Origin of the sequence: Bifidobacterium tsurumiense, assembly GCF_000741765.1 — a bacterium.
Classification (GTDB): Bacteria; Actinomycetota; Actinomycetes; order Actinomycetales; family Bifidobacteriaceae; genus Bifidobacterium; species Bifidobacterium tsurumiense.
Genome location: NZ_JGZU01000003.1, coordinates 1 through 57671, shown reverse-complemented (window position 1 = coordinate 57671; position 57671 = coordinate 1). Strand labels below are relative to the sequence as shown.

General features: G+C 53.4%; 43 protein-coding genes, 1 other RNA gene and 1 pseudogene (1 of these 45 running past the window's edge). 28 read left to right on the top strand and 17 right to left on the bottom strand.

Annotated features, from left to right (window positions below; all coding sequences use genetic code 11):
* From BITS_RS01115 to BITS_RS09050, 3 genes are all read left to right on the top strand, one after another.
* On the top strand, positions 1 to 581 hold the 3' end of the coding sequence (locus tag BITS_RS01115; protein ID WP_026642961.1) for a glutamine synthetase family protein. The gene continues 757 nt to the left of window position 1, outside the view; only the last 581 of its 1338 coding nucleotides appear in the window; its start codon lies off the left edge, out of view; the stop codon is at positions 579 to 581.
* Positions 582 to 1028: 447 nt separating this feature from the next.
* Positions 1029 to 1646: a hypothetical protein gene (locus BITS_RS01110; RefSeq protein WP_152571147.1), complete on the top strand. Its 618-nt coding sequence runs from the start codon at positions 1029 to 1031 to the stop codon at positions 1644 to 1646.
* Positions 1647 to 1745: 99 nt separating this feature from the next.
* Positions 1746 to 2471 (top strand): hypothetical protein, encoded by a 726-nt coding sequence (locus BITS_RS09050; protein WP_026642962.1) that lies wholly within the window; start codon positions 1746 to 1748, stop codon positions 2469 to 2471.
* A 227-nt stretch (positions 2472 to 2698) separates the two neighbouring features.
* Here BITS_RS09050 and BITS_RS01105 read toward each other — a convergent pair whose 3' ends face one another.
* From BITS_RS01105 to BITS_RS01095, 3 genes are all read right to left on the bottom strand, one after another.
* Positions 2699 to 3649, bottom strand: coding sequence for a hemagglutinin (locus tag BITS_RS01105; protein WP_238556510.1), 951 nt, complete (start codon positions 3647 to 3649; stop codon positions 2699 to 2701).
* 198 nt (positions 3650 to 3847) lie between these two features.
* A complete protein-coding gene (gene hrpA, locus BITS_RS01100) occupies positions 3848 to 7912 on the bottom strand; it encodes an ATP-dependent RNA helicase HrpA (protein ID WP_026642965.1) in 4065 nt (1354 codons plus the stop codon).
* A complete protein-coding gene (locus BITS_RS01095; RefSeq protein WP_026642966.1) occupies positions 7909 to 8547 on the bottom strand; it encodes a class I SAM-dependent methyltransferase in 639 nt (212 codons plus the stop codon). Before BITS_RS01095 ends, hrpA begins: the two co-directional genes overlap by 4 nt.
* Positions 8548 to 8811: 264 nt before the next feature.
* On the opposite strand from BITS_RS01095, the gene hflX reads away from it, so the two are divergent.
* The 3 genes from hflX to BITS_RS01080 all read left to right on the top strand — a co-directional run bounded on the left by hflX (position 8812) and on the right by BITS_RS01080 (position 12685).
* Positions 8812 to 10290, top strand: coding sequence for a GTPase HflX (gene hflX / locus BITS_RS01090; protein WP_044259235.1), 1479 nt, complete (start codon positions 8812 to 8814; stop codon positions 10288 to 10290).
* A gap of 320 nt (positions 10291 to 10610) precedes the next feature.
* Positions 10611 to 11573, top strand: a complete 963-nt coding sequence (locus BITS_RS01085; RefSeq protein ID WP_026642969.1) for an L-lactate dehydrogenase — start codon at positions 10611 to 10613, stop codon at positions 11571 to 11573.
* A gap of 194 nt (positions 11574 to 11767) precedes the next feature.
* Positions 11768 to 12685, top strand: coding sequence for a cation diffusion facilitator family transporter (locus BITS_RS01080; RefSeq protein WP_026642970.1), 918 nt, complete (start codon positions 11768 to 11770; stop codon positions 12683 to 12685).
* Positions 12686 to 13044: 359 nt separating this feature from the next.
* On the opposite strand, the gene lexA is transcribed toward BITS_RS01080, so the two are convergent.
* A complete protein-coding gene (gene lexA, locus BITS_RS01075; RefSeq protein ID WP_026642971.1) occupies positions 13045 to 13767 on the bottom strand; it encodes a transcriptional repressor LexA in 723 nt (240 codons plus the stop codon).
* 150 nt (positions 13768 to 13917) lie between these two features.
* On the opposite strand from lexA, the gene BITS_RS01070 reads away from it, so the two are divergent.
* Together BITS_RS01070 and nrdR are read left to right on the top strand one after the other, a co-directional pair.
* A complete protein-coding gene (locus BITS_RS01070) occupies positions 13918 to 14304 on the top strand; it encodes a LysM peptidoglycan-binding domain-containing protein (protein ID WP_238556509.1) in 387 nt (128 codons plus the stop codon).
* A gap of 20 nt (positions 14305 to 14324) precedes the next feature.
* Positions 14325 to 14777, top strand: a complete 453-nt coding sequence (gene nrdR, locus BITS_RS01065; RefSeq protein ID WP_026642973.1) for a transcriptional regulator NrdR — start codon at positions 14325 to 14327, stop codon at positions 14775 to 14777.
* 118 nt (positions 14778 to 14895) lie between these two features.
* On the opposite strand, the gene serA is transcribed toward nrdR, so the two are convergent.
* Positions 14896 to 16095, bottom strand: coding sequence for a phosphoglycerate dehydrogenase (serA, locus tag BITS_RS01060; RefSeq protein WP_026642974.1), 1200 nt, complete (start codon positions 16093 to 16095; stop codon positions 14896 to 14898).
* 9 nt (positions 16096 to 16104) lie between these two features.
* Positions 16105 to 18384: a HelD family protein gene (locus BITS_RS01055; RefSeq protein WP_026642975.1), complete on the bottom strand. Its 2280-nt coding sequence runs from the start codon at positions 18382 to 18384 to the stop codon at positions 16105 to 16107.
* Between the two features lie 764 nt (positions 18385 to 19148).
* Here BITS_RS01055 and mraZ point away from each other — a divergent pair.
* The 13 genes from mraZ (at position 19149) to BITS_RS00985 (ending at position 34413) form a co-directional block, all read left to right on the top strand.
* Positions 19149 to 19640, top strand: coding sequence for a division/cell wall cluster transcriptional repressor MraZ (mraZ, locus tag BITS_RS01045; protein ID WP_044259234.1), 492 nt, complete (start codon positions 19149 to 19151; stop codon positions 19638 to 19640).
* 11 nt (positions 19641 to 19651) lie between these two features.
* Entirely contained in the window at positions 19652 to 20683 is a 1032-nt protein-coding gene (rsmH, locus tag BITS_RS01040) for a 16S rRNA (cytosine(1402)-N(4))-methyltransferase RsmH (RefSeq protein ID WP_026642978.1), read from the top strand.
* 2 nt (positions 20684 to 20685) lie between these two features.
* Complete coding sequence (ftsL, locus tag BITS_RS01035; protein ID WP_026642979.1) at positions 20686 to 21138, top strand: cell division protein FtsL; 453 nt, start codon at positions 20686 to 20688, stop codon at positions 21136 to 21138.
* The gene (locus BITS_RS01030; protein ID WP_034534462.1) at positions 21135 to 22937 is read left to right on the top strand and encodes a peptidoglycan D,D-transpeptidase FtsI family protein; all 1803 of its coding nucleotides are present in this window, start codon (positions 21135 to 21137) and stop codon (positions 22935 to 22937) included. The genes ftsL and BITS_RS01030 overlap by 4 nt, the downstream gene beginning before the upstream one ends.
* Positions 22938 to 22964: 27 nt before the next feature.
* On the top strand, positions 22965 to 23852 hold the full coding sequence (locus tag BITS_RS01025) for a hypothetical protein (protein ID WP_026642981.1): 888 nt from the start codon (positions 22965 to 22967) through the stop codon (positions 23850 to 23852).
* A gap of 97 nt (positions 23853 to 23949) precedes the next feature.
* Positions 23950 to 25413, top strand: a complete 1464-nt coding sequence (locus tag BITS_RS01020) for a UDP-N-acetylmuramoyl-tripeptide--D-alanyl-D-alanine ligase (RefSeq protein ID WP_026642982.1) — start codon at positions 23950 to 23952, stop codon at positions 25411 to 25413.
* A 44-nt stretch (positions 25414 to 25457) separates the two neighbouring features.
* Positions 25458 to 26561, top strand: a complete 1104-nt coding sequence (gene mraY / locus BITS_RS01015; protein WP_026642983.1) for a phospho-N-acetylmuramoyl-pentapeptide-transferase — start codon at positions 25458 to 25460, stop codon at positions 26559 to 26561.
* A 55-nt stretch (positions 26562 to 26616) separates the two neighbouring features.
* Entirely contained in the window at positions 26617 to 28062 is a 1446-nt protein-coding gene (gene murD, locus BITS_RS01010) for a UDP-N-acetylmuramoyl-L-alanine--D-glutamate ligase (RefSeq protein ID WP_026642985.1), read from the top strand.
* 262 nt (positions 28063 to 28324) lie between these two features.
* On the top strand, positions 28325 to 29461 hold the full coding sequence (locus tag BITS_RS01005; protein WP_026642986.1) for an FtsW/RodA/SpoVE family cell cycle protein: 1137 nt from the start codon (positions 28325 to 28327) through the stop codon (positions 29459 to 29461).
* Between the two features lie 2 nt (positions 29462 to 29463).
* The gene (locus BITS_RS01000; protein WP_026642987.1) at positions 29464 to 30633 is read left to right on the top strand and encodes a UDP-N-acetylglucosamine--N-acetylmuramyl-(pentapeptide) pyrophosphoryl-undecaprenol N-acetylglucosamine transferase; all 1170 of its coding nucleotides are present in this window, start codon (positions 29464 to 29466) and stop codon (positions 30631 to 30633) included.
* A 93-nt stretch (positions 30634 to 30726) separates the two neighbouring features.
* On the top strand, positions 30727 to 32283 hold the full coding sequence (murC, locus tag BITS_RS00995; protein ID WP_026642988.1) for a UDP-N-acetylmuramate--L-alanine ligase: 1557 nt from the start codon (positions 30727 to 30729) through the stop codon (positions 32281 to 32283).
* Between the two features lie 389 nt (positions 32284 to 32672).
* Positions 32673 to 33554: a cell division protein FtsQ/DivIB gene (locus BITS_RS00990; protein WP_229774915.1), complete on the top strand. Its 882-nt coding sequence runs from the start codon at positions 32673 to 32675 to the stop codon at positions 33552 to 33554.
* Positions 33555 to 34086: 532 nt separating this feature from the next.
* Positions 34087 to 34413 carry a DMT family transporter gene (locus BITS_RS00985; protein ID WP_229774896.1) on the top strand — a complete coding sequence of 109 codons (327 nt, stop codon included), beginning with the start codon at positions 34087 to 34089 and terminating at the stop codon, positions 34411 to 34413.
* An 88-nt stretch (positions 34414 to 34501) separates the two neighbouring features.
* Here BITS_RS00985 and ssrA read toward each other — a convergent pair.
* Positions 34502 to 34898, bottom strand: a transfer-messenger RNA (tmRNA) gene (gene ssrA / locus BITS_RS08835).
* A 258-nt stretch (positions 34899 to 35156) separates the two neighbouring features.
* Between ssrA and dtd the strand changes: the two genes are divergently transcribed.
* The gene (gene dtd / locus BITS_RS00980; RefSeq protein WP_026642991.1) at positions 35157 to 35645 is read left to right on the top strand and encodes a D-aminoacyl-tRNA deacylase; all 489 of its coding nucleotides are present in this window, start codon (positions 35157 to 35159) and stop codon (positions 35643 to 35645) included.
* Positions 35646 to 35740: 95 nt separating this feature from the next.
* Here the strand turns inward: dtd and BITS_RS00975 are convergent, their stop codons facing one another.
* From BITS_RS00975 to BITS_RS00960, 4 genes are all read right to left on the bottom strand, one after another.
* Positions 35741 to 37219, bottom strand: coding sequence for an amino acid permease (locus BITS_RS00975; protein ID WP_026642992.1), 1479 nt, complete (start codon positions 37217 to 37219; stop codon positions 35741 to 35743).
* A 255-nt stretch (positions 37220 to 37474) separates the two neighbouring features.
* Complete coding sequence (locus BITS_RS00970) at positions 37475 to 38701, bottom strand: MFS transporter (RefSeq protein WP_026642993.1); 1227 nt, start codon at positions 38699 to 38701, stop codon at positions 37475 to 37477.
* A gap of 153 nt (positions 38702 to 38854) precedes the next feature.
* On the bottom strand, positions 38855 to 39751 hold the full coding sequence (locus tag BITS_RS00965) for a carbohydrate kinase family protein (RefSeq protein ID WP_026642994.1): 897 nt from the start codon (positions 39749 to 39751) through the stop codon (positions 38855 to 38857).
* A gap of 70 nt (positions 39752 to 39821) precedes the next feature.
* The gene (locus BITS_RS00960; RefSeq protein ID WP_026642995.1) at positions 39822 to 41027 is read right to left on the bottom strand and encodes an ROK family transcriptional regulator; all 1206 of its coding nucleotides are present in this window, start codon (positions 41025 to 41027) and stop codon (positions 39822 to 39824) included.
* A 350-nt stretch (positions 41028 to 41377) separates the two neighbouring features.
* Here BITS_RS00960 and nagB point away from each other — a divergent pair, with 350 nt between their 5' ends.
* Together nagB and nagA are read left to right on the top strand one after the other, a co-directional pair.
* A complete protein-coding gene (nagB, locus tag BITS_RS00955) occupies positions 41378 to 42166 on the top strand; it encodes a glucosamine-6-phosphate deaminase (RefSeq protein WP_026642996.1) in 789 nt (262 codons plus the stop codon).
* A gap of 96 nt (positions 42167 to 42262) precedes the next feature.
* A complete protein-coding gene (gene nagA, locus BITS_RS00950) occupies positions 42263 to 43519 on the top strand; it encodes an N-acetylglucosamine-6-phosphate deacetylase (protein WP_026642997.1) in 1257 nt (418 codons plus the stop codon).
* A gap of 196 nt (positions 43520 to 43715) precedes the next feature.
* Here nagA and BITS_RS00945 read toward each other — a convergent pair whose 3' ends face one another.
* Together BITS_RS00945 and BITS_RS00940 are read right to left on the bottom strand one after the other, a co-directional pair.
* Positions 43716 to 44237 (bottom strand): NUDIX hydrolase, encoded by a 522-nt coding sequence (locus BITS_RS00945; RefSeq protein WP_026642998.1) that lies wholly within the window; start codon positions 44235 to 44237, stop codon positions 43716 to 43718.
* A gap of 3 nt (positions 44238 to 44240) precedes the next feature.
* On the bottom strand, positions 44241 to 45776 hold the full coding sequence (locus BITS_RS00940) for an aminopeptidase P family protein (RefSeq protein ID WP_407712183.1): 1536 nt from the start codon (positions 45774 to 45776) through the stop codon (positions 44241 to 44243).
* Between the two features lie 215 nt (positions 45777 to 45991).
* Between BITS_RS00940 and BITS_RS00935 the strand changes: the two genes are divergently transcribed.
* Together BITS_RS00935 and smc are read left to right on the top strand one after the other, a co-directional pair.
* Positions 45992 to 47566 (top strand): bifunctional folylpolyglutamate synthase/dihydrofolate synthase, encoded by a 1575-nt coding sequence (locus BITS_RS00935; protein WP_044259201.1) that lies wholly within the window; start codon positions 45992 to 45994, stop codon positions 47564 to 47566.
* A 9-nt stretch (positions 47567 to 47575) separates the two neighbouring features.
* Positions 47576 to 51247: a chromosome segregation protein SMC gene (gene smc, locus BITS_RS00930; RefSeq protein ID WP_026643001.1), complete on the top strand. Its 3672-nt coding sequence runs from the start codon at positions 47576 to 47578 to the stop codon at positions 51245 to 51247.
* A 131-nt stretch (positions 51248 to 51378) separates the two neighbouring features.
* On the opposite strand, the gene BITS_RS00925 is transcribed toward smc, so the two are convergent.
* From BITS_RS00925 to BITS_RS00910, 4 genes are all read right to left on the bottom strand, one after another.
* Entirely contained in the window at positions 51379 to 52110 is a 732-nt protein-coding gene (locus BITS_RS00925) for an aspartate/glutamate racemase family protein (RefSeq protein ID WP_026643002.1), read from the bottom strand.
* Positions 52107 to 53351, bottom strand: coding sequence for a carboxylate--amine ligase (locus tag BITS_RS00920; protein ID WP_034534467.1), 1245 nt, complete (start codon positions 53349 to 53351; stop codon positions 52107 to 52109). Before BITS_RS00920 ends, BITS_RS00925 begins: the two co-directional genes overlap by 4 nt.
* A 127-nt stretch (positions 53352 to 53478) precedes the next feature.
* Entirely contained in the window at positions 53479 to 55077 is a 1599-nt protein-coding gene (locus tag BITS_RS00915; RefSeq protein ID WP_044259200.1) for a UDP-N-acetylmuramoyl-L-alanyl-D-glutamate--2,6-diaminopimelate ligase, read from the bottom strand.
* A 400-nt stretch (positions 55078 to 55477) separates the two neighbouring features.
* On the bottom strand, positions 55478 to 56245 hold the full coding sequence (locus BITS_RS00910; protein ID WP_026642736.1) for an exonuclease domain-containing protein: 768 nt from the start codon (positions 56243 to 56245) through the stop codon (positions 55478 to 55480).
* A gap of 108 nt (positions 56246 to 56353) precedes the next feature.
* Here BITS_RS00910 and BITS_RS00905 point away from each other — a divergent pair.
* Together BITS_RS00905 and BITS_RS09625 are read left to right on the top strand one after the other, a co-directional pair.
* Positions 56354 to 56957 (top strand): annotated as a pseudogene (locus BITS_RS00905) (sigma-70 family RNA polymerase sigma factor); the annotation flags it as partial.
* Positions 56958 to 57103: 146 nt separating this feature from the next.
* Positions 57104 to 57367: a hypothetical protein gene (locus BITS_RS09625; protein WP_026642737.1), complete on the top strand. Its 264-nt coding sequence runs from the start codon at positions 57104 to 57106 to the stop codon at positions 57365 to 57367.
* The last annotated feature ends 304 nt before the right edge of the window (positions 57368 to 57671 follow it).

The window sequence follows — 57671 nt, the reverse complement described above, 5'->3', positions numbered from 1 at the left end:
GCAACGCATTCTATGAAGCCGGTCAGGAATTCAATATGTCCTTGATCGCACGCCAATTCGCCGCAGGTATTTTGCATCATGCCGCCGAAATCTGTGCTGTCACCAATCAATACGTGAATTCGTACAAGAGGCTGTGGGGCGGCAATGAGGCTCCTAGCTATATTTGCTGGGGCCATAACAACCGCTCGGCGTTATTGCGCATTCCGCAATACAAGCCAGGCAAGGGTAATTCCGCGCGTATGGAATTCCGTGCCTTGGATCCGGTTGCCAATCCATACTTGGCATATTCCGTGCTCCTTGCAGCGGGTTTGGATGGCATTGAAAAACAGCTCACATTGGAAGAACCCACCAGTGACGATGTGTGGGAGCTCACCGATGCAGAACGTCAGGCGATGGGCATTCGTCCTTTGCCATCTTCTTTGGATGATGCACTGAAGGTTATGGAAAAGTCTGATTTCGTGGCCGAAGTACTGGGCGAGCATGTATTCGAGTATTTCCTGCGCAATAAGCATAGGGAGTGGGAAGAGTATCGCCGACAGGTCACGCCGTATGAGCTGCAGCAATATCTGCCACGGTTGTGAAATGCAAGGGTAGGACGGTCCCTGCTCGGGCAAGACAGGGATCGAATAGCTCTGCAACCGGGCAAGAATCGCGTTGGTTGATGCCGGCAGGACCAGTCGGAAGGCTTAAGAGCGCCGGTCTGCTCTTGGGCTCGTGCTCGTCCTCGACACCTGAAAACCTTAGATATTTAAATACATATATTTAAATATCATTGTTTAGCCAGTCCCTTATGGCTTGGTTGATGGCTTCGCCGATTTTCAGACCCTTGGCGTTGCAGTGCTGTTTGAATTCGGCTATGTGCCGCTCGTACTCGCCAAATACCGCAGCATCACCGCATGATATAAACTCCAGAATCACTGGGCGGCGCTGACGGAGCCGAGGGAGCCGGGAGACGTGCAGCTGCTGCGCGACATCCTCATGGAGACCTGTCTCGGACAACAGGCCGGACGTGTCGGCGACCAGACCCTATGGAACGCGCGAGCGGATTATCGAACGCGCCTGCAAGCACGCGCCGCTTCCATATGGGTTCGTCCAGCGCGTGGTTGATATCAAAGATACTGGCGGCGCAGCTTTCCAACGCCAAACGGAACCTCGAAACCGTCCGGGAGCGGATGCGCGAGATGCCGCCCGACGAGGTGAGACAGGTGCGGGAGATCATCCGCCCCGTGCACGACAAGGCGCTCGACGCTGAGAACGCGAACCTGTTCACGCGCGGACGGCTCCGCCGAGCCGCCGAGAAGACCGCCGTCGAGCGATCCGCGCTCCTGAAGCAGGCCGCGCCGTGGCTGGAGGACACCCGAATCCCCGTCACCTACGGCGAGGTCAACACCTTCAGCGCCAACGCGGACAAGACCACCATGGTGCACGTGCTCATGCCGTACGAGCGGCGAATAGCCGAACTCGAAACCAGACTGGCGAAGGCCAAGGAAAGCGAAGCCGGAAACGTCAGGCGCGGCACGGAACCGGAGCACAATCCGGTCAAGAACCGCAAGGACTTCAAGGCAGCGTTCAATGTGACGCTGAACAAGAACCTTGAGAAGGCGAACACGGACCCGGAACGAAAGACGCCGCAGACCCGTAGGTGACACAACCGCTAAGGCTGAATTTCTCACTTCATCTGACTGGATCAGTGGTATCATAGAACCTACCTGCAACGGTGCAGATAGGAATGAGAAGCGGCGAAAATGAATACTATTCAAACTAGAAAAGTACTTGCTTTTATATCTGCCATATTAGCAACCATAACGTTTGCAATACCTGCATCAGCTGCTGAAAAGAGCTCTCTTTGTAGCACTGATACTAATTGCATCAATCAGATAGAAACCGCTGCATCTCAGATTGAGGAAGTTTCACCAGATGAAGCACAAAAAGTAACTGCAGAAGCTGAAAAAGCTATCCGTAATTCTGATGTTGAGCTTCATTTGTTAAATGATAGGCTAGATTACAATGCTTTTTCTGTATATCGTTTTAATTCCTCTCAGAATCTGACGTTGATAACAATTTCTGCTGACAATACACTTAGTCCTCTGAGCAATGTGACCATTGTATTTAATGAAAGCGGAAAAGTTACTCAGTACAATGAATCTTCTGTTAATGAAAACAATAAAGGGAATTCAACTGTAACAAGCTATATCAATGGCGAATTCTATCTACAAAAAGACACGGACGTGCCCTTCGTTTCAAGAGCTGAATTCAACCAGCCAAAGACTCGTGGAAGCGTTAATGTGTGTGCAAGCATAGTGTTCGGAGTTAGCACAGGATTAGCCGCATTGGTAGCATCAGTCTGCACAGGCGCATGTGTAGGTGCATTCACCGGAGTGACTGCACCGGCATGTCTCGCTTGTGTAGGTATGTTTGTTGCTGTTGGCAGTGGTAGCTTAAGCCAATTTATTTCTTGCATTAACGGCTAGGCGATAATCATGAGTAAGGTTCTATATTTATTCGCTGGACTGAATGGGATTGTAGCAATCCACATTATTTTATGGTCTGCTATCTCGATTTGGAAAACTTGTTCACCGTATAGTATCGCTATGTTTATCAGCGGTTTTCTAATCTTTATAATGTCTTTGATTCTTATTAGATATGTTCGGAAAAACGAGTATCTATAGCTTTGCGCATGAGTTCTATTCGCGTGGGTTTATTTGCGAGGATTGCCGAACCAGCCGTCATAGATAATCGAGAAATTACGGTTGCCATAACTCGAACACGAATCGCCCTCACCGACACCTGCCTGCAATGCTGCCGTATTGGGCTGATATGGCGTGTAGATATACAGCAACGCTGTGGCATCATTTTCTATGAACACCGTGCTGCCCCCGCAACTGGAGTCGGGATTGTATTGCACATAATTCAGATCGCCGGCATGGTATCCGTAATTGCTTTCATGCGCCAGATAATAGCGATACCGCTTTGCGGCACCATACACCTGCTTGAAGAATCCGGCATAGTTCGGATCGCAGCTGGCATCATCCGGGCAGCTCAAACCCATGGCCGATTTGAACTGGAAATCGGAAGGGCTTGTCGCGGTTACCAAATGCTGCTCCTTTTGCAACATGGTGAGCAATACTTTCTGGCTTATGCCACATGCTTTTGCAGCCCCGTTGATGATTTGCGCAGCTGTTTGTGAGCTGGCTCCTGTGTATTCGGAGCACAATTCATCGGCGGCCTGGGTTTCAGTGTCGAAGGTCATGGTACGCAGGCATTGCTGTGAAGTACAGGCGGCACCCTGCTCATCCAGGAAGGCCTGCACCTCGCTTTCGCTCATTGCATTGGAGTTGAAGAACTGCCCATCGGAAATGATATTGCCCGGATTGAAGTCATATTGCTCAGCTAGCTCGCTCTGGACGCTTCGAGCTTCGGAGACGCGAACAGACCAATCCACATATCGAATGGTCGTGAACAGCACTGCTATGACGCACAATATGGCAACGATTGTGCCCGCGACCATTCCAGTGCGAGCAGCAACACCTGCTTTGTTCCAACGAGTCGACCAGGCTTGAATGGGGTGCAACACCGGATTGGCGCTTTTCTTCTTTCTTTTGGCACGCCTTGCCGAAGTGGATTTCTTTCCTGATGTCCGTGAATTCATGCCGTTGCCTTCTGTGTGGTTTTGCTCTGTGTACAAGCGTTCGCAGTCGCTACGCAATCGAGTGCAACTATATCGCCCCACCCTGCGGGCGAAGGCCTACCGCGATTATTGTAACGGGTATTCCATTAAGGTCCTGTGGGTATGCCGACACTTCGATCGATTGCGAAGGCCTGCAAACCTCCGCAATCGATCGGCGGCCTATTTTTCGACTGCCTTCAACGCTTTCTGCATACGCTGGATGCTTATGGGGTGGTCCGTGCCCAATTCCTGAGCCCATAGCGAGACGTAGAATTCCTCGAGCATCCAACGAAGCTGTTCGGCAACATTCGCCAATGCTTCATGACGAGGCCCGGCAGGTTCATGCTGTGCACGAGTCGCTGCTTTCTCGCTGAGTTGCCGCGCTTCATCGGCTTGCCAAGCCCACCGCACATCTCGGTTTTTATCGATGCGTGCCTTATCCAGACGCAAAGCATCGGCATGAAGATATTTGGCAATATTCTTCAGATAATGAGGCGGTGTTTTGCCGATAAAGCCCGGGTACACCAAAGTGGCGATATGCTCTCTGATCGACTGCAAAACAGAGAGCATCGGCAGGTCTGCCTTTCCGGAAACCGCTCGTTCGACCTGTGCATATTGGCGCATAATCTCGATGACGTCATGGCACACCTCATACACGGTATCCTCAAATACCTGCTCATTGTCTGCCACTGCCTGAGCCAGTGCTGCGTCATTGGTCAAGGAATCTATCGATGGCATAAGCCGTTTCACGGCAGCAAGTTGAAGATCCTCTACCAATTGGGCTGTCGAAGCATACGGTGCGGAAGCCAGCATCAGTGCCTCAGCGCCCAACCAACGAGAAGAGATGCGATCTGGAGGCAGGCGCAAGCCTTCTAATGCAGCCTGCCAAAGCATTGAAGCGCGGGATTGTGTGGTCGCTCCGGCCTGATGCAGCAGATTGGCGCGTTCGACCATATTGCCTTTGTCACTTGCCTGCTGCGCCTTGCGGTGCACCACTTTGCGAGCCGAAGCTTCCGCCTGCTGAGCAAAGTGACGCTGCAATTCGACCAAGGATTTGCCGTGTCCAAGGACCTTGACTGCGCGAGGGGAACGACGCCTTCCACGATGTGTCATGGAAGGCAAGGGTTGTTCCACGCTGAAGGTCATGCGCAGATGAGGTGCAAGTCGGGCCAATTGTTCTGTATTGAATACTTCGGGGTGCAATTGGGCGCCTACCACATGTATGGCTGCTTGTGTGAACACATGGATGATATCTGGCCAACCACCTGAAGGAGCTTGCAGTTCCGGTTCGGGGAGTGCGGGGGTCTTTCCATCCGTTGTGCCGGGAAGATGAGGATAATGTGCGTCGATATAATCACGAATGGCACGAGCGGTATCCGGAGCAGGAACAAATTGAACGCGCAATGCCTTGGGCAGTGACTTGATCAAGCCGATAATAAGCTCGTCCAATAAGCCGGGCACATTCCACGTAAATTGTTCAGGAGTGATTCTTGACAACACGCTTATGGGGATGTGTACGGTCACGCCGTCAGCAGGATCCTGAGGATCATAGATGTAACTGAGTCTCAAATGAACAGGATTGCCGTCTGTGCCAATGGTATGCCAATGATCTGGGTAATCATCCAAGCTCACGCTATCCGAAGATTGCAGTCTTTCAACCGATGACGGATCGAAATTGAGCAGATCGGGATGCTCGTCATGTTCATGCTTCCACCATGATGCGAGTTCGGCAACGGAGGTCACGTCATGGGGAAGCGTCGAGTTATAGAAATCGTACAGGTCCTCATCGCTTACGGTTTGTGCGATTTGTCGTGTGCGACTCGCATCCTGCGCAGCGTCTTCCAATACCTCTCGGTTGTTTTCGACAAAATCGTCATAGGAGAAGCGTTGCTGTATGCCTTCTTCTATGAGTCCTTGGCGAATCAGCAGGTCTCGTGCCTGCATGGGATTGATGCGTCCCCATTGCACTGTGCGATCCTGCACAATAGGCAAACCATAGAGCAGCACCTTCGCCTTGGCGATTGCGCTTCCTCGTGAAGCGGACCAGTGGGGCTCGGCATAGGTGGTGCGCGTCAATGATCCGGCAAGTGGCTCAGCCCAAGTCGGATCGATGGCTGCTGAATATCTTGCCCACAATCTCGAAGTTTCCACCAACTCGGTGCTCATAACCCATGGAGGAGTGGTTTTGGAAACAGTCGAAGCGGGGAAGAGCGCAAATCGTGTGCCACGTGCGCCTTGGTAGTCGTTATGTGACATTTTGGCCGCACGCTTCATGGCTCTCGCTCTTGCAGCGCCCTTCAACCCAGCAAAATCTGAAGCCTTAGGTTCTCTGATGACCTGCATGCCCATCATGGAAAGCAACCCTGAAAGCATGGAAGAATGAATGCCCTGCGCATCCCACGAGCAGCACAGACTATGGGCGGCTTGTTGATTCATGGGCAACTGTCGAATTTCCAAAGCCGGACGGGAAGCGGGCAAGGGCTGTCCGACCTTGAATTTCAATTCCTTGCACATTTCACGCAATTGATTGACCAAATCTCGCCATTGCCGCAAGCGAAGGAAATTGAGGTATTCGGCATTGCATATGCGTCGCATGGCGGAATTGCTTGGCTCGCCATCCGCTTGGAAAACACGATCCCACAGATTCAATGCGGTGAGGAAATCGCTGTTTGCGTCGGCATAGCGATTATGGATCCGGTCGGCCTCTTCGCGGTGTTCCTCAGGGCGCTCGCGCGGGTCCTGAAGACTGAGGAATGCGACCACGACCAATACGGCAGCCAGGGTATTCGGCGTACTGGATCGTGCAGCCTCGATAATCATGCGGCCCAAGCGCACATCAATGGGGATGCGAGCAAGTTGCCGGCCAATGCGGGTCAGCGTTACTTCTCCGCGTTTACGGGCTATGGCCCTGAGCTCGGTGAGCTCATTGAACCCATCCGAAACAGCCTTCATATCCGGGGGGTCGATGAATCCGAACTGCGTAATATCGTCCGCTGTCCTGGCCACACCCACAGAAAGCATATGCAGCACCACGGCTCCCAACGAGGTGCGCAATATTTCAGGTTCGGTGAAGCGGGGACGCGTCTCATAATCGTCACGTGCATACAATCGGATTGCGATGCCGTCGGCAATACGTCCGCATCGTCCGGAACGCTGATCTGCGCTGGCTTGCGAAATTGGCTCAATGGGCAGGCGTTGCACCTTGGCGGTTTTGGAATAGCGTGAAATACGCGCCATACCGGGGTCGACCACATAGCGGATCCCCGGGACGGTCAGGGAAGTCTCCGCCACATTGGTGGCGATGATTATCCGCTGATGCGCATGCGATTCGAACACTCGATGCTGGTCCTTGGCGGACAACCTTGCGAAAAGCGGGACGATTTCGATGGCATCCGGCCGTCTCATATCGGCGGCCCGTGGACCGTAATGATGGCGCAATGCCTGTTCAAAGTCATGGATATCGCGCTCGCCCGAAGCAAATACGAGAATATCTCGCGCACCATGGTCATGACTGGAATGAATCACCAGCTCAGCGCATGCCCGCGCCACAGCCGTGGCCATATCCATGCCGGGAATATCGCTGTCGTCATCCACTGCCGAGGCAAAACCTGGAACATGCTGCATAAGTGATGGCGGTGCTCCCAAAGGCTCATACATAATGCGTACAGGGAAGGTTCGGCCCGACACCTCGATAACGGGCACCTCAGTATGCAGAGCATGTTCGAAATGCTGCTTGAATTTCACAGAATCAATGGTTGCCGACGTAATAATCAGTTTGAGATCACGGCGGCGGGGGAGCAAGGCTGTGAGATATCCCAGCAAAAAATCGATATTGAGGCTGCGCTCGTGAGCCTCATCAATAACAATGGTGTCGTACTGGCTCAAATGCGGGTCCCGCTGTATCTGCGCCAATAAAATGCCGTCAGTGACAACGCGGAGACGAGTATGCGCGGAGCTTTCATCGGTAAAACGGACTTGGTATCCGATCTCATCACCGAGTTTCACCTGCATTTCAGAAGCGATGCGCTCTGCGACAGTGCGGGCGGCAAGTCTGCGAGGCTGGGTGTGCACGATCTGCTTGCCATGGGTTCCGCGGCCCATTTCCAGCAGCATTTTCGGGATTTGTGTTGTTTTTCCAGATCCTGTCTGCCCGGAAACAATAACTACTTGTGCGTGGGTGACGGCCTCGATAATGTCATCATGCGCCGCACTTACAGGAAGTTCGGATGGGTAATCGTATTTCATGCCTTGCGTAATACCTCAATAACACGGTAGCCCTTGGAACTGGCGTATTTTGATACGGAGAACTCTTCTCCCAGTGCCTGAACCAGCCAAGGAATCAGCGAATCTGCGCCAAGATTTTTTTGAACCACCAAATAGGCGGAACCTTGAGGCTTCAAACGAGGAAGCCATGTCATCAATAATTCGTGGAGTATCTCTTTGCCGACGCGAATCGGGGGATTGGACCAAATGCAGTCGAATTGCATATCCGCTGGAATCTGATCTGCCAATACGGGTCGAATATTGTCTAAGCCGTTGGCCTTTGCATTGTCTCGGGTGAGATCCAATGCCCTCTCGTTCACATCCAATGCCCACACGGTGGCATCGGGATTTTCTGCGGCCAGTGTGAGGGAAACCGGACCCCATCCGCAGCCCAAATCAAGCATATTGCCGCTATTACCAGCTTGTGGAGCCTGCCTGAGCAGAACCGAAGTGCCCAGATCAAGCCGGTGCATCGAAAACACACCATGTGATGTCGTCACATTGAATTCGTGTTCGCGAGTGTGAATGGTAAGCCTCAGGCGAACATCTTCAGAGCTTGGAGTGGATGCGAAATACTGTTCAGATCCGTTGCTTGTGTTTGTGGCCTTATGCTCCATAATCGCTCCATTCCGCCGATATCGCGGCATTAGTAGGCAGTTACCGTGCCGCTCAATCCCTCAAGTATCCGATGTAAAGGATATTCATGCATGTTGTGGAAGCAAATATCCCGCTAATCAATGCGTTGCTTGTCTTACAAATCGATGATAATAATGCTCCGAGTATATAAACAAGTTCAACAGTGGGCGAAGCGGCTGCGAGAGGTGGCATTGAAGCAACAATACGGTGCAATACACGGTGACGATGGACGTGAAGCCGATGGCATGGGCGAAATGGCCGGCGCTGATGGTACAGAGCATGATCAGGGCGTGCTGTCGGGGCACTCGCAGGTTCTGCTTGATGATGGACAGGATGCTTCCTGGGATGCCGGTGGGCAATGGCAGGAGCGTGAATCCCGCAATACGCTGAAACATGTCACCGGCTTGGGAGAGTTGCAGGATGTCACCGAAGTCGAATACCGCAAGGTACGCCTTGAACGAGTGGTATTGGTCGGTGTGTGGTCTAGTGCGACGAGTTCGCAGCAACAAGCCGAAGAGTCATTGCGTGAGTTGGCTGCTTTGGCGCAGACAGCGGGAGCAGTGGTGTGCGACGGTGTTCTGCAGCATCGGTACCGTCCTGATGCGGCCACCTATGTGGGATCCGGAAAAGCCAAGGAAATAGCGGATATCGTTGCCTTGAACGAAGCGGATACCATCATTGCAGATGATGATCTGGCTCCCAGTCAACGTCGTGCTTTGGAAGATGCCACCAAAGTCAAAGTGGTGGATCGCACCGCGGTCATTCTTGATATTTTTGCCCAGCACGCCACCAGTCGTGAAGGCAAGGCCCAGGTTGAGTTGGCACAATTGCAATACATGCTCCCTCGACTGCGAGGATGGGGTGCGGCACTGTCCCGACAGGCAGGCGGTCGAGCGGCAGGAGCTGATGGCGGCATTGGTTCCCGAGGTCCTGGTGAAACACAGATTGAGTTGGATCGTCGTGTGATTCGCACTCGTATTGCAAGACTCCGGCGGCAAATAGCACAAATGGCGCCGGCTCGTGACGTGAAACGAGGTTCGCGACGTCGTTTCGGATTGCCTACTGTGGCTGTTGTGGGTTACACGAATGCTGGCAAGTCTTCATTGACCAACCGTCTGACAGGCTCTTCTGAATTGGTGGAGAACGCATTATTCGCAACATTGGATACGGCTGTGCGCCGCGCCCGAGCGAAGGATGGTCGTCTCTATGCCTATGTGGACACGGTTGGATTCGTACGCAGATTGCCGACGCAATTGGTCGAGGCCTTCAAATCCACACTCGAGGAAGTGGCAGATGCTGATCTCATCGTCCATGTGGTCGATGGTTCCCATCCTGATCCATTCGCTCAGATCGATGCAGTGAACGATGTGCTTGCCGATATCGATGGTGCAGAGGACATCCCGAGAATCGTGGTTTTCAACAAGGCGGATCGCATAGACGAAGCCACGCGTGAACGTTTGGAAGCCCTGATGCCCGATGCGTATGTGGTTTCGGCGTTCACCGGCGAGGGCGTGGATGAAGTCCGTCACGTGGTGGAAGGGATGCTGCCCACTCCGGATGTGTATGTCGAGGCTCTGCTTCCGTATACCGCTGGTTCCCTGGTTTCGCGGGTGCGCGAATACGGGCAGGTGGAGAATATAGAATACCGTGATGACGGCGTTATGGTGCACGCATATGTGGATGATCATCTTGCCGCACAAGTCATTGACGCTTCGATAGATTGACGGACATTGGCGGCATACGATGCAGCCGTCATGTTCACCACAAGAAGGCTGAAGAGCCGCGGTGACATGCGGCTACGTGCATGTGGCGATCTGCTGCTTTGGAAGGTAATGACAGCGCATTATCGATGCCTGGATGTTATTGGAATGCTACCTGAATGAGGCATGGCTGCATCTGCTTTCAGGCGCGGAATTGTGAGGAAACGCACAGTGTGCCAAGGGGCATAGAGCCCAAAAAGGTCATGCTGTGTGGATAGAGTGAATATGTTGTCGAAATGAAATCCGGCCAGGAGCCGGAGCATCTGCTAGGAGAGGTTCAGCACATGGTGGATTCGCCAATTAAGCCCACAAAGCTTGCTATCATCGGAGCCGGCGCAGTCGGTTCTACCCTCGCTTTTGCAGCCGCACAGCGCGGCATCGCACGCGAAATTGTTCTCGAGGACATCTCCAAGGAGCGCGTGGAAGCTGAAGTGCTCGATATGCAGCACGGTTCTAGCTTCTATCCAACCGTTTCCATCCAGGGTTCTGACGATGTTGAGGTTTGCCGTGACGCCGATATGGTAGTGATCACTGCAGGCGCACGTCAGCAGCCAGGTCAATCCCGTCTGGATTTGGCCGGCGCGACCATCAATATCATGAAGTCGATTATCCCGAATGTGGTCAAGGTTGCACCAAACGCCATCTACATGCTTATCACCAATCCTGTGGATGTGGTGACTCATGTCTCCCTGAAGCTTTCAGGTCTGCCGACCAACCAGATGTTCGGTTCGGGCACCAACCTCGATTCCGCCCGTCTTCGTTTCCTGATCGCACAGCAGACCGGTGTGAATGTCAAGAACGTACACGCCTACATCGCTGGCGAGCACGGCGATTCCGAGGTTCCTCTGTGGTCTTCCGCAACCATCGGCGGTGTTCCAATGGTTGATTGGAAGGAACTGCCTGGTCGCGAACCTCTGGATGCCGCAAAGCGCGAAGAGATTCATCAGGAAGTCAAGAACGCTGCATACAAGATCATCCACGGCAAGGGTGCTACCAACTACGCCATTGCAATGTCCGCTGTTGACATTGTTGAGGCTATTATGCGTGACACCAACCGCATTCTTCCGGTTTCCTCGTTGCTGGACGATTTCCATGGAATCTCCAATGTGTGCATGTCCGTGCCGACGCTGCTGAACCGTTCCGGCATTGATTCCCGTATCAACACCCCGGTTTCGGATCAGGAACTTGCCGCATTGAAGCGTTCTGCAGAAACTCTGCGTGAGACCGCTGCAAAGTTCGGTTTCTAATCTGCATTCTCGTCTCTTTGAAGAGTCCGGCTTTCGAGTCGGACTCTTTTTGTTTTGCCTGCGTTCGTATTTCCAAGTTGTAAACCACCAGTGAATCGCACATGGTTGAGTGTTCTGAGTTCGGTATTTCACCGTTTGCGGATGGGGTGACCGAAGGGTTGCGAGTTGGTGGCATCCGCGCATAGGGTGTGAATATGAGCGAACATAATCATGGAGCCGAACTCCATCAGAGAAGATTGATGCTGACATTGACTATGACAAGCGGCGTGCTGATCGCCGAAGTCGCAGGTGCCTTGATCACCGGTTCTCTGGCTCTTTTGGTTGATGCAGGACATATGCTTACTGACGTCTCGGTGCTGGTTGCTTCTACGATTACCGCCGTGCTGATGCGCCGCAAGCCCGAAGGTTCGCGAACATGGGGCTGGGCTCGTTTGGAAGTGCTCACTGCAGCTGCGGGTTCATTGGTGTTGCTGATGGTTGGCATATATGCCGTTGTCGAGTCAGGGATGCGGCTGTTTGGTTCGACGGATGATGCGATTCATGACATCCGTCTGCTGCTGATATTCGGCATCATTGGCTTGGCTGCGAATCTGGTTTCCATGGCATTACTGGTGTCTTCAAGTGCGGACAATATGAATATGCGTGCGGCATTTCTTGAAGTGATGAATGATGCCCTAGGGTCGGTGGCTGTTGTCATTTCAGCAATAGTTATGTTGAGTACTGGATGGTCGGGATTCGATGCGGTTGCAGGTGGCGTTATCGCACTCCTGATGATTCCGCGGGCGTTGAAGCTTTTGCATAAAGCGGTGAGAGTGCTATTAGAAGAGGCTCCTGAAGGATTGGATCTTGATCAGGTCAGAGCCCACCTTGAAGAAGGTGATCACGTTATTGCAGTCCATGATTTGCATGCGAGTACGGTGTCTACTGGTATGCCGGTGCTTATGGCCCATATTGTTGTGGATCCGGATTTGAGCATGGAAGAGGCTGCTGAGGTTCTGCATCAATTACAGCAATGCTTACAAAAACACTTCCCGGTTTCGGTTCCGCATACCACCTTCCAGTTGGAGCCTTTGGGGTATAGCGATGATGCACAGGAAGAAGTGCATGCCTGATGGTGGGCGCTCTGAGAGCTGCGAATAACGGCATCCTCAACAGACTGGGGTTATAGCCGTTTGTGCAATGTATTGGCCGGCTAATTTTGGGCATGAAACCAATATCAGAATGCAATCTGCATGACCGAAAAAGCTCTTGGATGCGACTCGCATTCGCCAATCGCTCAACGTTGGTGTGATGGGTCAACTGGTTCGGGTTTCGCCTGCCTTGCGGTTATGCGTAACTGAGCAGTTGGCCCCAAGTTTTGGGCCGAAGAGAGTCGATCCGGCACCTTGCGTAATGCGTTGACATGTTCAAGAAGCAGGATCGTGCGTTCCTCTTATCTTGTTGGCGATTGTTGCCGGAGTGGATTTCGGCCTCACACCTTTCTCAGTACTGTCACCACTTTTCCCATGATGGTGGCATGAGTTCCGTCAATGGGAGAGTATGCGGGGTTGTGCGGCATAAGCCAAATATGGTCATTGTCTTGGCGGAAGGTTTTGACTGTGGCCTCATCATCAAGCAAAGCCGCAACGATATCGCCGTTTGATGCTGAATGCTGCTCTCGTACGACCACGAAATCGCCATCGCAAATTGCAGCATCAACCATGGAATCACCATGGACTTCGAGCATGAACAGATTGCCGGTTCCGGTAAGCCTTTCTGGCAACCGCATCACATCATCGACATGCTGCTCGGCGGTAATGGGGGTTCCTGCTGCGATTCGTCCGACAAGTGGCACATCGCGCGAAGCGAGGATGGACTCGGTGCGTTCTCCGATCTGCGGGAAGGGGAGGATCGTTGCAGAGGCTTGCTGTGTTTCAGCGGGTGTTTCTTGAGGGGTTTCGACAAGTTCAAGTGCACGGCCCTTATTGGCGTTCATGCGAATGAGCCCCTTCTCCTCAAGCACATTGAGCTGATGCTTGACAGAGGACGGGCTTTTCAATCCTGCGGCTTCACCTATTTCGCGGAAAGAAGGTGCGAAGCCATGCTGTGCAATATGTGTTCGAATGGCGCCAAGCACCTTGCGCTGACGTTCGGTGAGCGAGCTCTCGGCTTGCGTATCCTGCGAACGTGGGTGGGGGAATGGGGTGGTGCTCACAAATGGCTCCTTTCGGCTTTATGTTTCCAGCATAACGTGTGTTTCGTGTGAAATCAAACATCTGTTCGAGAGTTTTCCTTGCATTAGTCGAACAGATGTGCGAAGATACGTACAGATGTTCGATAGAACATGTGTTCGAAAGGAACGAAGATGGGCGAAGTAATGTCGGTGGTCGCAGTTCGTAGGGATTCCCATGCCACGGCGTCAGGTGTTCGGTTTCGTGATGGGGCCTCGTCTCGCAAGACGTCGAAAGTGAAGTTGAACTGGCGAGGACGCGTGGCTGTTGTCTTGCTTGCTGTGGTGAGCGCTTGGACACTGTGGTCTGTGGCGGTTCCTGAGTCTGCGCATTCCCAGACCGGTCCCACGCAAGTGGTGAGCTACACAGTCCAGCCGGGCGATACTCTATGGTCATACGCTGTTGAAATCACGCCTGCAGGCCAGGATGTGTCGCAAAGTGTTGATCGCTTGATGAAGTTGAATAATTTGGACTCGGTTTCACTACGCCCTGGGCAACGATTGATTGTCCCTGTTGAATAGGCAATGGTACTCTTGGGTGCATGCATTGCCCATTTTGTCAAAATCCGGTTACCAAGGTCGTAGATACGCGAATTAGCGATGACGGCCATTCCATTCGCAGAAGGCGTGAATGCCTCAGTTGTGGAAAACGATTCACCACAGTGGAAACCACGATGTTATTGGTGATGAAGCGCTCTGGGAGTGTCGAGCCTTTTGACCGTGACAAAGTGGTTTCCGGTGTGCGCAAAGCGTGCCAGGGCAGGCCAATCAATGAAGACGATTTGAAAATGATCGGGCTCAAGGTCGAAGAGGATTTAAGGGCTCGGGGATTGGCTCAAGTCAAATCAGAAGATGTTGGCAAGGCTATTTTGAAGCCTCTGCATGATTTGGACGAGGTCGCATACCTGCGATTTGCCAGCGTATATCAGAACTTCGAGGGTCTGGAAGATTTTGAACGTGCAATCGAGGAATTGAAGCAAGGCAAGCAACAGTGACAATCCCGCCTCATGACGGTATGTTTCGACAGATTGCAATGTGCTGCGTTTCAGATATGGCAAGATCCCGGATTCAAGCTGAACCGGGATCTTGCCATATTCGATGAAGTGCTTAAGGCTACTTCATAACCTTCATACGAATAGTGCCTTCGAGATTGCGGAGGGCTTCCAATGCCGATTCGCTTGGAACCTGGGCAACATCCGTGACCACATAGCCAATCTCTCCCTCTGTGCCAAGAGATTGGGCGGTGATATTGATATTTTCTGAGCCCAAGACCTGGTTGACGCGAGCAAGAACTCCAGGCAAGTTGTCATGGAGATGCGCAATACGTGCCGCGCCACGATAATCTGAAAGCGTGATTTGTGGCAGATTCACGGAGAGCATGGTTGATCCCTTGAACCAATAATCCTCAAGACGCTGAGTGACAAAATGGCCGATTGCCTCTTGTGCCTCAAGTGTCGAGCCTCCGATATGAGGAGTCAGAATCATATTGTCTTCATCGGCCAAAGAAGTGGTGAACGGATCGCCGCTGCTCTTGGGTTCGACTGGGAACACATCCACTGCGGCGCCGGAGAGATGTCCTGACTGCAAATGGCGCTTCAGGGCATCGAGATCCGCGATGAATCCACGGGAAAGATTGATGAAAATCGCATCCTGCTTCATATGAGCGAATTGTTCTTCGCCGAAGAAACCGGTATTTGACTTGCGACCATCGACATGCAGGGTTACTGCATCGGCCTGCTCAAGCAGATCATTGAGATTACGCATACGCTTGGCATTGCCCATGGCAAGCTTTTCGTCCAGATCATAGAAGATCACACGCATGCCGAGGGCTTCTGCAAGTACGGATAGCTGGGAGCCGATATTGCCGTAACCGATGATGCCTAGCGTTTTGCCACGCACCTCATGGGATCCAGATGCGGTTTTGTCCCACATGCCATGCTTCATATGGTGCGTATGCGCGGGAATGCGGCGCAAGAGGCAAATGATGTCGGCGATAACCAGCTCAACCACAGATCGTGTATTGGAATATGGTGCATTGAATACGGCGATTCCGCGTTTCCCGGCATATTCCAGATCCACTTGATTGGTGCCAATGCAGAAGCATCCGACAGCATTCAGTTCAGGACGCGCGTCTATAACTGCCTGGGTCACATTGGTCTTAGATCGTATGCCTAAAAGGTCAACGCCTTCAAGAGCGTCAATAAGTTCGTCTTGGGACAGAGCCCCTTTGCGGGTCTCAACTTCAAAGCCGTGATCTCGTAAGGATTCAGCGGCAAAAGGATGGATATTCTCCAATAACAGTGCTTTAGGCATGGTTCCACCTTAGAACGCTAATTCGTTTTCGCCTTCCTGTGTCCGCACTATAAGCAGACGTTGTGTCGGACGGGTCATGGCCACATACAGATCGGATGCCGCTACCAGTCGTGAAGGAGCTTCCTCTTGGATGGCGCCAGGCTGGACGACGATGACGGCGTCGTATTCCAAACCCTTGACGGTTTGGGTGTCACAGACACTAATCTGTTCATCCCAGGTCTGCTGTTGATCAAGCCGTTCAAATCGATCGGCATCCAGATGCTCATGGAGTGAATGACGTATCGAATTGCGTAAGGGGTTAATAAGATTGCGCGGGGCGATAATCGCCACACGTCCTGTGCCGTCATCTGCAACGAATTGCTGAACCAGATCAAGAGCTTGTGTGCTCACTTCATCCATAAGCTCGGCGTTGGTGTTTGTCGTAATGCGAGCAACAGAATCGGGGATGGTACGCACTGCATTCACCGTGGAAATGTAAAGGCCCTCGGATTGCGCAAAATCAGAAGCAAGTTCAGAAACCTCCTGAGGATTGCGATAGTTGATGGTTAACTCATGCAAATCCCAGCTGGCTTCTCCGAATAATGCGTTCATGGTCTTGCTCCAGCGGCGAGTGCCGCCAAGAGCGGTGGTTTGCGCCACATCGCCGACGATGGTGAACGATCGGGTGGGGCAGCGGCGAATCAGCATACGCCATTCCATAGGCGTCAGTTCCTGTGCCTCGTCAACCACGACATGACCGTATGTCCATTCGCGATCGGCTGCCGCGCGTTGTGCGGTGAGTTCCGCATCGGCGCCGTTGATATGGTCGAGCAGCATTTGTGATGTGACAATACCTGAACCAATTCCGGCTTGAGCCAAGGTGTCCTTGGCAAATTGCTCTTCTTCGGCACGTTTTGCGTCAAGGGCGGCTTGTCTAGCCATCGCTTTGGGATCCGGTCCGAGTAATTCCATCGCCTCATCAATAAGAGGTATGTCGGACTGAGTAAGAGGGGAACCCTTGGGGCGCAACAAGGTTGAGATATCGCTTTCACTGAGCCAGGATGCGTATTTGCGCAACTGATCGGCCTTAGAGAACAGCTGATCGATAAGCCAGGTTGCGGTCATGGGCAACCAAGCCAGATTCAAAGTCTTGCGCACAGTGTCATTCATACGTAGTTGCATCATCACATCGTTGAGCTCAGCCTGCTCTGGTGTGTAATCCAATTGCTCGCTGTAGCGTACGCGCAGGGTCGAGAGCATTGATCGAATGAAGGTTTCTCGTGCCTTATTATGCGGTTGTCGAGTGCGCTTGGCATCAAGCTGAGCCTGTTCGATATCACTGCGCAGCATGGGGACGGCAAATCCGTTGATGCGTATTGTCGGCAACTGCTCTGGAATGCGAACCCTTGCGGCGACGGCATTGGCAATGGCATGCCTCATGCGGCGCTCGCCTTTCAGCATTGCGGCCCTAGGGGAATCTATTGCCGTCGCTTCAATGCCGGGGATGAGATCGGCTATGGTGCGGCTGACCACGCCGGTCTCTCCAAGAGAAGGAAGAACCTGATCGATGTAGTGCAGGAATGTTGAGCTTGGTCCGACGACCAGAACTCCGGAACGCTCGAGCATGCGTCGATGTGTGTAGAGCAAATACGCAGCGCGGTGCAAAGCCACGGCGGTTTTTCCTGTGCCAGGGCCTCCCTGCACGACTATCGCGTGATCCATAGGAGCGCGAATGATGCGATCTTGTTCGGCTTGAATGGTTGCAACGATATCGGTCATTTTGCCGGTGCGGCGAGAGCTCAACGACGCGAGCAACGCGCCTTCGCCGGTAAGCGTTCCGGCTGATGATGCCTCGCTGACCTGATCGGAATGAATATCGAGTACTTCATCTTCAACGCCGACTACCTCGCGGAAACTCAGCGTAATATGACGGCGCATAACGATGTCGCCGTGATTTGAAGGTGTCGCCTCATAGAAGGGCCGTGCGGCTTCGGCTCTCCAATCGGTAAGGATGGGCTCGTGCTCATCGCTGGAAAGTCCTATTCGCCCGATGTATCGGCGCTCGCCTTGAGTGTCATCCAGGCGTCCGAAAACCAAACGATCTTCAACGGCGCGAAGTTGCGTGAGGCGGTCCTCATACATGGCGGCAAAGGAATCGCGCTCAGTGCGTTGCGTTGGGGAGCCGTGGGAACCGGCCGCGCGAACGTCGGCCAGACGTGATCTGGCCTGTGCGCGCAATGCGTCAAGTCGGTTGTAGGCACGATCGATTGACTGCTGTTCCTCGTGCAATTGTGAGGAGTAAGTCGACATGGACATCCGTTCCTTGATACGAAAACTCAGGCATTCAAATGTAGCGCAAGCACTCTACGTTTTGCCTTGCGCAAGAACCTCAGAAGTGAACCGTGAGTGAATTTTCAGCCGGTTGAACTCCCAATCGTCAAGCATTCGGTTGTTGTTCTCGGCATGAAGGCCATCGATGATCCCGGTTTTGGCTTGGAAACATCATTTTCGCCCAAGTTGAATTTGAGCCTGCATATCGGTCTGATATGGCATCCAGCGTTGGTGACGATGAGGAAGAGTGTGCGGCATCGGTTTGAGTCGAGTATCGCATTATGCGCATGCTGGCTGGGAAGCAAGCTCGGATTGTGTGGGCATATGGGTGTGGGCATATGGACTGTCCGTGTCTGTGATTCGAATCTTGCAATCATTCCAAGGATGGCTATGCGCATATGGATGTGTATGCAAATGGATGTGTGCGCATATGGAATGGTCGCGTTCTTGATTCAAATGTTGCAGTCATTCCAAGGAAGGCTGTATGCAGCATGAATATGCGTCGATGGCCTCTGTGATTCCTTATTTTTCAAGCCTTGGGCGGGCGTGCTCAAGCACTCTCGATATTTCGGCGTGTCGTAATTTGTGGCACAGGTGGAGCGAAAGAGTGAGATTTTTATGAATTGGTGGGGAAAAATGGTGAACTGTGGGGTAAAGTGGTGAGGCAGTTGCGCGTGTAGTGAATTTCCGTTGATAAGGAGGTGGGGGAGCATGACTGGCCAGTCAACACAACGCGACGAAGCATACCCTGCCGAAACCGCGGAAAATCAAGGAACATCAATGTTTGCAGGCTTCCGCCACTGTTGCTTGGCACATACGCTCCCAAAATCGACGCCAAAGGTCGTATGGCTCTCCCTGCAAAAATGCGTACTCAATTGGGGGATGGATTAGTTCTTGCTCGTGGTCAGGAACACTGTGTGTATTTGTTGCCGCAAATCGAATTCCGTCGCATTGCCATGCAGATCCAACGCACATCAATGGGCAACAAGGCGGCACGAGAATATCTCCGCGTATTTCTTTCAGGCGCCGTTGATCAGGATCCTGACAAACAAGGCCGTGTGCTGGTGCCTCAGATGCTTCGTGACTACGCCAATTTGGGCGATGACATCGTCGTCATAGGCGTAGGCACCCGCGCTGAAATCTGGAATCGACAGGCCTGGGAAGACTACCTGGCTGAAAAGGAAGACGGATATGCGGATATAGCCGATGACGTATTGCCTGCGATGGAGTTCTGATGGAGAGCACAATGAATGATTACTCAACGATTCACCGCCCGGTGCTACTCGAGGCATGCGTGGATTTGGTTGCTCCCGCTGCAACTCGTCCCGGATCAGTTATCGTCGATTGCACTTTGGGACTTGCCGGACATGCCACCGCTTTTTTGAAAGCCGCACCAAATGCGACGCTTATTGGCATTGATCGCGATAGCGAAGCGCTGGGTCTGGCAACTGAACGCATGGAGCAGGAAGGCCTGGCTGACCGGTTTGTGCCGGTTCATGCCGCATTCGACGCTTTCGAAGAGGTGATGGCTCAACGCGGCATATCCGGAGTCGATGCTGTTTTTATGGACCTCGGTCTGTCAAGTCTGCAAATTGATGAGACGGAACGCGGATTTTCTTATTCTCATGACGCTCCTTTGGATATGCGTATGGATGCACAGCAGACGCTCACTGCCCAACAGATACTTGCGCAATATGACGAACGCGAATTGACGCATATTTTCAAGGTGTATGGCGAAGAGCGGTATGCGCGAAATATCGCAAGGGCCATTGTTCAGCGCCGTGACGAACAAGCTTTTGTCAGTTCCGGACAGCTCACGCAGATTGTGGATGATGTGGTGCCACAAGCCAACCGTCCATCCGGCAACCCTGCGAAACGTGTATTCCAAGCCTTGCGCATAGAAGTCAATGGGGAATTGGACAAATTGCAGCGCACGCTGCCTCAGATTGCCAATCGACTCAATGTCCATGGCCGATTGGTTGTTGAGTCGTATCACTCCCTGGAAGACAAAACGGTGAAGTCCTTTATGAATCAGGGATTGGTTGCCGATGTCCCTGCAGGCCTTCCAGTCATACCGGAAGATAACATGCCATTCTTCACTGCCTTGACCCGTGGCGCCATAAAAGCCGATGAAGAGGAGATCGCGCGCAATTCACGATCCGCTTCGGTGCGCTTACGAGCGGTCGAGCTCAATCGCCAGCTGCCACAGCGGTGGCGGAAGCGATTCGAGCAAGATTCCAAAGCCGACACCAATCGACACCGCACAAGGAGGGGCTGAATATGACAGCAACGGTGAGAAGTGCACGTTCCCATGCAGCGCCTGCGGGACGCGAACATGAGATGGCGGCGCCTGCTGCTCGCCCGCAATTGCGAGTTGTTGAAGGCGGTCGCGTGTCCGGAGGGATTGTTGGGGGATTCCACAAGGCAATAACGTGGACCAAGACGCGGAGCACGCCACTGCTCCATGTGGTATTTGCAGTGGTGTTCCTCATTGCAGTATTGCTCGGGTCTCTGGCTCTGCGTACCCAAATGGTGCAGAACTCATTCGAAGCATCACAGGTGCAATCCAATATTTCCAAATTGATACAGGATGTGGATGACGATCAGGCCAAATTGGATGCCTTGGAAGCATCTCTTCCTGAAAAGGCGCAAAGCATGGGCATGATTCCGCAGCAAGGCTCAATCTCCATAGATCTGAGCGGTTACCAAGCTACTGGGGGACAATCGCAATGATTACGATGGTGCGTAACGTCAGCAGATGGTTCAAAGTCAATCGCTTCATGGGCAAATGCACTGTTATCGGTGTGCTGCTCGCTTTTGTGGCGGTCGCATGCCTAGGGCAGCTCGCCTCGGTGCAATTGCTCAATGGCAAGTCCACGGCTCAGGCGGCGACTGCAAGCCGGACAAAGACCGTGACGATAAGCGCCAAAAGAGGCAAGATTCTCGACACCAATGGCGCTGTGTTGGCTCAAAGCGTCGAACGATACAATGTCGTGGCTGATCCGGAATTGGCGCAGACCTTCGTCCCGACGGATTGCAAAGAAAAGACTGCTGGGAACTGCCAGCAGATCGACGGGCAGCCGGTGGGAACAACCGGGGCGGCTGCAGTGGCCCGACTGCTTGCTCCCATTCTGGGCATGGATGCAAAAGAGCTGGGCGCTTTGCTGAGCGGCACCGGGCAGTACGTTGTGCTGAAAAAGGAAGTCACCCCGGAAGTCATGCGCAGTATCGACGATTTGGGACTGAATGGCTGCGTGTATGGTGAATTGAGCAGCGAACGTCTGTATTCCAATGGCACGTTGATGGGCGCTCTGCTCGGAGGCGTGAATGATGAAGGCGCAGGCGTTGCCGGCATCGAGCAGATGCAGAACGCGGTGCTGACCGGAACTGACGGGTATAAAAAATATGAACGCGGTGGTGAAGGCGTCGAAATCCCCGGTACGGTCACTGAATCCAAGGATGCCGTGGATGGCAGTGATGTCGAGCTCACCATTGATGCCAATGTTGATTGGTATGTCAAGAAGGTGCTGAGCGATGCCAAGGAGCAATACAAGGCGGATTGGGCGATTGCCGTCGTTCAGGATGTCCAGAACGGCCAGATTTTGGCTTTGGAAGATACCGACCAATATGAGGCCGGAAGCGACGACGCCAAGCTCAATACCTCAAGGGCTGTGAGCCAGACCTTCGAGCCCGGTTCCATTGGCAAGGTGTTCTCCATGGCCGGAATGCTGCAATCCGGTGCGCATCAGCTCACCGATCAGTTCACCGTGCCGGGAACGATCACCAAGAACGGTCAGACTTTTAAAGATGCGACGCAACATGGTGATGAGCACTGGACTTTGGCTGGAATTCTTGAGCAGTCGTCCAATGTCGGCATGGTTATGGCCGGTGAGAACTTCTCGAATGAACAGCGGTATGAATTCCTGAGCAAGTTCGGCATCGGACAGGATGGCCTGGGACTTCCAGGTGAGTCGGATGGTGTGCTCACCAGTGCCGCAAGCTGGGACGGTCGTACGCAAAATACGGTGCTGTTCGGTCAGGGTTATGCAACCAATGCCTTGCAAGTGACCAATGCCATCGCCACGATTGCGAATAAGGGCGTGAAGCAGCAACAATCGATTATCAAATCGGTAACGGATGCTAATGGACATACCGAGGATGCGAAAACCGGTGAACCCACACGGGTCATCGATGAACAGGTCGCATCCCAGATGATGAATGCCATGGAATCTTCAGCAGAGCATTACTCGAAATTCGCAGGGGTCGACGGATATCGCGTAGCGGCAAAGAGTGGCACTGCCGAAGTTGCCGGAAGTGATGGAAGACTTACCTCTATCATCAGTGATTGGTCCGGCATAATCCCGGCTGATAATCCGCGATTCGTAGTGACCGTGGTAATGAAAGATCCCCAGGGCAGCTACGGCGGATTGACATCGGGACCTGTCTTCAAGCAAATAAGTGAATTCCTTATGCAGAAGTATGAAGTCCCCGCGTCCACTCCACGCACTGATGCTATTGCAGTAACGTGGTAACGGTCGGAAATTGGAAAGGCACAGGGAATGAGCTCAGTGAGCGAAGCCATAGCACAGCGCATTACGCTGGGATATGTGCCTGAACGGTACGGATTCGATCTGGTGCCTTCATTCGCATCCGCGGTTACGGTGACATCGTTGGCCGATGATGTGGATTCAGTGCGACCGGGTGCGTTGTTCATTCCTCAATCCAAGATCAGTCAGCGCGTATTGGCGCAGGTCCAGGAAAAGGGCGCCTATGCTGCGGTTCTGCCACATTCCATGCGGCCGATTATGGAATCCCCTCAATTCCCGGTGATGTTCGCCGAGCCGACAGACCAGCAACTGGGTTTGCTGGCAAGTGATATTGCAGGTTCCCCTTCTAATGCGCTGGCGGTGTTCGCCATTGGCGGGGAGAACAAGGATGATGTGTGGGCCAATGTGATTCGCCTTGCGGATTTTCTTCATATGCTCGGCAATCCAGTCGGTGTCATCAGCGCAGCAGGCACGACTTCGCTGGAACGCACGATGCCAGTCACGCATCCCTTGGGAATATTGGATATCCAGCATATTTTGTCCGTGTGCGCAGAAGACGGGGCCGCTGCGGCGATAATAGCTTTGGATGACGATACCTTGCGGCAAGGCGCATTGCAGTCAGTGCAAGTGGATGTCTTGGGAGCGGAGGGTTCCGAAGCACACAGGGATCGCAAAGCATATACGGAGCAACTGCGCAACCGCTATGGCTTTACCTTGGATAGACAAGCCACCATGAGCATACGTGACGAGGAATCCGATGAATTGGCCTCGCAAACAGATTTGGTGCATGATACCGATTCGCAACGCCACCTATCGCTTTCCATCGCGATGGTGATGGCGGCTGGTGTGCGCAAGCCTAATATCCGCAGCGCGCTGAGGGTGTCTCGAGAGCTCCGATAACAATCCGAAACAATACTTGCAGGTTTTCGTCATGGAACCTTCACCGGTTCAGAGGATGCGTGAGGAAGAAAGCATGAATACAGAGGAAAATGCAGCCATGATGCCCATGAGCGTAGGTGATGTTGCGCATGCGGTACAGGGTGAATTGCGTACCCGTTCGCAAAGTGATGCAGATGCGATCATCACATCTGCGGTAACCGATTCACGCCAGATACGGTCTGGAAGCGTATTTGTGGCGATCAAAGGCGAGCGTGTTGATGGACACGACTTCGTGGCAGGTGCGGGCGAGGCCGGTGCTGTTGCGGCATTGGTCGAGCACTTGATTCCTGACGTTTCAATTCCGCAGATTCTCGTCCATAACAGCGTTGCGGCACTCGGATTGCTTGCGCAGCGCAATGTTGAGCTGCGAAGAGCTTCAGCTGGCGAGTTCACGATAATCGGCATCACGGGTTCTGTTGGCAAAACCACCACCAAGGATATGCTGTTCTCCCTGCTTTCCTCACTAGGGCCGACAGTCGCTCCGGTGGGTTCGTTCAACAATGAAATAGGCCTGCCGCTTACGGCTTTGCAGGTAGGGGAGCATACCCGCTTCCTGGTTGCCGAAATGGGTGCCAACCATATCGGTGAAATCGCCCATTTGACTCGCATCGCCCCGCCTGATATTGCTGTGGTGCTCAAAGTCGGTGTCGCACATCTTGGGGAATTCGGCTCGGTTGAGCATATTGCCCAGGCCAAAAGCGAGATAGTACGTGGTCTGGTTCCTGGTGGCATCGCTGTGCTCAATGGGGATGACGAACGGGTGGCAGCAATGGCGCCGCTTAGCGATCATGTGCTGTGGTTTGGCTTGGGTGATGCCCACGAAGGGGTGAAGGCCGGCAATATCCAGTTGGATGGCTTGGGACGACCCGCATTCGATATGGAAACCAAGCGGGGCGGCATCCGGGTGCAGCTCGGCATCGGTGGAGAACATAATGTGATGAACGCCTTGGCGGCTGCAACCGTGGCTCTCGAATGTGGCATGTCATTGGAACAGGTGGCCCTGGGGCTTCAATCCCTGCATCGCATAAGCCCTCACCGCATGGCGGTGTCCACAGTGACGAGGCGCGGCACAAGCTTCACGCTTATTGACGATTCCTTCAATGCCAATCCGGATTCGATGCGTGCCGGTATCAACGGGATGATGGCTTGGCAGGGCAATGACACTCAGACACAGCCATACAAAGTCGCCGTTTTGGGAGCCATGCTCGAGCTCGGAGATGATGCGGAACGCTTGCATAAGGAAATAGGCGCATACGCCGTTCAATCAGGGGTGCGTTGCCTGATTGCCGTGGGCAGTGAAAGCGATGCACAATTCGACGCTTGGGCTGGGGCAATGAGTCAGGGCGGTAGCGATGCAGCACAAGGCGATACGAACGTGTCAGTACACTGGGTGCATAACACAGAGCAGGCGGATGAGCTGGTCTGCGATATCGCACGAGAACACCCCAATACGGTGGTGCTATTGAAAGGTTCGCATTTCTCCGGATTAAGTACCTTGGCAGAACACTGGGAAAACGAGTAAAACGTAACAGGCCCTGAGGGCATGGCAGAAGTGGAGTTCAAGCGTTGATTTCGCTCATAATAGGTATTGTGGTGTCGCTGGTCGTGGTGATCATCGGCACTCCGTTGCTCATCAATGTGGTGGATAAGCTGCATTATGGTCAGTACATCCGTCAGGACGGCCCGCAGTCTCACCAACTCAAACGAGGCACGCCGACTATGGGCGGAGTGGTCATCAATCTGGCGATTGTTCTGGGATGGGCTTCCTCATATCTCTACCGCTTCATCATTACTGGCGACGGCCCTTCATCTTCTGCGCTTTTGGTGCTATTCGCGATGCTGTCCATGGGCTTGCTCGGTTTCATCGATGATTTTGCCAAAGTGCGTAAAAAGCAGAATCTCGGTTTGTCAGTGCGAGCGAAATTTATAGGCCAATTCATCTTGGCCACTATTTACGCAGTGCTGGCTCTGCTTATTCCGACAAAGTCAGGATTCCCTAGTGCGCAGCCGGGTATCAGTTTTATTGAACAGCCATTCATCAGATTCGATATGTTCGGTCCTGTTCTGGCGGTTATCATCTTCGTCGTCTGGGTGAATTTCCTCATGACCGCGTGGACGAATGCGGTCAATCTGACCGATGGTTTGGATGGCCTGGCCGCTGGCTCTTCGATGATCGCCTTCGCAGGATATGGCCTGATCGCATTCTGGGAAAGCTACCATCTGCTAGGCAACAGCCATGGTGGATATGCGTATGCGGTCTCGGATCCCTTGGATCTGACGATTATCGCCGTGTGCGCCGCGGTGTCCTGCTTTGGATTCCTGTGGTTCAATTCCAATCCGGCGACCATATTCATGGGAGATACCGGCTCCTTGGCTCTCGGCGGCTTGTTCTGCGCGCTTTCCATCGCAACGCATAGCGAGTTCCTTGCGGTAATCATCGGTGGATTGTATGTGGTCGAGGCGTTGTCCGATGTGATTCAGGTCGGGTGCTTCAAGCTGACCCATAAACGAGTGTTCCGCATGGCGCCCATTCATCACCATTATGAATTGAAGGGATGGAGCGAATCCAAGGTCGTGGTCCGATTCTGGATGATCGAGCTCATGTTTGTGTTGACGGGATTGATGATTTTCTATGCGGATTGGGCTGGCCGTTCAGGTCTTTTGAACTAAGAAGCATGAAGACTGTGTTTTCTGATAACACGGAATACGGAAAGTGTGATTGATTATGGATTTGGCACAAACCACGGTTCTTGTGGCAGGACTGGGGATTTCAGGACGCAGCGTTATGGAAGTGCTGCGACCGCGTGCCCGTCGAGTTCTCAGCGTCGATGAGCATAAGGCCGAAGCCGATATTCATGCTTTCTCCGATATTCCTTGGCAGGAAATCGATTTGGTGGTGACCTCTCCGGTATTCAATCCAAGAACGTCATTCATACTCGAAGCCCAGCAGCGCAATATCCCTGTGATCAGCGAAGTGGAATTGGCATGGCGTCTGCGAGTTCAGGCGCAACATAGTGATCAGCCGGCTCCTTGGATCGGAATAACCGGCACCAACGGAAAGACTTCCACAACCGAGATGACATCGGCCATGTTGCAAGCATGCGGAATGGATGCCCCTGCCGTGGGCAATATCGGCAAGGCGGTATCCCATGCGGCACTAGAGCCTTCTCATGATGCACTTTGTGTGGAATTGAGCTCATTCCAACTGCATTTCACTTCGTCCTTGGCTTTGGAGTGCGCCGCAATAACCAATATCGATGACGATCATTTGGATTGGCATGGCGGCATCGAAGGTTATGTCAAAGACAAATCCACCGTATTTCAAGGAGTTCGTAAGGCCTTGGTGTATAACGCCGATGACGCTCGTGTGAGTGATTTGGCGAAGCGAGCGAAGACCGAAGCATCATGCTTGCGCATAGGATTCACGCTGCATGAGCCCCAATCCGGGCAGATCGGTGTTGAAGATGGGTGGATCGTTGATCGTAGCGGTGTGGCCGGTGCAAAGGTCGGTGAACCCAAACGGATCGCAGCAATACGGTCTTTCTCCCATTTATGCGAACCCGATGGAACGGTGTATCCGCATCTTTTGGCTGATGCCATGACGGCTCTGGCCTTGGCACTGGGACTGGGCGCGGATCTTAACAAGGCGATCGAGGGTCTGCGTGGCTTCGCTCCTGGTGGTCATCGTATTCAAATCGTTGCGTCTCTGCCACAGTCCGATGATGATCCGAATGGACCGGCAATTCGTTTTGTCGATGATTCCAAAGCCACGAATGCACATGCCGCCAATGCTTCTTTGAGCAGTTTTGCCCAAGGCAGTGTGGTGTGGATTGCCGGAGGACTGGCAAAAGGTGGCCGCTTCGATCATTTGGTGAAAGAACAGGCCTCACGAATCAAAGCGGCAGTAATCATCGGCGTCGACCAGGAACCTATGGTGGAGGCTTTTGCATCCCAAGCGCCACAGATACCGATTACGCGAATCGATCCTGCGGACACTGGAACTGTTATGCGGCGTACGGTTGATGCTGCTGGAGCATATGCTGATTTCGGAGATGTGGTACTGATGGCTCCCGCTTGCGCATCCATGGATCAATTCGTGTCCTACGCTGATCGTGGCAATCAGTTCGCCGAACAGGCACGTCGTTGGGTGCAGGAACATGGCAGGCGCTAAACAAACCCCGCGCTCAGCCTCTTCCAAAGCGGCTCGCTCTTCATCGACATCAGCCTCCTCGAGAAAGGGGAGGACGTCAACGGCTGCCAAGTCAAGCCGTGCCTCCTCATCATTTGAAGGGTTGCGTTCTTCGAAAAAGGCAACACCGGCGAAGAAGAGGAAAACAGGCTCTTCTCGCAATGCCTTGGGTAATGCGCACCCCTCGAATCGCAGCGTTCCAGCAGACGCGGAAGCTTTTACCAGATTTACCGGCATCCGGAGCATGCTCAATCCTCTGTGGTGCTACCACGGTTTCCGTATTGCAGTCATCATTCTCACATGTTTTGGCGTGGTCATGGTGTTCTCCAGCTCAGCGGTGACCATGATCTCTGCAGGTGTTTCGCCGTGGAAGCAAGCCCTCAGCCAGGGCATGTATTGCGTGCTTGGCCTTGTGCTTGGCTTTGTGGCGATGAAGTTGCCTGTGGGGTTTTATCAGCGATTCAGCGGTTTATTCCTCATAATCGCCATAATCCTGCAGTTGCTGACACTGACCCCACTTGGAGTGGAGGTCAATGGCAACACAGGCTGGATCAATATAGCCGGAGTATTCACCATGCAGCCGGCAGAGGTCATGAAGTTGGCTTTGTGCGTCTGGCTTCCTCAAGCCATGTCCATTGCGCAGCAACGTGCGGCTAAACAAGGCGATAAAGCCTTTCTATTCCCAACCTTGATGTTTGGAGCCTGCCTCGGTGCTGTGCTGCTGGGTAAGGATTTGGGTACGGCCATGATTGTCGTATTCATCGGTGCCACTGCATTCATCATCGGCGGTTTCCCTTGGAAATGGATGCTTGCCATAATCGGCGCTCTGGGAGCTCTTATTCTTGCTGTTGTCATCACCAGCCCCAATCGACTCAATCGCATATTCGCAGCCTATGGTGATTGCAGCGGTGACGATGCCCTCAGTGTGTGCTACCAATCGGTGCACGCCAAGTATGCGATGGCTTCTGGTGGATTATGGGGTGTGGGAATTGGCAATTCCCGCGAGAAATGGAATTACCTTCCCGAGGCTCATAATGATTTTATTTTCGCCATAATCGGCGAGGAAATGGGATTCATCGGAGCCGCTATGGTGATACTCCTGTTTGTGGTTCTCGGCTGGTGTCTGCTGTGCGTTGCCGTAAAAACCAAGGATCGCTATGTTTCCATGGTCTTGGTTTGCGTAACCGTCTGGTTGGTCGGACAGGGACTGGTTAATATTATGGTGGTTGTCGGCTTGCTGCCGGTTATGGGTGTGCCTATGCCATTCGTTTCTGCAGGTGGTTCGTCGCTGATCATGTGCTTGGCGGCAGCAGGTGTCGCCATATCGATGATGCGCTCACATCCGCATGTTCAAGCGGATGTCTCTGCGCTAAGGTCGTGAATATGGGTGGTTCTGTGACTTCTATTGTGTTGGCTGGCGGTGGAACCGCTGGACATGTGAATCCTTTATTGGCCGTGGCCGATGCCATTTGCCGAATCGAACCGAATGCGCAAATCGGTGTTATCGGTACCTTGTCTGGCTTGGAAAAGGATTTGGTTCCGCAGGCGGGCTATGAATTGGAAGCCATTGAAAAGGTTCCATTCCCGAGAAGACCCAACGCCCAGGCTCTGCAATTCCCCGCCAAGTGGATGCGCGAAAATCGCAAGGTGAAAGAGATCTTGCAGCGTCGTGGTGCCCAAGTGGTTGCAGGATTCGGCGGGTATGCCTCGGCTCCTGTCTATTCGGCAGCGCATAAATTGCATATCCCGATTGCTGTGCATGAACAAAATGCCCGCGCAGGCATGGCCAATAAGCTGGCGAGTCGGTGGGCGGACTTTATCGGCACCGCTTTTGACAATACTGGTTTGCGGACTCGCGGAGCGGGTCGCATGGAGAGAGTCGGATTGCCGCTGCGCCCTGCAATAGCGCAATTATGCAGTGAGTTGACCAAGAGCCGTGTTGATGCACGTAAGCGGGCAGCCACGGCCTTGGGGCTCGATCCCATGCGTCCCATAGTGGTGGTTACTGGAGGGTCATTAGGTGCTCTCAGTTTGAACAGGGCGGTTTCCCAAGCCGCTCCTTATGTGTTGGCTCAGGCCCAGGTCATTCATCTCACTGGTCGTGGAAAAATCGATGAGGTTAGACGCACCGTGAGCGAAACCATCGGCGAATCGGCGCTGAATGACTTGGCGCCGGAGCATGCGATGCAAGGCGATTACCATGTGGCTGAATATTTGGAGCGTATCGATTTTGCCTTTGCCTGTGCTGATTTGGTGATTTGCCGATCCGGTGCTGGCACCGTGTGTGAACTTTCCGCCTTGGGTGTTCCCGCTGTTTATGTGCCACTGCCAATCGGCAATGGCGAACAGCGGTTCAATGCACAGCCAGTGGTCGAGGCAGGCGGCGGCATGATGGTGGACGATGCTTCATTTGACGCCGATTGGGTGCGTACACAACTCCCGTCTTTGCTTTCCGATACGCGCACTTTGCACAATATGAGTGCGCAGGCATGGAAATATGGCATACGGGATGCTGCCGATGTTATGGCGCAGCGCATTCTGGAATTGGTGTAATAGTGTGCACATCGCATATGGCGTGACTTTTAGACCAAGTCCATACGCCATAATGGTGGAAGTCTGAATACTGTGCAAGGGAGTGTTACGGTTTTGTCTGAAATCACGAGCAATGCGGAATCAATCAAGCTTGATCCAACCAAGGCGGCTTTCGGCTCGTCGCAGGGTATTCAAGATCTGGGACATACTCATTTCATAGGCATCGGCGGTGCAGGTATGAGTGTTCTGGCTGAGATATTGCATGAGCAAGGCGTTGAAGTCAGCGGTTCAGATCGGAGCAGCAATGCCAAAACACAGCGCTTGCAAAGCCTTGGCATTACGGTGAGTATCGGCCACGATGCCTCCCATGTTCATGGAGCCAAGACTGTGGTGTATTCCAGTGCGGTGCGCGCTGACAATCCGGAAATCGTTGAGGCCGTCCGTCAAGGTTCGCAGATTGTGCATCGCAGCGATATTCTCTCTCTGATTATGCAAACCAAGCATTCGGTGACTGTGGCCGGAGCCCATGGCAAAACGACGACGAGCTCGCTATTGGCACATATTTTGCTCCAAGGGCAAGGCTCGTTGGCTGATCCGAGTTATGCAATAGGTGGTTCAATCCAAAGTTCGGATGGCGGGACTTTGGATGGCGGCCATGCTGGCTCAGGATCGGCATTTGTGGCCGAAGCCGATGAATCAGACGGAAGCTTTGATAAATATCATCCGGACATTGTGGTTATTACCAATGTTGAGGCCGACCATCTTGACCATTACGGCACGGCGGAACGCTATCGAGCAGCATTCGTCCGTCACGCAGGGCATGCCAAGCGGTATGTCGTGATCTGCGGTGATGACGAAGGCGCGTTACAGGTTCTCAACGCTCTTGATGCACAGGTGCTGGAACATACCATAGTTTATTCCACGCGCAGCGCTGAAGAGCTTGGTGATTTGCATGAAGCGGCATTGGTGCAGATCGTGCACGAAAGCGAGCATGAACAGGATGGGGCAGAACGGTTTACGCTTATTTGGCCGTCTGAGTTGAGCCAGGCGCAGGATGGAATCGAGGTGCCTGTCCAGCTTCGCATCCCAGGAATCCACAATGCCCGTAATGCAACCGCGGCTATTGTGGCAGCACATCTGTTGGGTATGGGCATTGAGCAAGCTAGCGCAGCCGCTGCCGGTTTTCTCGGTGCATCGCGTCGTTTCCAGCTGCGCGGTCAGGCAGATGGCGTGCAGGTGGTTGATGATTATGCCCATCATCCCACGGAGATCGAAGCGTTATTGCAAGCCGCACGTCGCCGCTATCCGCAGGCGAGATTGCATGTGCTATTCCAACCTCATCTGTTCTCACGTACCAAGTTCTTTGCGCATGAATTCGCTCAGGCGCTTTCATTGGCCGATGATGTCATCGTAACGGGCGTGTATCCAGCGCGAGAGAAGCAGGAGGATTTCCCTGGTGTGGGGGCACAGAGCATAGTTGATGAGGCTCAAGGAATGAAGCCTTCGGATAATTGGATTTCCGCGGTTGCAGACATGCAGGTTGCGGCTCAGATGGTGGCTTTGCGTGTACGGAGCGGTGATGTTGTCTTCACCGTTGGTGCCGGTGATATTACCGATATGGGGCCGGTTGTGGTTCATGCCTTGCAGGCTCGCGAAAGCAGCGGACACTGATGGGACGCAGAATAGTCAGCGGGGCGTCTCAATCCGGGAACGCGAAATCTTCTCGGGGAAGATCTGCATCCTCAAATTCTGCTGGACAGGCGAGTAAAGCGACCGGGTCGGCTCATCCCAGAAAGGCCAGGTCGCGTCGACAAGATACTCATGAACAGGGCATGCCCTCACGCTCAGCATCCGCAAGGCGCTCGGCAGGAGCGGGAGTCCAAGCGATAAACAGGAAGTCCTCCTTTGTCGAGAGTTCGCAACGATCCGGCGCAGCACGGCATGATGGAAACACCTTATCGAAAGAGGTCGGGAACGCCAAGTCTTCAGGACGGGGTCTGTTCAAATTCAGAAGGAAGCACGACTCGCATGAGGAGCGTCAACCACGCTCAGTGTCCGGAATGCAGACTGATGCCGCGAAAGCGACTTCAGGAGCATTCGTAGATGCGCGAAAGCTCGCAGATGACGATGTGCTTGATCGCACCTTGCAAGAGACCACAGGGGCGCTGGGCATTATGTCACGCCCCAAAGTGGTTGATTTCAATGCAAGGCTCAAAGAAAAACGCAAGGCTGGTCTGCGCTCTATCGTTTCACATGTTGCCATCACCGTGGTTTCGCTCGGTGTGGTGATAGGTCTTGTTTGGTTGCTGTTTTTCTCGCCGGTTTTGCGGCTTGAGGCTGCCAATATTTCCATAAGCGGTGCCAACGAGTGGGTGAGTGAGCAGCAGATACGTGATATAGCCCAGCAACAGGCGGGAAAGTCATTGCTTGTGGTATCGACGAATGATGTGACAACCAAGCTGAAAGACATTCCTGGTGTAACGCAGGCAGAAGCCAAAAGGAAATTCCCTCAGGGAATGGAAGTGACGGTAACCGCCCAAAAACCGGCAGCCATGCTGAAGGTTGGGGATAGTGCGCTTACTGCAGTTGATTCACAGGCCAGAGTGCTCAATTCAGTGAACGGTGCGTCGGCCGAGGGCATTCCGGTTATCGAGGTCGAAAGCGTTGATAGCGGATTGCAGAACAGGGCGGTAAAAGAAGCTCTGAAGATTTTGAGCGCATTGCCTGAATCGATGCGTAGCTCTGTCACGGCCGTCAAGGCGCAGACGCAGGATTCGATCACCACGGAACTCAATGGGGGAGACCGCATTATCGTGTGGGGTGATTCCTCTGAGCTGAAGCTCAAAATGGCTGTTGTGGACAAGATCATCAATGATCCCACGAAGATCGGTGACAAGCATCAGGTGGATGTGTCTGCGCCTTATCGACCGATTATTAAGTAGTCCAGATAACTGTCTTGTTGCAACTGTGGTCTATGAGAATTCTATTAAGCGCTGTTGATATGTGATAGTGAATATGCGTAAGACGCAGTTTCTGGTGGCATACCATTTTTAGGTTTTACAACAAAGTAGTCATGAGCAGATGTTTTGCGCTGCAGAGCGACTAACCATTCAATCATCCGATGTACATGCACTGGCTCTTGATATTTAATGACAGCATCACTGCAAAATGCATGCATAGCCCGACAGTGCCAGTGCTGGGCCGGCAGTCACCGTACTAGTCTAGACAGATGCGTTGGACTTGGAATGACATAAACCACCATAGGTTGGATTGACGCGAGGAATGCGTTTTTGATAGGGTGAATTGTCGGACGGCGCTGATTCATCTTGCTGAATCACTTCGTCTGATGACATATGGAATTTGGGCGAGCAATACCAAATAGGAAGATGTGCTGGTATTGCCCTGAACTTGCCCCGCCAGCTGGACGACCTGCTGGTTGTATCGAATGGGGACGGCCTCACATGGAAGGGGCCGATGATGTCGTGGCTCATACTTGTTGTGTCTGGAATGTTCGAAACCGTGTGGGCGAGCGCTCTCTCGCGTATGGCCGAGAAATTCCAATGGCTTGACCTTCTCTTCTTTATTGGCGGGTCAATTGTTTCGCTTGGCGGCTTGATGATAGCCATGAAAGAAATACCTGTTGGTACCGCTTATGCGGCTTGGGCCGGAACCGGCGCTGTCGTCACCGTTGCATGGTCGATTATTTCTGGATCTGAGTCAGCATCACTGATCAAAATAGTTTTGGTCGCAGTCCTTATCGGTTGCATTGTCGGTTTGCATCTCATTGACGCGAGCCATTGATCAGTTGGTGAATGAAAGATCAGGTAACGATAGCAAACAGAAAGGTGTCGAACCTACACTCTCGAGCGTAAGTTCGACACCTTTTCATTGGTGGAGCTGCGGGGAATTGAACCCCGGTCCGGTGACCGTACTCTCAGTCTTCTACGTGCGTAGTCTGCTGGCCGTACGGCGGTTTTTCTGCCCCCATCTGTGCCGCAGACGACCGATGGCGAGCATATCTACAGTTAAAGTCCCTGAATCACCCTGCGGTCCAATGATCCAAGCAAGTCTTCTTAACGACGCTCAGCATCTCCCCAAAGACGAGGGAGAGTGAACGGAGCGGCTGCTCACTGGTTAATCCTGGCGCGAAGCTCAGGCAGCGAGAGCGAACTCAGTGCGGTTAGATTTAGCACTTATTCTTTTGCGGAGGACATCCACGAGCGGACTCCGCGTTCTCGGCACGCTTCCCTGTGACGAACAGATCACCGTCGAAACCGATCAGCCCCAATGTTCAATTATCAATCCCGGATTGAACCGGACACTTCAGAATACCTCAACACCTCGCTTAATACAACTTCGCTCTGAGTCAACAACCGCTCACGCATGACGTTTTGTGCGGTAAGTCTCACTCGCGCCGCAAGTCATGTAATCAACGACCTCGCAAAATCGCCGAAAGCGACGCCTCAACCGCAATCCTGAACGATCCGATAATGAGCACCTGTGTACCACTGTGTAACTCCTTTGCTGCCGTTACTCTGGAATGTATGAGAATCGTATTGCAAAGGGTCAGCCGAGCCAGTGTCACCGTTATGGACGAGGAAAGCGGACAACTCGATCTATCATTTCAAGAGCAAAGCATTGATGAAGGACTTGTTCTGCTCGTCGGCGTTACCGATGAGGATGGGGATGAGGAAATAGCATGGGCGGTGAGAAAAATCGCCAATATGCGCATATTTGAAGACGCTGATGGCAAAATGAACCGATCCATACAAGACATCAAAGGCTCGATCTTATCGATATCGCAGTTCACGCTATTCGCAGATATACATAAAGGAAACCGTCCGAGTTTCATAGCGGCTGGCGCTCCCGATCATGCACAAGCCATATGGAATCGATTGAATGCTGCCATACGAGCCGAAGGCATCAATGTGCGAGAAGGGCGATTCGGAGCGCATATGCAAATCTCTCTGGTCAATGACGGACCTGTGACCATAAGCGTCGATACTGAGGTTGCCATGCCGAGCAAACACTGAGCAAGGCTTGATAATCCGTACACCACGCGAGCATAGAACAGTGCGGGATGCCGGCTTCGCGCCAACATCCCGTACTTGTCAGTAATCCGCAGTTATCACTGCTCAGGAACGGAGAGGTCCGCCTCGGCAGGATTCACCTTAGGAAGCTTGGTGACTAGCTTATGGATGATCCATATGGCGAAGAAGAGCGGAATGCCGATATAGCTTGAGAGCAGCGCGGTCATATCTTCGTGGCCCATCAGTGCTTCAACATTCTGTCCAATAATCACCACAGTGCACATGATCAGGGCGATAATCGGGCCGATTGGATACAAATGCGCACGGTAGGGCAGCTTTTCAAGGGGGAAATGCTGCGCTTTCAGGGCCTGCCTGAACTTGATATGCGACCAGGCGATGCCCATCCAGGTGATGAATCCCGCGCATCCCGAAGCATTGACCAGCCAGGTGTAGGCGGCACCGTCGCCGATCAAGGATGAGATAAAGCAGGCAGCTCCCACCAAAGCGGTTACTGCCAATGCATTCACTGGCACGCCATGCTTGCTGGTACGACCGAGGAAGGACGGGGCGCTGCCGTTATGAGCCATCGCATACAACATGCGAGTGGAGGAATACAAGCCGGAATTACCGGCGGAGAGAATCGAGGTCAGGATGACTGCATTCATAACCGAAGCTGCAGCGGCGATGCCGGCGCGCTCAAATACCAAGGTGAATGGGGAAATCGAGATATTGACAACATCCGAGTTGAGCAGATTCGGATCGGTGTAGGGGATCAGGAATCCGATAACGGCGATGGTGCCGATATAGAAGAGCAGAATACGCCAGAAGATAGTGCGAATTGCGTGGGGGACAGTTACTGAAGGATTATCTGCCTCGCCGGCGGTAACGCCAACTATCTCGGTGCCTTGGAAGCTGAAGCCGGCCACCATGAAAATGGCCAAAATGCCCATGCCGCCGCCTACAAAGGGTGCGTCGCCGGTGGTCCAATTCTTAAAACCGGGGGAGGTGCCGCCGATAATGCCAAGGATTGTGAGCACGCCAAGCACAAGGAATACGATAACCGTGGCGACCTTGATAATGGCGAACCAGAATTCGCCTTCTCCGTATGCTCGTGCCGACAAGGCATTCATCACGATAAGAATGACCAAAAACAGTGCGGACCAGATCCAGCCTGGATAGTCCGGGAACCAGTATTTCATCACCAATGCCGCGGCACTCAATTCGGCTGCAACGGTGATGGCCCAGTTGTACCAATAATTCCAGCCGACCGCGAATCCAAAGCTTGGGCTTATGAAGCGCGTGCCGTATTCGCCGAAGGAGCCGGCAACCGGCATGTATGTGGCCATCTCACCCAATGACTGCATGAGCAGGTACACCATGAAGCCAATAAGCGTGTATGCGATTAAGGCGCCGCCTGGGCCTGCGGTGGAGATTGATTCACCGGATGCGACGAATAGTCCGGTTCCGATGGCTCCGCCTATGGAAATCATCGTCAGATGTCGTGATGCAAGTGTTCTTTTGAGATTGTTATCACCAGTCGATGATGCGGCTACTGACGACGAGTCCTGTGTGGACATGCGTGTACCTCTCCTCGTTTCACATGAAGTCCCTGCCTTGACCAGGCTGACATGCGTCGGCGATCAAGGCTTGTGATGCTCGACTCATCCTACATCGAGGTAGCCCAAAGAGGTTTTGGCGTCCATATGGTGTACCTCGGCTTGGGATTACCTTGTGTCGGCTCCTGGGTCGTTCACTTGTGTCGATTTCCTGATTGCTTTTGCAAAAGGGCGGGTTCAAGCCCGCCCGATCAGTTCTTCATTATGCAAATGAAACTAGTGCTTTTTCTCCAACAAGGTGTTGTAGGCCAAAGCGACAACGCAGACGTAGACTGCACCGACGGCCATTACCAGAACGCCACCGAATTGTCCGATGGCATCTGCGGCTGCGCCCATCAGAGGCGGGAAGATGGCGCCACCGATCAGGCCCATCATCATCAATCCGGAAACCTCGTTTTGATGCTGCGGCTGATCCAAAAGTCCATGGGAAAGGAACAATGAGAAAGCATTCGAATTGCCAAAACCGATAAGCGCCACTGCCGTGTAGAACAGCCATTGCGGTGGGTTGTTCGGAATCAACGAGAAGATCGTGAAGAAGGCTGCTGCCAGCACCATGATGATGCCGCATATGCGCAAGGCAAGCTTATTGCTGATACGGTGAAGCACGAGTCCTCCGACGAAGCAGCCGATGGTACGGAATGCGAAATACACCGAGGTCGCACCGCTGGCCACTGCCAGTGACAGACCGGTATGTTCCATAAGAATGCGCGGTGCCTGTGCGTTCACGCCGACATCAATACCCACATGGGCCACAATGCCAAGGAAGCACAGCAGAATGACGCGATCCTTCAATAGTTTGAAGCAGTTGATAATGGTGGTTTTGCCCGCATCGGGTTCCGGCTCTTCGATCTTGTCGAATGCCAGGGCGATGCCGATAACAATGCCGATGACCAAGTAAATGGCGTACAAAACCCACCATTGACCGAAGCGGCTTGCTCCCCAAGCAGCGATAAGAGGTGCGAAGAAGGATGCAAACGCCTTGACGAACTGACCTGTCGTCAAGGTCGATGCCAGCTTATCCTTGCCAACAAACACGGTGAGCAGAGGGTTCAGGGAAACCTGCATCAAGGTATTGCCGATGCCCAAAAGCGAGAATGAAATGATCATCAGCACGAGTCGTGCCGTTGAAGCGGTGGTGATTGCCGTGTATGCAATCACAGGAAGAAGCATGGCGACAAGAGTGACGACGACTGAGAGCAGCACGGTTTTGCGCCGGCCGATCTTGTTCATCATGACACCAGTCGGCACCGAGAAGATCAGGAACCAGAAGAACACCATGGTGGTGAACAGATTCGCCTGAGAGTCATTCAGTGAGAATTCTGGTTGAACGTAATTAGTGGCAGTGCCGACTAGGTCGACAAAACCCATGACGAAGAATGTTGCCATCACAGGCGCAAGGGCTTTCAGACCGCTGCGAGTGGCAGAATTCGCTTCGTTACTCATGAGGTTCCCTTCTATGTAACAAGAGAATAAGAAGTTGCAGATCGAAATTGGTCTATGCAGTATTGTGGCTGACACATGCAAGAGGCGTGACAGGTCTCAGCACTCAGCTGAATCACCTGTCACGCCTGTGTGAAGGAGAGAGGGACTTTGGATTTACAATCCGGCCTCAGACAGATAGTCAGTCATGGCCTCTGGATAGGTAGGCCATGCTCCATCCTTGGTGCATACGAAGGCGGCGGTGTTCACGGCCGCACGGTGTGCCTCGGAGAGTGTTGCGCCATTGAGGATCTTCGCGGTGAAGGTTCCGGAGAAGGAATCTCCTGCGCCGACAGTATCGGCAACCTCCACATGTGGAGTGGAAAGGGTGGAAGCCTCGCCCGAGCGTGAAATGATGGTGCTGAAGGTTGAACCGCCGGTGAGGATCACGTAATCGAGGCTGAACTTGTCCATGAACCAACGGCATGCAACCTCATCGGAAGTGCCGCGGATGTTGAACAGATCACGCAGCAGGAGCAGTTCTGCGTCATTGAGCTTGAAGACGGTGGCCTGCTGAAGCAGCTCCTCGATCAGCTCCTTGGAATAGTGGTCGCCGCGGATGTTGATATCGAAGAACTTCATGGCACCCGGCATGGTGTGTTTGAGCAGTTCGACGATGGTGTCATGCGATTCAGGGGAGCGCAGGCCCAAGGTACCGAAGCACACGGCGTCGGCGCGTTCCACCAATTCGATGAGCTCACGCGTGAACAGGATGTGATCCCATGCCACATTCTTGACGATGGTGTATTCAGGAATGCCGTTCTTCAAAGCGACATCGACAGTACCGGTAGGCCATGCATTGCGCTGGATGATGGATTTGATGCCGGCTTTCTCGGTCACGTCTGCCAGTTCATCGCCCAGTTCATCCTGGCCGACAGCGCTAATGGCATAACCCTCGGTACCGTTCATCATTGAATGGTAAATGAAGTTCACCGGCGCACCACCTGCACGCTTGCCTCCAGGCAGCATATCCCAGAGCAATTCACCGAGTGAGAGAACGATTGGCTTGGACATTGGTTTTCCTTTCCTCGTGGTTGTTATTACCGTGTCCGTTGTGGAAATTTGTGCTTGGCGTCAGTTCTGTTTATGTGACGTCAAAAAACATGGACGGCCGATCCAGAAACTCCGTTATGGCCACGGCTGCAGCTCCTGAAACGGCAGCGTCGGTTGGCAGTTTCGATACTTCCACCGATGTGGTGGAGGCAAGTTCGTCGATGACGCGTTCGTGGATGATATCGCGCACTGCTTGCATCAGGGGTTCTCCTGCCTGGGGGACGATATCTCCAAGAATAATGCGTTCCGGGTTGAAAGCGTTAACTATGGTGACGCAGCCGTATCCGATGATGCGTCCGATTGCTCGGACCATGCCCTGTGCCTGCGCATCGCCTTGTGCCGCCTTGGCGAACAATGCGATGCACGCCTGCGAATGCCCCATTGCCTCGCTTTGTGGAATGATGTTGGATTGATTGATCTCCTGGTGGATCGCCACCGCTGAACAGTACCGTTCAAGACAGCCGACATTGCCGCAATCACACGGTCTTCCGTTGATATCAATGCTGACATGGCCTATTTCGGTGGCAGCTCCCAATGAGCCGTTGATCAGTTTGCCGTGATCGAGTACCCCTAGGCCCACACCCTCGCCGACCAGATAGTATGCCATGGTGTCGCAGTCGTCATGGTCTGCGAATAAATACTGTGCGAGGACTCCTGCACGCGCATCCTGCTCAACAAATACCGGTACGGAAAACGCTGTGGAGAACTCTTCGAGGAAGTTCACGCGTCGCCAGCTTTGCATTGAGGAAACTACCGCTGTATGTCCTGCATTGCGCAAATACGGACCGGGAACCGCCATGCCGATGGCGACTATGGAGCTATCGCCGGAAAGCAGGTCTTCGATGCGTTCATGAATGGTTGTCAGTGTGGAATCGATTGTCGAATCGCTGACTTCGGGCAAATCCTCCAGATGAAGGGTTGTGCCGTTGAGATCAAACACCCCGATCTCTACGAGGCTTCGGGCGAATTTCACACCGATGATATGGAAGCGATCGCTGTCCAGTTTCAGACCGATTGAGCGCCTGTTCTTGCTGCCTTCGATATCGCCGGTTTCTTCGATGACGCCTGCTTCGAGCAGTCTTGCGGTTATTTTGGTGATGGCTGCGGGAGTGAGTCCCAATGCCTTGGCGATTTGCGCCCGTGAGCTGATGCCGTTGTTATAGAGGTGACGGAGTACGCAGGAACGGTTGTGCTCGGACAGTGATGCCTGTGCAACATTACTGATCTGTTTCCTCATGGTTCACCTCCTAGATTCGAGGCTGGAATTGTCCGTTCGCCATTGAATCTGAACTGAGTTCATATATTAACGGCGTTAATTTATTATGGCAAGCATTCGGATTTCGGCGTGTCGGGGTGTGTCGCATGTTGTCATCCGATGCAAAGCAAATATGAGAGATGGTCAGCACTCATGCATATTAAATTAACAAAACTAACTAAAATATAATGCTGTTATATATAGGTTGTGGGGAGGTTGTACACTACTAATCAGAAGTTCGTTTCGTATTGATTGCGAAGCGGTCTGACCGCAACGAGGACGTTGCCGGTACATACGGCCATGGCCGTTGAACGAAGAAATGAGGCATGCAAATGGCAGAAATCATCATTGTGGACTCACAGGAACAAGCAGGCGATATTTATGCGCACTGTGTGGCCGATCTCATCGAGAGCAAGCCGAATGCGGTTTTGGGCTTGGCCACCGGATCGAGCCCCCTGGTGGCATATGAACGACTGGCTGCATTGATCAAGGAACGAAAGCTTGATGTCAGCGGTGTTCAAGGCTTCGCTTTGGATGAGTACGTCGGTCTGGATCCAGAGCATCCCGAGTCGTACCGAAGCACCATCAACCGCACGGTGACTGTGCCTCTCGGATTGAATCCGCAATCCGTGCATGTCCCTAACGGTGATCCTGCAGGGCTGCAGACAGCAGGTGCGGCTTATGACGCAGCCATTGAAGAGGCCGGTGGCATCGACATCCAGATTCTGGGCATCGGCTCTGATGGCCATATCGGTTTTAATGAACCAGGCTCGTCCCTGGCTTCCGGCACTCGTATGAAAACCTTGACCGAGCAGACCCGTATCGACAATGCACGATTCTTTGACAACGACATCGAACAGGTGCCTGTGCACTGCATCACCCAAGGCATAGGCACGATTATGAAGGCGCGGCAGCTTATTCTGCTTGCATTCGGCAAGGGCAAAGCGGATGCAGTGGCGGCCGCAGTCGAGGGCGGGGTTTCGTCATTGTGCCCGGCTTCCGCATTGCAATTCCATCCACACGCGACGGTTATCGTTGACGAAGAAGCTGCTTCCAAGCTTATCCATGCCGATTATTACCGGTATGCATACGAACACAAACCCGAATGGCAGCGCATCTGAGTTGCGTGAAGTATCTGCCGACAGGTATGCCTCTCCTGTCCACCGGTTTGACAGATGCGTTATCGGTGGGCGGGAGTGCACAATAAGGGGATGACAATGGAAGAATCTCGACAGCAGCAGGCTCGCCAAGTAAGCGCTGCGGTAACCGGTCCGGCGCAGCGCCTCGCAATACGCCACGCCACGCGCATCGATGCACGTGGAATCGCTGCACAGGCATGGTTGCTTAGCGACAATGGCGTTGTATTGGCACAGGGCGCGGGAGGTGACAATTATCGGGCGGCATTGCGTGCCTATGGCATGGAGGATGCCGAGAACGTCACCATAATCGATGCGCAAGAAGCTCTTATGCTTCCCGGATATGTGGATCTTCATGCACATGGCGCATGGCAGCATTCCTTCGATGATGGTCAAGAGGCCATTGCCGTGGCAAGAGCAGGGCATGCCATGCATGGCACCACCCGACAGGTGTTGTCATTGATTACCAACCCTGTGGATGTGATGTGCCGAAATCTGCAAACCGTTGCGCAGATCACCAAGCAAAGGCCCGATGTTTTGGGCTCCCATATGGAAGGGCCCTTCCTTGCACTCTCCCGCAAAGGCGCCCATGATCCCGCATGTCTCATAGCGCCTGAAGCCGGCATAGTGGAGCGTTTTCTTGATGCTGCACAAGGCACCTTGAGACAAATCACCATAGCGCCTGAATTGCCTGATGGCATTGACGCCATACGAACCATAAGCGCAAGCGGTGCAGTGGCTGCAGTAGGGCATTGCGATGCCGATTATGACACTGCCAAGCGGGGCTTCGATGCCGGCGCAAGATTGATGACCCATATGTTCAATGCCATGAATGGATTGCATCATCGCAATCCGGGGCCCATTCCGGCAGCAGTGGAGGATCCTCGTGTCACGATTGAGTTGATCAACGATGGATTCCATGTCCATGATGCCGCTCTGCGCTTGGCTTTCCGCATGGCACCGCATCGTATCGCTCTTGTGACGGATGCCATGGCTGCGACGGATTGTGATGACGGCTCGTATCGCTTAGGTGAATTGGAAGTCACCGTGGAAGGCGGCCACGCCCGTCTGGTTTCCAATGGCGCCATAGCGGGATCCACTCTCGTGCTCGAGGAGGCTGTGCGAAGAGCGGTGCAAGTGTTGAGCGTGGATCCGGTGCAAGCGGTTGAAGCGGCAACGCTTACGCCTGCGCGGGCTTTGGGATTGGATGTGCCCAATTCGATTACCGAGGCGCCTTTGGGTTTGTTGAGTGATGGCTATGCAGCTGACATTCTTCTGGCGGATCCAAAGGATTGGTCGGTGCAGCATGTGTGGTGCGCAGGACGGCAAATCCGATAACTAGGACTCAATTTGCGTGGGGCGATTAACGTGGAACGCGGAAGATGGCGTTATGCCCCCACAGCGACGCGAGCCGGCATGTTTTGAGAATGCTGCGGTTGCCGCATGAATCCGAATGTGTGCAAAAGCAACGGGCTTGGCCAGGGAACCCCTTGGCCAAGCCCGTTGTGGTTTGCGCGTATGCAACTAGCTCTGGCTATTGCAGCTGACCTGCAAGCATGAACAGCGTGTGCCCCTTGCCTTGTTCCTCGAGTGAACGGAAGTGCTTGAGCAATCCCAGTCTCTCCACACTGCTCGCAGTGATCGGATCCGGCAAGTCATCGGGGGAGAACCACCCTACGCTCAAGCTTTCCTCGTCTCCGACAAAGGCTTGCGTATTGCCTTGAGGATCCAGCTCGCACAGGAATAGGTGATCCATATATTGAGCATAGTCTCCATTGGCATGAACGGTGGCGGTGTCCGCGTTGATCACGGAAACCAATGCGGACACTTTCGCATCCACGCCGGTCTCCTCCTTGATTTCGCGCACAACCGTATCCGCAGGCTGTTCCCCGGGCTCGCATACGCCGGATACCAGAGCCCATCGGCCGGTGTCGGAACGCTTGCCCATAAGCACTTTGCCTTGAGCATTCTCGACTATGGCAGTGACTCCGGAAAGAGGCAGTGTAGCGTGCCCGATATGCTTGCGCAGTTCCAATATGAAATCAGGAGTGGGCATCATTCACCGTCCTTGTGCGACTTGGCGCATCCATGCTTCGACATCATCGATTTCGCGAGGGATATCCTTGGAAATCCATTCGGGTCCATGCTCGGTCATCAGTACGTCATCCTCAATGCGAATGCCGATGCCGCGAAGCTCCTGCGGAATAAGCAGATCGTTCTTGGCGAAATACAATCCAGGCTCAATGGTGAATACCATACCAGGCGTGATGGCTGCGCCTTGATAGGATTCATATCTTGCCTCCGCGCAGTCATGCACATCCAGACCAAGATGATGCGCAACGCCGCAGGCAAGCCAACGACGATGCTGCTGACCTTCAGGGGAGAGGGATTCTTCCACATCGACTTTCAGAATGCCCCACTCATGGAGTCGCTCAGCGATGACACGCATGCATGCATGATGAATATCGGAGTAAGTGGCACCCGGCTTGGCGGCTTCAAAACCTGCCTGCTGCGAATCGAGCACTGCCTGATACAGCTTGCGCTGCAAAGGAGTGAACGTGCCATTCACGGGGAAGGTGCGCGTGATGTCGGCGGTGTACAGGCTGTCAACCTCGACTCCGGCGTCCACCAGCAGCAAATCTCCGCTTCTCACCACACCGGTATTGCGCGTCCAATGCAGAATCGGAGCGTGCTCACCTGAGGCCACGATCGTGTCATATCCAACCTCGTTGCCCTGTTCGCGTGCCACTGAATTGAAGGCACCTTCCAAGATGCGCTCGGAACGGGGACGGTCCTTGGCCTGCGGGATGGCCGAAAGCAAGCGATCGAAACCGAGCTTGGTGGCGTCCACCGCTTTTCGCAGTTCAGAGATTTCGTATTGATCCTTGATCATGCGGGCTTCGGCGGCAACCTCATGCAGCTTGTCATCGGCATGGGAATTGGCATCCTTGTCGGGGAAGCCATTGGCCTCACGAATACTCTCAACTCGTGCAGTAAGTGCCGGGTCTGCGGTCGAGACGATGCGTACGCGCACAGAACCCGCCTGAGCTCCAACATCCTTAGAAAGGGCATCCTCAAGCTGAGCGATGTCATGCGTTTCCAAGCCTGTCATCGCAGTCAATTCCTTGAGTCCTGCACGAGGTCCGACCCAGTATTCGCCGTAATGAGCGTCCCTGTAATAATCCTCGGTGGAATTGTCAGCTCGTGGAGCCACGAAGAGCTCTGCAGTATGCGTCTTGCCAGCGTGTGCCTCTTCGCTGTCCGGATCGACCGGGTCCAGCACAAGGACGGCTCCGGCTTCATAATCCTGACCCAAACCTGTGTAATAGGAGAAGGAGGTGTCGGGACGGAAGGCGTAATCACAATCATTATTGCGCACCTTGGGCTGTCCTGCTGGAATCACCAGGCGTTCGCCGGGGAATCGCTTGCCCAATGCCTCGAGTCGGGCAGGAATGTATTCGCTGGACTCCAGACGTTCGGTTTCAGGCTCCTGGTTATCCCATCCGGTGACCATAAGCTTCTTGAATGCATCGCTATCCGGACGAAGAGAACGATTGTTCACGCGGTCTTCAACCGGCTGGTCCTCGCCATGCATCTGTGCTTCCTTATCCTGTTCTTCTGCGCTCTGTGTAACGGCGTCGTTCATGCACATCTCCTCTAATATCGGCCAATGGAATGCTTCACAGCATATCCTAGTCACCGCTATGCCACCGGAGTAATATCGCTGTGACCATATTCCGTGATGCCGATGGCACCATCTAGAATATGTGTGTTCATAGAGTGCGAAAGTCAAAGGGGCACAGAGGTTTCATGTCTGTCGAAAATCCGAATCGTAACGGGGCCACCATAATCGATGTCGAACGTGATATCATGTCCCGGCCGCCTGAGCACAATACGACGAATCTGGATCTTGACCGCATGAATCTCATGTTGGATGTTATGGGACATCCTGAGGAGTCATTCAGGGTGATCCACGTGACCGGAACCAATGGCAAGGGTTCAACGGCACGTATGGCAGAAGCCATATGCAGGTCCTATGGCATGCGCACCGGTCTGTATACCTCTCCGCATTTGGAGAAAATCAACGAACGCATTGCCATCGACGGGCAGTCTTTGTCGGATGACGCCTTTGTGGATGCCTGGGATCAGGTCAAGGATCTGGTGGCTTTGGTCGATGCTCGTATGGAAGAGCAGCACAAGCCCAAGATGAGCTTTTTCGAAGTGCTCACATCCATGGCAATTTGGGCGTTTGCCGATGCACCTGTTGATGTGGCCATCATCGAAGTGGGAATGGGCGGTACTTGGGATGCCACCAATGTGGTGGATGCCGATGCGGCCATTATCGGGCCGATTGATATGGATCATATGCAATGGCTGGGCAATACCGTTGAGGAGATCGCTGGGGAGAAGGCCGGCATTATCAAGCCGGGATGCACAGTAGTGGTCGGCCGGCAGCCCCACGAGAGCGAAGTGATGCCGATTATCGAAGAAGCTGCGCGGAGGAACAATGCCACCGTGCTGCGTGACGGGGAGGAATTGCAGGTGCTTTCGCGTATGCCTGCTGTCGGCGGACAGTTGGTGTCCTTGCGAACCCCTCAAGGGGATTATGCCGAAGTTCCTGTGGGCAAATTCGGTGTTCATCAGGCGCATAATGCATTGGCCGCACTGGCCGCAGCCGAAGTGGTGATACCGGTGAACGGCGCACTTGACGGCGATGTGGTGGCACAGGCCCTCTCCACGGTGAAAGTGCCGGGACGCATTGAACAGGTGCGCACCTCGCCGACGATCATTATCGATGGCGGACATAATGTGAATGCCGCTGAAGCATTACGCGATGCGCTGGAAGAGAATTATGATTTCCGCCAACTCGTCGGCGTTGTGGCAATGATGGCCGATAAGCAGGTTGAGGATTATCTTGGCGTTTTGGAACCCTTACTCAGCCATATCATCGTCACCGAGAATTCATGGCATGAAAGGGTCATGCCCGCCGAAGAACTTGAGCGCATTGCCATTCGCGTATTCGGTGCTGATCGCGTCACACGCATCAACGATTTGCCGGATGCCATTCAACAAGCGGTGAATATGGTGGATGCCGATGATGATCTTGGCGTGGGGTACGGTCATGGCGTGCTGATTTGCGGCAGCTTTGTTACGGCTGGCGATGCAAGGACGATGCTCAAGGAGCATATCAATCCCGATCTTGCCAAACCCAAGTCCCAACGTGTGAATCCTGCACTGGTCGAACCTGAGCCTGCACATGATGAAGCGGAGGATCGGGACGATACGGAGGATGCAGCCGAATCGTTGCCTCAGAACGAAAACGAGGCATGGGATGATCCGCTGGCGACCATAATGCCAGATGACGGTAACGAAGATCTGGCCTAAGGCATATCCATGCATTTGAAGGAACTGACACTCCGCGGATTCAAATCCTTTGCTTCGGCCACCACGTTGCGGTTCGAGCCTGGGATTACCGCGGTTGTGGGGCCCAATGGTTCCGGCAAATCCAATATTGTGGATGCTTTGACATGGGTCATGGGAGAGCAGGGTGCCAAGAATCTTCGTGGCACTTCCATGGAAGACGTTATTTTCGCGGGAACGTCAACCCGTCCTCCATTGGGCAGGGCCCAGGTATCGCTCACCATCGATAACTCAGATCATGTGCTGGATATCGATTACAGCGAAGTGACGATAAGCCGAACCATATTCCGCAATGGCGGTTCGGAATATGCGATCAATGGCACGCCTTGCCGACTGCTGGATATTCAGGAATTGCTGTCTGATACCGGACTCGGCCAGCAAATGCATGTCATTGTCGGACAAGGCAGATTGGATGCCATATTACGAGCGGATCCCAGCGGGCACAGGGCGTTCATCGAAGAGGCGGCAGGAATTCTCAAGCATCGCAAGCGTAAAGAGCGGGCCTTGCGCAAGTTGTCGAATACCGAATCCAATCTCGCTCGTTTGGATGATCTTCTTCGTGAGATCCACAGGCAATTGGGGCCGCTGCGCCGTCAAGCGGCGGTTGCAAGGCGGGCTGATGCCATACAAGTCACTGTGCGGGACGCCCAGGCACGATTGTATGCCGATGATGCATCCAATTCATTGAATAAGCGCGAGATCACGCGCAACAAACTTGGTGAAGTGCGCGCGCAGCTGCATGCCCGGCAGCAAGAGTTGACACGAATCAAGCTGCGCATTGAGGAAGTGGAAGCCTTGACTTCCCAGTCGAATCCACACATGGCTGAAATCAACCGGATGTGGCAGGAACTCACACAGATCGAAGAGAGGCTCAGATCCTTGGCCACTTTGGCACAGGAACGATCTCGATCCATGCTCGGGCAAATTGTTGAGCATGTGGGCGAAGATCCCGATATGTTGGAACAACGAGCCGCAGAACTTTCCAAACAACGTGCAGACCAGGAAGAACAGGTCGGCAAGCTGCGCATTGCCTATGACGAGGCGACGGAATACAGGGCGGATACCGAGAAAAAGCTCGCATCCATGAGGCAGACCCTGACGCAATTGCGCACAGTGGCCAAGCAGCATGATGAGCAGATCGCCAGTCTCAAGCAGTTGGTATCTCGTAAGGAATCAGCCATGCAATTGGCCTCCAGCCGTATCGAGGACTATGCACATAGACAAGAGCAGTTGGCTGCACAACTTCAGGAAGCGAGGCAACGACTCGAGCGCAGCGAACAGGAGTCGCAACAGGTCCACGGCAATGAAGATGAGGCCCTCGACACTGCGCGACAAGCATTGGGAGTTCGTCAGGACGAGCTCGAAGAGCTGGAACGCCGTCATCGAGACATTGAATCGCATATCATAGCCTTGCAAGCCAAAGCCGATGCGCTCAACGACACCATGAGTGGTCGCAATGCCTCAGGCGATTTGCAACATGATGACCATGTGCACGCCTTGGGCATGCTTACCGATTTTGTGCGAGTTCGCGAGGGTTGGGAGGAAGCGATTGCACAAGCGCTGGGCGCATTCTCTTCCGCAATTGTTGTCCAGGATCAGGAAAGCATGCTGTATGCGGTGCAACGTGCCCATGATGAGCGATTGGGCAAGGCGGTTATGCTTCATCCGCTTGTCCAATCGCACAACACGCCGGACGCTTCGCAAGACGACAATACAAAGCTTTCAGCGGCATCGTTGATCTCGGCGAATCCGCATGCACAAGACAAAACGCTGTCCGATCAGGTCGTGCTCGCAGTGCGTTCGCTTGTTGCGCATACGGCGTGTGCTCAGAATCGTGTGCAGGCACTCGCATTTGTGGAACAAGGATCGTGGGATGCTGCGATAACGCAGGATGGAGAGATATTCCGTACAGCGGCTGCCATAGGAGGATCGAGCCTATCCCAGAGCAATCTTGCATTGGTGGCACGCCGCGATCAAGCTTTGGAACGCATCGCCACGCTGAAACAAGAACTGCAGGAATGCGATGCACAAGTCAGTCAAGCCACACTCTCGCGGGATCAGGCCAGACTCGAAGTCGATCGCTGCGCCCAAGCGAAAACCGAGGCCAGGATCAAGGCGCAGCAGGCTGCCCAACATCTGCGTGAGTTGAAGCAACGTGTGCAATCTTTGGAGAAGCAGATTCAAGAGGTCGAGACTTCCGGGGCGCGAGTGCGTGATGAGCGATCAGAACATGAGCATGCTCTAGAAGATTTACATAATGCCCTGCAAGAGGCAATGGCTTCTCCTGAAGGACATACCGATTTCGAAGAAATGGGAGAGCGTGAGCGCGATCTGCAAACCAAACTCGACGCCGCGAGAGAAAAGGAACTCACCGCCAAAATAACGTGGAACGATGCCACCAAGCGTGTGCAGTCGTTGGAACGCCAGAGTGATTTGCTCAAAGACCAAGCGAAACAGGCACGAGAGCGTCGAATTCGTGTGGACCAGCTCAATAGGCAGCGCAGACAACGTTCCGAACATGCCCTGCGCATCGCCCATGATGCTTTGCAGGCGGCGGCATTGGTGCAGCGGGATATCGAAGAGGTGGTGAAACGCCGTGAACGTATTCAATCCGAGCTCTCAGGCCATGATGCGCAGCTGAAGTCATTGCGTAGCGAACGCAATGATATGGAACCTCAAGTCGACCAATTGGTCAAACAGGAACATGCCTTGGATGTGGAACGCGAACGTTTGGCCACGGTGCACGGTCAACTGGTGCAACGAGTGTCGGATGAACTGGGCATGGGCCTAGAGGAATTGGTGCAGGAATATGGCCCTGACAAGCCGGTTCCTGTTTTGGATGACGATGGACGCCCTGTGGAATTGCATCCCGAGGACGCCGATCCAAGCGAGCAGGGCGAGGCGACGCCTGACGCCCCAACCAATGCCGAAGCTAGCGATAAGATGCAGTACCGCACGGTGCCATATGTGCGTGCTGAACAGATGCGACGTTTGGAAAAAGCCCGCAAGGATCTCACGGCTTTGGGCAAGGTGAATCCATTGGCGGCTGAAGAATTCGAATCCCTCCAATCGCGCAATCAGTATCTCCATGATCAGCGCAATGATGTGGCGCAAAGCCGCGATGATCTCATGCAGCTCATCAAGGATCTGGATGCCACAATGGTTGAGGTGTTTGCCAAGGCCTTCGAGGATACCGCAGCTGCGTTCCAAAAGGTGTTCGCGACACTGTTTCCGGGCGGGACAGGCAGGCTGCGATTGGAAAATCCCGATGATTTGCTCACCACGGGTGTTTTGGTGGAAGCAAGTCCTGCTGGGAAGCGGGTGAAGCAATTGAGCCTGCTGTCAGGCGGCGAGCGATCGCTCACCGCATTGGCGCTGCTGTTCGCCATATTCACCGCGCGACCCAGCCCCTTCTATGTTATGGATGAGGTTGAAGCGGCTTTGGATGATATCAATCTTTCGCGTTTGCTCAATGCCTTGAATGAACTGCGCAAGCATGCACAGCTGATCATCATCACGCATCAGCAACGGACCATGAGTATTGCCGATGCCTTGTATGGTATTACGATGCGATCAGATGGTGTGACCGCGGTGGTCAGTCAGAAACTCGAGCGCAGCACGGATGACGATTCCACAGCGGTGTGAGCGCCGCTTCGCCTTTTTTGAACAGAACAGAGCGACCACATCGGCTCCCGACAATCCAATGCTCAGATCGATCTGGGTCCATGGATTGGTCTGAGCAAATCGGTCAACTGCACGAGTTGAGGTGGATGCTGTTATTTCTGCTCCCGCAGTTGTTTGGCACGTGCCACGCTATCTTCCACCACAATGGCCTGAGCGTCAATAATAGGAAGACGGGGCATAGGGAAGGCTTCGTTGAGAACGCTGAGTTCCGTGCAGCCCAATACCACCACATCACAGCGATACGGTCCGTTGTCATCAAGCATTTTGTTGATGACGGCGAGATACCGGTCTCTGTTGAGATCGCCAGAACCCTTCACATCGTCATAAATCAGGGAATCGATACGCTTTTGCAGAGTCTCGTCCGGAGCCACATAGGTGTATCCGGCCCCTTCGATCTCGTGCTGATACACGCCGCAAGCCCGTGAGCCTTCAGTGCCCATGAACCCTACGCGAGGATGCGTAGATGCCGGATACACTGCGGACATGCGTTCCACAGCCCCACGTGGCATATGCATTATGGGCACATCGGTCAGGGCTTGGAAGCGCTCAAAGAAATAATGCGCCGTATTGCAGATGAGCACAATAAAACTTGCGCCCATGGCAGAGGCCTTGGCAATGTCATCCGCAATAACGGGGAAGGGATCCTCTGTGGATGTGCCAAGGATAAACGCCGTGCGATCGGGAACCGAGGCGTCGTTGAACACCACATAATCCAAATATTCCTGATCCTTATGGGCATGGGTGGCCTTGTTGACAAGTCGTATGTAGCTCTCGGTGGCCAGAGTTCCCATGCCGCCCAAAACGGCGAAGAATGGACGTTTCATTTCAAATCCGCCTTTTGCTTGAAGAATTCAGCGTATCGCTTGACATAAATGGAATCCATATGCCGGAGCATAAGCCAGCGCTTGAGATGACGATCCTTGTCGTATTTCAGCGTCGAACCCCAATTGCCTTTTGCGAGCATGTCCAGACCGCGGTTCTTATCGTCGCTGGGGGCCACATAGTCGCGGAATATGGAATGCGGGATTTGCAGCCACAGCTTGTCGCCGTGCGCATACAGGGTATTTCCGTCAAATGGTGTGTCCTCAACCAGGTCATCCACAAAATACTTGGCAAGATTGCAGCCATTGAGCGTGACGAAATAGCTGGAACGTCCTTGGCGCAAATTGATCTCAAACAATTTGTATTCGCTGTCGCGTTCGTCATATTTCATATCGAAATTCGCGACGCCTTCATAGCCGATTGCTTCGAGGAAGGCTTTGATGCGGTCGAAAACACCTTCATTGTAATCGGGGATAATCGCAGCATAATTGCCAACGGCCTCGGGGGTTGGGTCTTCAAGCAACGGGTGGCCGAGCATCATCATCCGAACGCGGTGGTGATGGTCCACATATGCATTGAGTACGCGCATACGGCTATCGTCACCAGGAATGAAATCCTGAATGACCATATCCGCTTCATAGCCGGCATCGTAGGCGCGGCGAATCAGCGTGTCCAATTCCTCAGGATTATCAATGATGAAGGCCTTTTTGCGGCCGGGGAAGTCAATATCCAGCCAGGCTGCGGAATCAACCGGCTTCATCGCCACGGGGTAGGGGAATGGCAGATCGGTATGATCCCCACGGGACACGCCCTCCTTGGTCACCACCTTGGTTTTCGGATGCGGCAGACCGTAGCGCTCGCAGGTTTCATAGAAGGTGCTCTTGTAGCTCAGCTGTCGGTTGAGCTGAGGGTCAAGAGTGTTGTATACGAAGTATTCGCGGAGCCGGTCACCGCTATGGCTTATGAGATTGGCATACAGGTCACCGCAGGGAATGAGTAGCAAAACCGTATCGGGGTTTTCGGCCTTCATACGCTTGCCGAATCCGATCAATGTGGACACAAAGGTATCCAGCTGGTCGAAGTCTTCGACAATATGGACATTCATAATCGAGGTGAACTTGGTCGGAGACAGCTGGAAATGAGCGAATGCGGTGGAAATGATGCCGTATTGCTCATGGAATGCGCGTGCCATGCCATAGGCGTTGATATCGCTGCCCAAAAGGACCGGATGGAATTGCTTCATGGATATTCACCTTACTCTGTGGTGGTACTTCGACGATGCACGAAGACTATGCTTATGTGCGAATCAATCTGTTTCGGAATCGTTTGCGTTCGGTCTTGTTGATAAGACCTGCGCACTGGGCGCGGACTCAATCATTGAAATCGTTTGGAATGTGCAAGGTCTTCAGCATCCGACGCACAACATTGGCATCTCCCTCGTATGGAATGCGCTTGCCATTGACCACATTGGCGGTTTCACTGCCTTTGCCGATAACCAATACGATATTGAGCCGGTTCTCAGCATATTGCGCCGCTTCTTGCAATGCCTCTTCCACAGCTCGTTCTCTGGGCAGCACCACATGGGTTATCGCCTCGGGATCCTTGACATAGGAGCGCATCTCCTCGGCGATGCTTTGCGGGTCCTCACGGTTGGGATCGTCCATGGTGAAGTAATAGGAGGAGACTTTGCCCTCGGCTGCTTTGACTATGCCTTCGCGACGGTCGATCGCTTTGCCTCCTGTGGAACCGGAAACCAGGATTATGCGCGGATTTCGTTCGGCAAAATGATGGCCGATTTCATCCACCAAGGTTTTGGTGCTCAGGTAATTATGCGCATAATCCACATAGGCGATCAGATTGCCGGATCCGAATCGTTCCATACGTCCAGGAACCTGCACGTTTTGCATGGCACGCATGGCAGGATCATGGGGCTGGACTCCGGCATGCAATGCTATGGCTGCCGCAGCTGCAGCGTTGAGTTCGTTGAATGAACCGGCCATGGCCAGTTTCATAGGCTCTTGACTGCCTCCATCGATGGTCGTGCCGTCCACGGAGAGCGTGAATCGAGAGGAATCCTGCTCATCCGGTGTCGCCAGCACATTTGCATGCGTGAGATGCCCGGTTTCCGGATCATGCAGTGCGAAGGTTGTGGTGGGGGTGTGGTGTTGTTTGGCGTCTTGGGTGAGCAGGTCGATGTGTGTGCTGTCGGCGCCGAGGATGAGGGTGCGGCTGTTGGCGATGAGTCGGCGTTTGCTGTAGAGGTAGTCTTCGAAGGTGGGGTGTTCGATGTCGCTGATGTGGTCGGGGCTGATGTTCAGGAAGGCTCCGATGTCGAAGGTTATGCCGTGGACGCGGTGGACTTTGTAGGCCTGTGAGGAGACTTCCATGACCAGGTAGCGCATGCCGTTGTCCACTGCCGTGCGCATCATGCGAAACGCATCCAACGACTCAGGAGTCGTCAGATCGGATTCTTCATAGGTGTGCCCGTCAAGGCAATTGTCGACTGAGGAAAACAGTGCCGCTTTGCCCACGGAATATGCATTCAGCAATGCTTGAGTGAAGTAGGCCGTGGTGGTCTTGCCTTTGGTGCCCGTAATGCCGATCATTGCCAGATCACGCTCTGGATGGCCGTAGAATGCCGCGGCTAGCAGACTCATCGCCTTGCGCACATCATGAACGATCAAGCCTGGGGCTTTGGTGGCATATGAATAGTCTTTTTCAGCGACATATGCCGTCAATCCTCGCGAATCGGCGTCGCGGAGGAATTCTGGACGGAAGCGTCCTTTGATGAACAACATCGTGCCAGGAATGATCTCGCGTGAATCATAGATAATATGCTGCACTTGGGTATTGGCAATCTGGGGTTCGGGCACCAGCGACCACATTTCTCCGCATATGACTTCTCGTAACAAACCGTGCTTTTGGAGCAATTCGGTTGCGCAAGCCAATGTGAGTCGTGCCGTATTCATAGGGATGTGCCTTTCGCCATGTCTCATTCACTGCTCTGTGATGCTAGAGAGCCAAGGTTTACATATCGTTGAGTCTTGCTGAAGATTATCTTATAAGTTATCGACCGAAGGCTGAAATTCCAGTAGCGAAATGAATTTCATATGGACGCCCATATAGGGATGCAGTGGTGCTGCGCATGGTATGCAACGGTGCAATGTAATATCCCGCTGTGCAGTCGCTCAGATGGCCGATGCATAGCGATAGGAGACGTAGGGAATTCAACTCATCTTGGTGAGAGATATGGAGGGATGCAGTTGGCTACATCCGGTAGAGCTCCGCGAGATGCCCCATATGAACAAAACAGCGGTCTTGCCTGCATCGGATGCATAGGCGAGACCGCTGAAGCCCTTTAGATGTCGATTACAGCCAGGAATCGTGGATTGGGGCGCGGCCGCGTCCCTGCAGCCAGCGATTGAACGATTCCTGCCAGGTGGCGTGTGCCTGACGTTGCCAATCCATTAATTCGCCCATGCTCAATCTTCCCAGCTGGGGATAGAGCGTGGTCATAGGGCCGATAAGGTCAACGGCGGCAACCGTGTCGGCTGTGGCGTCATGAAAATCACCCTGTGGTTCGACGCCGTAATACTCGGTGGTCGAAGCCAGATTGCGTCTTCCGGAACGCCTGGAAACGGCACGATCCAATACTAGAGGATCGACAACAAGTAATGAATAATCGGTATTGTCCGCCGCTTCGCGTTCATCAAGGGTATCCAGGCTCCAACGGCGCAGATCACCATTGAGCATATGAACATCAAAAGGAGCATTGTATGCGAGCAAGGGAATGCGCTTGCTCTGGGCTTGGGTGATAACTGCAGCCAAACCGCTGAGTGCACGCTCAGGCTCCTGCCCGTGTTCCTGAAGATAGGCATCGGTAAAGCTATTGATCTGGCTTGCACGCGGGTTCATGGGCCTATGCGGATTGATAAGCCATTCCGCAACCACATCGCCCTCGGATCCCATTTCAGGGTTTCGCAGCACCAATGTGGCCGAGACGATGGCGTCCTTGCCTGCGAAAGTTCCTGTTGTTTCAGTATCGAATCCAAGCAACCATGAGCGATCCAGGGTGGTTTCCTCGGTTTGTTTAGGTGCTAAGGCGACGGCGTCCGCAAGGCGTTCAAGAGAAGTCATATGGTGTATTGTGCGCTCACAAATCGACAAGTTGGCATGAATCGCCTCTCGCATCGCCACAAGAGCCGGGGCGACATACCACAGAAGCAAGAATCTCCTTAGCTTAGAATGGAGAGCGTGACTGATGAGCAGACCGAGCCAGAACAGGAAACCGTTGCGCAAAAACGACAACGCTTCGAACGCCTTGCCATGCCCGCTGTCAATACACTGTATCGTCAGGCTATGCGACTGACCAATAATCCTGAAGACGCTCAGGATTTGGTGCAGGACACCTTTGAACGGGGATTCAAAGCATTCGACAGCTTTCAGCCGGGCAGCAATTTTGAAGCGTGGATGACCACCATTGAACGAAATGCCTATTTCAATCAATACGCCAAGGCGAAGCGTCGTCCGAAACGCGCCAACGATTCCACCGGGGAATATGACGACTGGGATATCTATTCCGCATCCGAACATGCTTCGGAAGGATTGAAATCTGCAGAGCAAGAGTATTTGGATGCCTTCGCTCCTGAGGAGATCATGTCCGCTTTGGCGAAATTGAGTCCGGAAAGACGGCAGGTGTTCATTGACGCCACTATTGATGGCAAGTCATATCGCCAGATTTCCGATGAGCAAGGGGTGAAAATCGGTACGGTTATGAGCCGCTTGAACCGCGCTCGCACCCAATTGCGTCGAGAGTTGGCATCCTATGCCCGTGACCGGGGGTATGGTGGTGTGAGGTCTGCACATGAGGTCGAAGCGGGGAATTCACCAAGCGCGAAAGCAAAATCCGCGCATACAGGCCATAATGTGAAGAACCGCCTCTCGTCGACACCGCGAGAGCTGGTTGTCCAATCGGCGCAAGGAAAAGGAATCGGCATGAATGGGACTTTTGGACGTTATAGCCGTATTTCAGTAACCGAGCGCACCGCCGCTGGAGTTTCTCATACCGAAGTCGTGGTTAATGACATGCCGGTGCATGATGAGGATTGTTTCGACCCCTCGTGTTGCGATGCAGACGAACGCGCACTTATTGTCGGCCTGCGTGCATATTTGCGTCCCGATCATGCTCCGGAATGCCTTATGAAGCGTTTGCAGGAGACTTTGGATCAATGCTGCCGCGATATGAGCGATGAAGAGTGATCTCTGACGGATACGCGGTTTGCAATGTGCATGCATAAGCATTGCATATGACGGAACCGTATATCTGGGTTATTGGCCAGAATGTGTGTCTGAAATCGCCTCTCATGCCTTGTGCTGCAAGGTCTGAGAGGTGTTTGAATGTGGCGGTGGGGACTTTCGAGGTCGGCCAGAATGTGTGTCCGGAACGGGACGTGGCGCGTTGCGGGGCAAGGCCTGGGAGCCGTTTGAATGTGGTTGTCTGAATGGTATGAGAACCCACTTTGCCCGAATGCCACGGAACGATGAAGAAGAACGGGAAGACCTC

What these genes read in the sequence shown, in the direction of transcription:
- BITS_RS01110 (WP_152571147.1), top strand. Translation starts at nt 1,029, where the DNA reads ATGGAACGCGCGAGCGGATTATCGAACGCGCCTGCAAGCACGCGCCGC.
- BITS_RS09050 (WP_026642962.1), top strand. Translation starts at nt 1,746, where the DNA reads ATGAATACTATTCAAACTAGAAAAGTACTTGCTTTTATATCTGCCATA.
- BITS_RS01105 (WP_238556510.1), bottom strand. Translation starts at nt 3,649, where the DNA reads ATGAATTCACGGACATCAGGAAAGAAATCCACTTCGGCAAGGCGTGCC.
- hrpA (WP_026642965.1), bottom strand. Translation starts at nt 7,912, where the DNA reads ATGAAATACGATTACCCATCCGAACTTCCTGTAAGTGCGGCGCATGAT.
- BITS_RS01095 (WP_026642966.1), bottom strand. Translation starts at nt 8,547, where the DNA reads ATGGAGCATAAGGCCACAAACACAAGCAACGGATCTGAACAGTATTTC.
- hflX (WP_044259235.1), top strand. Translation starts at nt 8,812, where the DNA reads ATGGGCGAAATGGCCGGCGCTGATGGTACAGAGCATGATCAGGGCGTG.
- BITS_RS01085 (WP_026642969.1), top strand. Translation starts at nt 10,611, where the DNA reads ATGGTGGATTCGCCAATTAAGCCCACAAAGCTTGCTATCATCGGAGCC.
- BITS_RS01080 (WP_026642970.1), top strand. Translation starts at nt 11,768, where the DNA reads ATGAGCGAACATAATCATGGAGCCGAACTCCATCAGAGAAGATTGATG.
- BITS_RS01070 (WP_238556509.1), top strand. Translation starts at nt 13,918, where the DNA reads ATGGGCGAAGTAATGTCGGTGGTCGCAGTTCGTAGGGATTCCCATGCC.
- nrdR (WP_026642973.1), top strand. Translation starts at nt 14,325, where the DNA reads ATGCATTGCCCATTTTGTCAAAATCCGGTTACCAAGGTCGTAGATACG.
- serA (WP_026642974.1), bottom strand. Translation starts at nt 16,095, where the DNA reads ATGCCTAAAGCACTGTTATTGGAGAATATCCATCCTTTTGCCGCTGAA.
- BITS_RS01055 (WP_026642975.1), bottom strand. Translation starts at nt 18,384, where the DNA reads ATGTCGACTTACTCCTCACAATTGCACGAGGAACAGCAGTCAATCGAT.
- rsmH (WP_026642978.1), top strand. Translation starts at nt 19,652, where the DNA reads ATGAATGATTACTCAACGATTCACCGCCCGGTGCTACTCGAGGCATGC.
- ftsL (WP_026642979.1), top strand. Translation starts at nt 20,686, where the DNA reads ATGACAGCAACGGTGAGAAGTGCACGTTCCCATGCAGCGCCTGCGGGA.
- BITS_RS01030 (WP_034534462.1), top strand. Translation starts at nt 21,135, where the DNA reads ATGATTACGATGGTGCGTAACGTCAGCAGATGGTTCAAAGTCAATCGC.
- BITS_RS01025 (WP_026642981.1), top strand. Translation starts at nt 22,965, where the DNA reads ATGAGCTCAGTGAGCGAAGCCATAGCACAGCGCATTACGCTGGGATAT.
- BITS_RS01020 (WP_026642982.1), top strand. Translation starts at nt 23,950, where the DNA reads ATGATGCCCATGAGCGTAGGTGATGTTGCGCATGCGGTACAGGGTGAA.
- murD (WP_026642985.1), top strand. Translation starts at nt 26,617, where the DNA reads ATGGATTTGGCACAAACCACGGTTCTTGTGGCAGGACTGGGGATTTCA.
- BITS_RS01005 (WP_026642986.1), top strand. Translation starts at nt 28,325, where the DNA reads ATGCTCAATCCTCTGTGGTGCTACCACGGTTTCCGTATTGCAGTCATC.
- BITS_RS01000 (WP_026642987.1), top strand. Translation starts at nt 29,464, where the DNA reads ATGGGTGGTTCTGTGACTTCTATTGTGTTGGCTGGCGGTGGAACCGCT.
- BITS_RS00990 (WP_229774915.1), top strand. Translation starts at nt 32,673, where the DNA reads ATGCAGACTGATGCCGCGAAAGCGACTTCAGGAGCATTCGTAGATGCG.
- BITS_RS00985 (WP_229774896.1), top strand. Translation starts at nt 34,087, where the DNA reads ATGATGTCGTGGCTCATACTTGTTGTGTCTGGAATGTTCGAAACCGTG.
- dtd (WP_026642991.1), top strand. Translation starts at nt 35,157, where the DNA reads ATGAGAATCGTATTGCAAAGGGTCAGCCGAGCCAGTGTCACCGTTATG.
- BITS_RS00975 (WP_026642992.1), bottom strand. Translation starts at nt 37,219, where the DNA reads ATGTCCACACAGGACTCGTCGTCAGTAGCCGCATCATCGACTGGTGAT.
- BITS_RS00970 (WP_026642993.1), bottom strand. Translation starts at nt 38,701, where the DNA reads ATGAGTAACGAAGCGAATTCTGCCACTCGCAGCGGTCTGAAAGCCCTT.
- BITS_RS00965 (WP_026642994.1), bottom strand. Translation starts at nt 39,751, where the DNA reads ATGTCCAAGCCAATCGTTCTCTCACTCGGTGAATTGCTCTGGGATATG.
- BITS_RS00960 (WP_026642995.1), bottom strand. Translation starts at nt 41,027, where the DNA reads ATGAGGAAACAGATCAGTAATGTTGCACAGGCATCACTGTCCGAGCAC.
- nagB (WP_026642996.1), top strand. Translation starts at nt 41,378, where the DNA reads ATGGCAGAAATCATCATTGTGGACTCACAGGAACAAGCAGGCGATATT.
- nagA (WP_026642997.1), top strand. Translation starts at nt 42,263, where the DNA reads ATGGAAGAATCTCGACAGCAGCAGGCTCGCCAAGTAAGCGCTGCGGTA.
- BITS_RS00945 (WP_026642998.1), bottom strand. Translation starts at nt 44,237, where the DNA reads ATGCCCACTCCTGATTTCATATTGGAACTGCGCAAGCATATCGGGCAC.
- BITS_RS00940 (WP_407712183.1), bottom strand. Translation starts at nt 45,776, where the DNA reads ATGCATGGCGAGGACCAGCCGGTTGAAGACCGCGTGAACAATCGTTCT.
- BITS_RS00935 (WP_044259201.1), top strand. Translation starts at nt 45,992, where the DNA reads ATGTCTGTCGAAAATCCGAATCGTAACGGGGCCACCATAATCGATGTC.
- smc (WP_026643001.1), top strand. Translation starts at nt 47,576, where the DNA reads ATGCATTTGAAGGAACTGACACTCCGCGGATTCAAATCCTTTGCTTCG.
- BITS_RS00925 (WP_026643002.1), bottom strand. Translation starts at nt 52,110, where the DNA reads ATGAAACGTCCATTCTTCGCCGTTTTGGGCGGCATGGGAACTCTGGCC.
- BITS_RS00920 (WP_034534467.1), bottom strand. Translation starts at nt 53,351, where the DNA reads ATGAAGCAATTCCATCCGGTCCTTTTGGGCAGCGATATCAACGCCTAT.
- BITS_RS00915 (WP_044259200.1), bottom strand. Translation starts at nt 55,077, where the DNA reads ATGAATACGGCACGACTCACATTGGCTTGCGCAACCGAATTGCTCCAA.
- BITS_RS00910 (WP_026642736.1), bottom strand. Translation starts at nt 56,245, where the DNA reads ATGACTTCTCTTGAACGCCTTGCGGACGCCGTCGCCTTAGCACCTAAA.
- BITS_RS09625 (WP_026642737.1), top strand. Translation starts at nt 57,104, where the DNA reads ATGAATGGGACTTTTGGACGTTATAGCCGTATTTCAGTAACCGAGCGC.